This window comes from Thermococcus waiotapuensis, from assembly GCF_055384795.1.
In genome coordinates this window covers 1,370,290-1,425,278 of sequence record NZ_AP042429.1, presented here as the reverse complement: position 1 = coordinate 1,425,278, position 54,989 = coordinate 1,370,290, and the positions used below count along the sequence as shown (strand labels likewise).

Here is a 54,989-nt window from a genome sequence, read left to right as displayed (position 1 = left end):
AAAGAACAGCCAGTCTGACTGTCCGGTGAGCGAAGCTTTCGGAAGGGGAATCCTTTTTCCATTGCGTAGGTAAATACCCTCAGGCAACGCCTTGAAGACTCCTTTGAAAGAAAACACCGTGCACTGCCCCTTTTTTAGTTGGTCGGCGTAGGTAAACGTCCCTTTGGAGTAAGTGACTTTTTTGAGGTCTGGCTCCCTGAACTCAAAGTCCCCGACTTTCCAGCCCTCAGAAGTCTTGTTTACCAGTTCTTTCCTTATCTCCTCCCAGAGGAGCCCAAGGTAGTCCAGGTGGGAATAGGTAATGTAGAACGCAGCGTTCGAGTCGATCCACTCCGGCACATCGGCTTCAACCTTTACCGTCTGGTCCTTCAGGGAACACACGAGGACTTCAGCCGAATAGCCCGTGTAATCGAGCCTCTCTACGGAACGCACATATAGGTCACCATTGAAGGTCACAGAATACGCTTGATCCGGGGGTGTTTCTTTTGTTTCGTTATTTAAAAACATGCCAAGCACTATGGCGACCCCCAAAATTAAAAGTATGGAAATGAGTTTCCCCGGGTTGTGTGGCATATCACAGCCTCCAGTTTTTATCCCCATCAATTTCGAATCTAGCCCAGTATTTGTGAGTCAGCATCTCCCAAAGGCTGGGCTGAATGCTCTCCATTGCTTGATACGCCGTTTTTCCATCATCAAGGTTCTTCCAGAATGTTGTTCCCTTGCTCTTTATCAGCTCAACACCAATAGGTCTGTCTGTACCAATGTATGTTCTATAGACTGCACCACTTCTAAGTTTGAATGAATCACACCCTAAAATAAATATGAGTGCGTCGTGAAAATTAGCTTCCTGGGTTATTATGTTCCAAAAGTCAGAGGCCGTGTCTCCGTAGTTGGGTTTTTGGAGTATTATGAAACCGTTCACTTCAGGAGAGGAAGAAATCTTGGCAGTGTGACCGTAATAACTGACTGTTTTCCCTTTGAACATGTTATAGCATGTCCATACAGAATCTCCCAGAGAGCCATGATAATAGGCGTCCCAGTAATACACAGAATACCCATTAGTATATCCATTGCAGTGTCTGTGTGATAGTAGTTCTCGTCCTCATCCCTAACATAATGTATCACTGCAACATTAGAACCGCCGCCGTATCCGGGCCACATCGCCGCCGGCGTTACCATCTTAGTTGGATTCTGGAAATTATTGGGGGCCATCCACGAAGGCAGCGCAGTATCCACTGCCGGTTTAGTTCCTGCCGAAAGTTGGCTCCCGAAGATCAAAAACACAAAGAGGCCAAACAATATGTACTCCACCCTCCTCATGTGTTCTACCCCTGTATAGTGGGCATCGTAAGAAAATTGGAAAAAGTTATATAAAAACGTTTCGGGTATTATGTCCACCTACTGCTCGCAATAATCTCATTATCGTCCTCTTCGCTATGAACCTTACTGTGCAATCAACGTGGCCGGTCACTATGTGTCCGTTAAAGCGGCCGCTGGCCGGCATGGCCCTCTCGAGGTTCACCACCCTCGCCTCCCTCAGGTTCGTCCTCGCAAGGGTCTCCTCGCCAACGTCAAAGAAGGCTATTCTCCCATCTCACCGCTCTAACCATCAGGTTCACCCAGCCCTCTCCCCCTTTTTGCCAGCTCAAGGACAAGGCGCATGTAGTCCTCGTCTTTCATTCCACCACAGGAGAAAGTTTGTTCCGTTTATTTTAAGTAATGGAATACCATGCCCCAAGCAGTTGACCTTTCGATTAGGGGTGCTCTTGGGAGATTGGAAAGTAACTCACTTGGATATTCCCCATATTCACCGTTAGACGAACCAAAATGACTGAGCAAGCAGATAAGGGGAAACTAAGGGGTAGGTGTTGAATTTCACCCTGAGACCAACGTTCTGGGAACCACTAAAGACTGTCTGAGCACGGGCAAGGGATACATATCCGGCAGGCTCAAGGTCTGCGCCTTTGGAATAGATCCCAAAAGGAACTCACCGTCAGAAACGGCATTCACGCCAGCAGGAGGATCTCTTGCTTTTTTCTCTTGAAAGCCTCGCCCTTTAGGGCGGGGAGAAGGTCAGGGACGACCGCTTCAGAACCTCCACGAAAAACGAACCCAGGGCTCAAAAAGGAACTGCCCATTGGGTATACAGATTTAGGGATCGTTATTTTTCTTTTGAAGGCCCCTTTAGGGGGAAGAGAATGTCGGAGAAGCTCCGGGGGTTGTAGGCGCTCCCTCAGCCCTTAAATGGCCTTCCGAATCCGTTTCTGCTCGCTTTTTCCCATTCGAAAACCTCCTCGCCGTGAGGCGGCTTCTCCTCCGCGGGATAGCCAACTCCAATGATGCAGAGCACGCGGTAGTTTTCCGGGATGTTCAAAAGCTCCCTGACGTAGTCCTCAGCCGTTTTATCTCCACTGTGCACCCTGTTCCTTATCTGCACCCAGAAGGAGCCCAAACCGAGGGCAAAACTGGCCAGATGAATGTGCTCCGCCGCTATGCTGGCATCTTCAATCCACACGTCGCTCCTGCTCCCGTCCGCGGTTACAACAATAGCAAGCGGTGCTGTGGCCAGACCCGAAGCCCCGGGCTTGGCCTTAGACAGGGCCTTTAATTTCTCCCTGTCGTCAACCACTATGAAGTGCCAGGGCCTTTTGTTGAAGGAGCTCGGTGAGAGGAAGGCCGCTTCTAAGAGTTTCTCCACAAGCTCCTCCGGAACCGGCCTGTCCTGGAAGCGCCTTATGCTCCTCCTCTTGCTGAGAACTTCGAAGAACTCCATGCCACCACCGGGAGAGATTCTCCGAAGAGCTTAATACCCTTACGCCGCCTCCAATAAATATCCAGAACCTTTGTTTTTCAAAAGCCTTTTTTGAGCTCGAGAATTCTGCCCCTCTTCCGCGGTCTGAACATGGGGAAGCCTTGAGCCTCTTTATCCACGGCATAGGGGAGGCTCTATGAGAACGAAAGCTCTAAATCCTAATCGTGATTAGTACTAATCATGATTAGTGAATTTGTGGGCCGTGAAAATGAGCTCAAGCTGCTCGAAGAGCAGTGGGCAAACCTCCCCTCATTTGTGGTCCTATATAGATCCAGAACCTTCGTGAGGAACTGGCTGTGTTTTTCAATGATGAACTGTTTCTGACCCTCGGCGACTGGTACTCACTGTTCAAGTACCCCGCATTGAAAATCAAAGAGAAAACGCTGATAGTCCTCGACGAGTTCAGTTACGCCGTTAAGAGCGACAGGACAATATTAAGCACCCTGCAGAGAGCCTGGGATCACGACTTCCCAAAAACCAGTCATGCTGGTTTTGCCCGGTTCGCTCGTGGGCATGATGATGGATGAGGTTCTCAGCTACTCCTCTCTACGGCAGGAGAACCGCGAGTTTTAGGCTCAGGCCCATTAACCTCCCAATTCCCTTAAGTTCTTCAGCGATTCCCGGATTGGCTTAGAGAGGTACATGCTCGTCGGGGGCATTCCCTCCTACTTAATAGTGGCCTCCAGATAAAGGGATACGGGAACTTTTATCGAGGAAACCTTTCTGAAGCCGGAGGGCTTCTTCTATGACGAGCCATACATCATCCTCTCAGGGGAGCTCAGGGAGCTTAAGACATGCTTCCCCCTACTCTCAGCAATGGCCCACGGGAAGACCAGGCCCTCGGAGATAGCAGAGTACGCCGGACTGGATGGGAGAAAAGTGTACCCATACCTGGAAAACCTCATCCATCTGGGTTTCGTGAAAAGAGAGTTACCGATTGTAAAAAAAGAGAAGCGCGGTATCTACAGGCTCAGAGACCCGATGCTTCTCACATGGTTTTCAATAGTGCCCAAAAACAGGACGGAAATAGAGCTGGGCCTCGTGACCCACGATGGGGTTAAAGAGGACCTCCAGAGAGTTTTTGGGGTTCGCTTTGAAGACTTTGCGAGGGAGTTTTTGGTCGAGCTGAACAAAGTCGGGAAGGCTGCCTTTTAAGTTCACCAGGATAGGCCGCTGGTGGCACAGGGATGAAGAAATTTGATCTGGTGGCGGTGGGTAGCAACGTGAAGAAGCTTGCCGGAGAATGCAATCGAGGCAAGGTTAAGGCCTTCGAGCTGGGTTAAGAGCAACGAAAAAGCTTTTGTGAGGTTTCCCTTTCTTTTTATGGTGGTTGGTATGAAGCTCGCGGTCGTTACAGGTGCCTCCCGCGGTCTTGGGAGGGCTATAGCTAAAGTACTTGCCGAGGAAAACTACGCCCTTGCCCTCGGCGCGAGGAGCGTTGGGGAGCTCGAAAAGCTCGCGGAAGAGCTCGACACCGAGGTCTTTTACGGTTACCTCGACGTCTCAAGCTGGGAAAGCGTGGAGGACTTCTCCTGGAAGGTGCTGGAGCGCTTCGGCGGAGTTGACCTGGTTGTGGCGAATGCCGGGGTGGGCTATTTCGGGAGGCTCGAAGAGATAAGCGACGAGGACTTTAAGAGCATGGTGGAAGTAAACCTGCTCGGCCTGTGGCGGACGATAAAAGCTTTCCTGCCCTCACTGAAGGACAGGAAAGGAACAGTGGTTGCCGTCACCTCGGATGTCTCGGCGAGGGTCTTTCCGGGCGGGGGAGCATACGTCTCCACCAAGTGGGGCGCGAGGGCGCTGGTAAGGACATTCCAGCTCGAAAACCCTGAAGTTAGGTTCCTTGAGCTCAGGCCCGGGGCGATAGACACTTATTTCGCAGGGAGCAGACCCGGCAAGCCGAAGGAGCACGGCTTCCTGAAACCTGAAGAGGTTGCAGAGGCCCTCCGCTGCCTGCTGAGGCTTCCTCCCGATGTAAGGGTTGAAGAGCTGATGCTCCGCTCCACCTATCAGAGGCCCGAGTTCTGAGGCCGGGGGCATGGCGCCTCTTTTTCCCGCCTCGGCTTATCACTTCTTCGTCCGGTTTAGGACGCTCACCACTGGAACGAGCCCAAAGAACAGGCCCTCATGCTTCGGGCATTCTTTCACTTCCTGATTATCCAGCAGTACTTCGTTGAAAAGCTTTATAATGCACCTCCGCCTCCGAGAGGCGGGGGAGATGATGGTTAATCGCCTGAGGGAGTTCATAAAGAGGGAATGGTTCCTCTCATCGCTTTTCGTCCTTTACATAGCCCTTCTCCTCAGGGACGGCTCGCTCCTCGAAAGGACGCCCGATCTTATAGACTGGGGTGGGCTCGCATTAATAACCTCACTTATACTCGTCTCCAAGGGGCTTGAACTGTCGGGAGCTTTCGCGGAGCTCTCGATCCTGGTCATAAACCTCTCCCGCGGTTCGGAAAAGAGGCTCGCCCTGATTCTCCTCCCGACCATAGCGCTGTCTTCGGCAATCATAATGAACGACACCGCCATGCTTATTTTCATCCCCTTTATTGTGGCCCTCTCGCGCCTCATTGAGAGGGACACGGCAGCTTTGGTCATCTTTTCGGCCATAGCGGCGAACGTCGGCTCCTCCCTGACCCCGATAGGGAACCCCCAGAACATAATAATATGGAGGCGCTACGGCGTTCCCTTCCAGGACTTCATAGCCTACATGCTCCCCTTCGTCCTGCTCTGGCTTATCCTTCTCCTCCTCTTTGCCTTTGTGACATTCAGGGGTTCCCTCCCCGAAAGAAAGCTCCAGGCAGTGAAAGTTCGTGAAAGCCTGCTCTGGAGTTCGCTCTTCCTGCTAATAATTAACATCGTGCTCGCCCGGGAAGAGAGGGCCCTTTGGACGTTGCCCCTCACCGTGGTGATTCTCTCCCTGGTCGGGAAGGACGTTTTACTCAGCTTCGACTGGGCCCTGGTGTTGACCTTCGCGTTCATCTTCGTGGACTTCGGCGAACTCTCGGGGATTATGGCCTCGCTGGGTCTCCACCCACCTTCATCGGAGATCGGGCTGTTCCTCTTTTCGGCACTCCTCAGCCAGGTGGTGAGCAACGTTCCCGCCACTGTCCTGCTCTTTTCAGCGGAGAACTGGGGCCCGCTCGCCGTGGGAGTTAACGCCGGCGGGACGGGCTTCATGGTAGGCTCTCTGGCGAACCTGATAGCGATAAGGATAGCGCGGGTAAGCATAGGGAAGTTCCACCGCTATTCGGTGCCATACTTCCTTCTGATCCTTCTCCTCTCCGCTTTACTCCTCGGAATTCTCCCTTAGGCGGATCACCCCGTAAGGCAGAGCAGGTGAAAATGAAAGAAGAGCGGTTGCCGGGTTTTAGCTGTGGAGCTTTCGAGTGCTATCAGTCCCGGCCTTCGAGGAGCTCCCTCAACGCCTCGCGCGCCCCATCTCTGTCCTCCTTTGCCCTCCCTATGAGCGTCCTTATCATTGAGGCCAGCTCTTTATCCTGGAGGAGCATCGCGATTGAGTCCTCTATGACGTTTTCGTCGATGTATATCATCTTCTTCGTCATTCCGCCGTCTATGACCACGTTGACACCCGTCACCCAGCCCGCTTCCTCAGAAGCCAGGAAAGCAACGAGCGCAGCAACGTCCTCCGGCCTTCCAACCCTTCCCGCAGGGTGCTGTCCGTGGTCGAGGGGGCTTAACTCAGGTTTTCTTGGGGGTATCTGCCACTCACTCGTGTCTATCCAGCCGGGGGAAACGGCGAGAACCCTTATCCTGTAGGGCGCGAGGCTCATCGCGAGGGCATGTGTCAGCGCGAGCAGTCCACCCTTGGAGGCCGAGTATGGCTCGGTGTTCGGCTCGGACTGGAGCGCCCTCGTGGAGGCTATGTTTATTATCACACCTCCCCTCCCCTTCATGTACCTGGCGGCATGCTTGGCACACAGGTAGGGCCCGGTGAGGTTGACGTCTATTACTCTCTTCCACTCCTCTGACGTCTGGAGCTCCAGGGGCTTCCCGTACCCTATGCCGGCGTTGTTCACGAGGACGTCGAGAGAGCCAAAAGTTTCGTAAACCCTCCCAATTGCTTCAGAAACTTCCCCCTCAACGGAGACATCCGCCCTGAAGAACTTAGCCGATAAACCCATAGAGGTGAGCTGCTTCTCCCTTAACCTTCCAGCCTCCTCGTCAACGTCCAGGATGGCCGTTTTACAGCCCTCAGACGCGAGGCGGTGGGCTATCGCCGCACCTATACCCCTTGCACCCCCTGTTACTATGCAGGTTTTGCCCCCAAATCTGCCGGACATTTCAACACCTCCCAAGCTTTTCCTGTTTAAGGCATTCCCTTTAAGAAGGTTTACGCCGCGGAAAAGCAGAGGAGGAAAGCTCCTGAATGTGGTGGAGGCATCGAACACGAGAAAAGGGACGCCGTTAATCGCCCTAAGCAGTTTAGGACAATGATCAGGCCTGATGTGGCATGAACGTAGAAGAGACGAGGCACCCTCTCGGGAGGTGGATTCTATTTGCAATCCCGCAACCCTGCGGGGTTCCCAGACCGTTTCCATTCTCTCAGGGTCTTATTGTCTGGGGGGACGTTCCGTCCCCCACACCCCCTCGAAGTTTACCAGGACTCCCATCAAAGCCCGGTTAGAACTGTGTTCTTATCTTTCAATTCTCTCAGGGCCTTATTGCAACTATGCAGTAAGGTATGGCGAGTACCTTCTGCTCCCGTGCTTTCCATTCTCTCAGAGTCTTATTGCAACGGAAATAAGAGAAAAAGCGCGGAAGTACCGCGTCCTGTGTTTCCATTCTCTCAGAGTCTTATTGCAACAGGTTTAGCCTAGCGAAATACGCAAGGCGTATAGAACGTTTCCATTCTCTCAGAGTCTTATTGCAACAAACTGGCCGGGTGGCCCGGGTAGCCTGGGGGAGCCCCGCGTTTCCATTCTCTCAGAGTCTTATTGCAACAGCGGACAGGGATAAACTACTAATCACGGGCGAGAACGGTTTCCATTCTCTCAGAGTCTTATTGCAACTTCCCAAAAGCCCTTGCCCGACATAGATATCACCAGTTTCCATTCTCTCAGAGTCTTATTGCAACCCAGCGCCGCTTATCAACAGGATGCTGGTAGTTAGAGTGTTTCCATTCTCTCAGAGTCTTATTGCAACCTTGGGATGAGGTTGAGGTTGAGCGTGGTGGTGATGCTGGTTTCCATTCTCTCAGAGTCTTATTGCAACTGTATTATATGTTCCTGGTTAATGGTTTTGTTTATTTCCGTTTCCATTCTCTCAGAGTCTTATTGCAACTAATTTTGTGGTTGTGTGTAAATGAAAGTGTTAACCGAAGTTTCCATTCTCTCAGAGTCTTATTGCAACCGTCTTTACCGTAACGGCTTATCACTGCACTTAAGAGAGTTTCCATTCTCTCAGAGTCTTATTGCAACTTTGAAGAATAGAATGGTTGAGGTTGATTTGGATAATTGTTTCCATTCTCTCAGAGTCTTATTGCAACACACCCCTATCAACCAAACCATAAAAATTAGCATACTTGTTTCCATTCTCTCAGAGTCTTATTGCAACAACCAACCCTATCCCTCAACAATAAAGCAGTCTTCGTCGAAAGTTTCCATTCTCTCAGAGTCTTATTGCAACTCTTGAGAGCCTCCAGCGCCAGCTCAGCCCTCTCCGTTTCCATTCTCTCAGAGTCTTATTGCAACTTAATGCTAGCAACATACCTAGCGAGCAAAGATACGCGTTTCCATTCTCTCAGAGTCTTATTGCAACAGGGCGGGTTTCTCCTCAGTTTGTCCTGCAAGACCATATTAATCCCCGGATTTTATAAGTTTTTCTATGGAGGGGCCTTAAAAGAGCCCCCAAAAGACCGGATTTCCGGCTATTGAAAGGCCAAACTCAACGGACAAAGCTAACAAGCAGGACTTTTCCCATGGTGCACTCTTATGAGCATGGGACTTCCAAAGGAAGGAAAAGAGCCCAAACAGGCAAAAATGGCGTTTAAACCCTTTAAACTCAAAAAACTCCAATTTCCATAGGAAGGGCTGGATTCCAGGCCCTCCCCTTCCTCCGCTCAAAACTCCGAAAAAAATTCGTTACAAAACGCACAAAAACCTGTAACAAAATGTTAGATAATAACAAAAGGTTACTAAAGACTTCCAGGGCCGCCACCGGGGAGGTCTCCAGAAAAACAGCCCCCGCAAAGAACAATTCCAGAAACAAAACCACCCAAGCATGATACAAAAAATTTAAAACCCCCAGCGGCTTGCTTTATCAGGTGGTGGCATGTACATCGTCATAGTCTATGACGTCTCCGTCGAACGGGTGAACCGGGTGAAGAAGTTCCTCCGCCAGCACCTTCACTGGGTTCAGAACAGTGTTTTTGAGGGCGAAGTCACAATGGCGGAGTTCGAGCGCATAAAGGCGGGATTAAGGGAGCTTATAAATGAGGACGAGGACTCCGTGGTGATATACAAGCTTCGTTCCCAGCCCTTTAGGGAGGTAATCGGAATGGAGAAAAACCCAATGGAGGACATCATGTAGGCCTCTCCCATGGTCTGTCTATCGCCCCGCATATCGCTCTGAAGATGCACGAATCGCATTCATTGGTGTAGCGCGGCTTTATCCACGCCGGAAACTTCCCCTGCTCAAGCTCCCCCACGCCGGTCATCACAACCCTTGCGCGTCCCAGCATCTTACTGAACGCCTCCTCGTCTTTCTCCACCCGGAAGTATCTGAAGTCGAGGCCGTCTCTGTCAAAGACGTAGATGTATCCTTCTTGCAGGCCGGCCATGTTGAGGTAGGCGTTGAGCTGTTCCTTCCATGTCTTTGAGGGTTCCTCCATTCCGTTGAGGCTTCCGGGCCCGTTCTCCGGGTTGAATCCCTTGAGCTTGAACTCCAAAATTTTGTCCCCAAGTATCGCGTCCGCTTTTCCGACGAGAACCCAGCCGTCGGCGATCTCGTACTCCAGCGGCACCTCGAACTTTATCCCCTCAAACTCGACGTTCTCCTGAACCCACCTGTGGAGCAGCGTCCCGAGGAGCATCTCCCCGGTGCGCTCGTACTTGGAGGTCTCAAGGTACGTGGAGAGCGCCGCCTTCCTGAGGCAGAAGCTCAGGGATGTTACCCATATCTTTCTCGGCGACCTCCTTCCTGCTATCCTGTTCCTGATCTCTTGGTTGAACGTTTCGAGCCCGTCGGGGTTTTCCATTTACATCACCTCAATCACTCCGAGGTAGGTCGTACGCAATGCGGATGAACCTGTCTTCACCCCGCATTCTGAACTTTCCCATTAGGAGACGAACTTGGTGTCCCTCTTCTTGTTGTGGACGCGCTTTGCAACCTCGCGGGGCTTATCGCATGGGCCAGGAAAGAGTAAAGGTAACGGTGGTAGTTGTAGGGGACAAGGAAGGACCCTTCGAAGTGAGAGGCGAGTTTAGGTCTCATTGCACTCTCCTCCCATGAGCTTTAGATACATTCTTCCTGCGCTGGTTACGTAATACTTTGGTGCTCTCCCGTCTGGTCTCTCCGCCTTTACCAGGTGATAATTTGCCATTCTCTCCAGCTCGTTGCTTATTGTCGCCGGTGAAACTCCAAGCTCCTCTGCTATCGCTCTCACGCTTTTTCCCTTGGCGAGGCCGCAGAGTACTAACTTCCACCTTTTGCTCGGAGGGGCGAGGAATGGACTCAACTCAAGGGATATGTAGCCGGAAAGGTTTTCAAAATCGCTTTCGACGATGATTCTGGCATCCCTCAGGTTGAGAAGCGCCAGCATTGTCCCAACGAGAAGTGGTCTCATTCCTCCGGAGAGAACCGCAAGAACAATCCTGTCGCGGGTCATGTTCTCCTCAATACCCCGCTTTATGGCCAGCACGAGGTTCTCTCCATGGAGAGGAACCTCCAGACGGATGACGTTACCTTCCCCCACTATGGGTGAGGCTATGCCCTCTATTGCTTCCAGGGCGTTGACTATCCTGCGTTCCTCTTCATAGCCTTCTGGGAGGATGGCCATCAATTTATCACCGTGTTCAAGGCCGTCTATTCCTTCCCTCTTCCTCATCAGTGCGCGGACTATGAACTTCTCATCAAAGCCCACGGGGAAGATGACCAACATGGCCCCACCTCCTCACTTTTAGGACCTCCGTAATCTCCTCCCCGAGCATGCTCCCATTTCCACCCCTGTTGCAGGCCGCGGCGTAATTGTCCGCCATCACTATCGGCAGAAGGAGGGCGTAGACACCCCTGAGGCTCTTTCGAAGGATTTCCTCGGCAATCTTGTACTCTTCGATTGGCTCTCCCCAGGGTATCTCCCGTGGAATAGAAGTGCCTGAGAGCTCTTCAAGGAGCTGAATGCATTCATCGGTGAGTCTTAAGCTCTGGGGTTTCTTCGCGGTTCTGTCTCTTATCCAGTCGTGGTGGTGAAGAAGAATCGCGACCGCGGCTATCTTGCCTGCAGTGCTAAACTCTGCCAGCGCGTTTTTTGCCAGCAGGTAGGAGTAGAACTCGTGGTATCCAAAGCCTTCACGTCTCGTCTGGAACGTCTCAAGGCACTTTCCGACGTCGTGAAGGATATAGGCTTTCCTTAGAAGCTCCTCAGCCGCCTTCGGTTCAACGCCGAGAAGCCGTCCCAGAAATTTGCCGTAGTTTCTTCCGATATAAAGCCCCTCCAGCAGCTCGAGGCCCCGCTTTAGGTGAGCTTCCATCGTCTCGACGCACTCCCCGTTCTTGAAGTAGGCGCAGGGGCTCATACTATACCACGCTCCTGGTCGTAGCTTCCGGTAAAGAGTATCTCGATGTTCTTTCCGAGCGCGACACCCTTTGCAACCTCATAGGCATCCTTAAGGGTCTTAATCTCGGATTTAAAGCCCCTGACCTCAACGGCTCCCCTTGAGTAAAGCTCAAAGAGCTTTTTCGGGCTTATGAGAACGGTTTCGCTCTCAACAGAAAGGGGGACAAGGAAGTTCCTCATTACCGGGACACCCTTCGCTACAAGCTGTTCAACCTCTCCAAGTACATCGGGGGCTCTTTTGGATGGGTCGCTCATGAGCCTGAAAAGCTTACCTTTCACATTCTTGTCAATGAGTCTGTTAATGGAGCTGGGGCTCGAGCCATAAACCTCGGTGACTGCCATTTCGTAGGTCGAAGGAACGCGCGGATGGATGCTCTCCCCAGCGATTAGCTTTAATGTCCTGTTTACCATCTCTTCAGAATACGGGCCCGTGGGGGAGTCCTTCATTATGAGGGCCCTGCCGCTCTTATCGCCTGCGTGGCGGGCGAGCCTTCCAAAGCGCTGGAGCAGGGAGTTAACCGGCGCCCTGTCCGTTATCATAACGTCCGCGGAGAAGTCCACGCCTGCTTCAACTGCCTGTGTCCCTATCAGGAGGAAATCTTCCCTTCCCAGCTCCCTGAGACGGTTGATTATGGACCTCTTGTGGCTCGGCGTCATTCTTCCATGGATCAGGAGTATCCTGTCGCGTTTAAACCCGAGGCCCGGATTTGAGATTGCCCTGTCGTACAGCTTCACTGCCCTGTCCACCGTGTTCACTATGAGTGCGTTTCTCTCCCCGGGTTCGATGAACTTCAGCGGATCACCTTCCCCGAATTCAATAGAAATGTCCTTTTTGAGTTCCCTCTCCACAAAGGGATCCTCTCCACCGGGGGATAAAACTTTGAAGTCGTACCTGTACTTCTCCGTATACTTTCTGAAAAACTCTCTGTGCCCTTGGGAGAGGGTGGCGGTCATCACAACGATCGGAACGCCCTGGGAAGTTAGAAAATCTACGGCGGCATCGAAGGCAGTCGCCATGGATTCGTCCTCGAGGAGAAAGTGGGCCTCGTCGAATATGACCAATGAAGTTAGGATTGAGGCCTGGGTCAGGTAATCGTAGCCGAACTCCTTTCCAGCTTTGACGCTGTGCCTCTTTTTCGTGTTGAGCTTCATCAGGTCCCACGTGAACGTGTCTGCCGTGGTCAGGTTCAGGGGAAAGAGGTGCATAAACTCCTCGCTTGACCCCATCATTTTGGTTCTCGAGAACCCGAACGCCTCTTCAGCCGTCCTTTGAACGTCCTCGATTATTGACCTCATCGGGAGGACGTGGATGACTCTATCGAATAGCGAAGCGTCGGTTAGGGAGTGGAGGGCCAGGGCAAAGCTCAGGAGCGTCTTTCCGTAACCCGTTGGGGCGTTGAGAACGAGGAAGGGTTTAGGAGACGAGGTTAAAAAGTCAAAGGCCTCCTCGAGTAAAGGCCTTTTCTCGGGCACAAAACCCTTTGCCTCCGCGAGCCTCTTGACCGCTTCCTCGTATGCCCTCATAGGAGCACCTCTAGGTGTCCCTGCCACATAATGACCCTCAAAACCTTTCTCAGCTCACCGCTGGCCCTTCCGCTTCCCTCGATCAGTGCCCTCCCCTGGCGGAACAGCCTGAAGACCGAGTCCTCTATGAGTTCCTTTCTCCCGCTGTTGATTGCCCTGTAGAGGTCTTTGACGAAGATGTAGGCCAGCATCTCTCCGTCACCGTTCACTCCCCTTTCGAGTTCTTTTTCGGCGATTTCCGCGAGCGCCCACAGCGGGTATTTTTGAACAGTCTCTTTACCTTCTTTGAGCTCTACCCTAACGGGAACCCCGCCGGTGCTCAGAGCGTTTATGCGCTCCACGTAAGCGTTCAAGTACCTGCTGAGGCCAGAGAGGTCGAGCTGAACCGTTTTGAGTTCAGTGTAGACCTGCCCTTCAAGGCTTATCAAATGCAGTGTAACAGGATATACCTCCTCCGGAATGCTTCTGTTCTCCTCGGCGAGCTTCATCGCCAGCTTCATCTCGTACAGCTCCTCTGTGCTGAGCGAAACCCTTCCCTTGATCCCAGCTTCCGTGATGGCAAGTAAGCCGTTCACAATGACGTCTTCAACTTCATAGGGCCAGAGGCCCTCAATTCCCGGCTTTGTAATCAGGTAATATTTGCCACCTATGTAGCCCGCGAGCCCCGTGAAGAACCCCAGCGCAACGAGGGAGAACCACAGGGGGTCGAGGCGTATCTGCGCTTTCCCTCCCGTGGTTGGGGCCAGGAATCCACTCTGGCGCTCGTAGTATTCGGGTTGCTTAATTATAGCCGGTAGTATCGCGTAATGGTCTGCCGTGACCTTCTTTCCGGGCGGTTTTGATGTTTCACCATTGTAATCAACGCCGAGGTATGTACCGTCCTTTTCAACCCTGACTGCCTTTAGGGATTCCCTTGGGTCGAGGCGTCCTTCCCTGATGAGCTTCGTGGTCTCCTTTATGACCAGCTCAAACAGTTCACCGTAAGTCTCTGGGGCACTCCTGTTGAACCACACCTTCAGGACATTATTAAAAGACTCCCTGTCGTTCCTGCCCATCTTGGAGGTGTGGACTTCAGCCCTGTTCTCCAGGGAGCGAAGGGCACCTTCAAAGGCGTCGGCCAGCTCTCTGGGTTCTGGCTCAATGCCCGCGTTCATGACTATCCACGACATTCCGAGGGAGAGCAGTTCTCTCGTGAGGCCCTCGTAAGGGTACTTCGCCAGGGCTTCAATGAGCAAGGACAACCACCTCCTCGCCCACTTTTATAGTCCTGAGTCTTCCCCTGACCTCGACGCTTTCTTCGGGGTAGAACATTACCATCCTGCCTGCCTTTGAGTAGTCCCCGATTCCGGAGCGCCAGTCTACAACAGATTGGAGTGTGCCTTTCCCCCTGACTTCAACGCCATTGAACGGAAATGCGTAGGCTGTTTTTGCCATTTCTGCCTCAGCTACTTCAGCGCGGCCGGTCTCAACGTCTTCCACACTGACGACTGACTCCCTTGAGCCGAGGCGGGTTATCCCCCATGCGGCCCTCTCGATGTCCTTCTTGGTGTAGGAGCTCCTCTCCAGTGCCTCTTCGTTTATGAGATAGACCGCTGTTATTAGGATATCATTGGTGCCATAGGTTACCGCGAAGGGAAAAGAGGTAACGGCACTCTGGACATTTCCGCGGTAGATGGTGTTGATCTTCAACAGTGCCCCCTGTATCTTTGGCCTCCCAAGCGTTCTCACCGTTACCCAGTCAAAGAGTTCGAGAACTCCCCCGGCCGAGCTCCTGAAGGTTTTTTCTTCATAAACAGTCTCGGATCTATTCCCTGCGATGTGCAGGAGTGGGTAAGCTATGGCGCCGATTAGGGTGGTCGGTGGAACGTAACGCAGTGCGATTCTCATCTTGCTCTGTGGGAGGGCGCGGATTGCCACTATTCCCGCTGGCCTCATCGTGGCCTTCAAAAAGAAAGGCAAAGGGATCACCTCAGAGGGCTCCCTTTTGTTTTAGGTAATCAACTGCTTCCTTCAGGGCTTCCTCGGGGACTTTATCTTCCGTGGCGACAGTAAACAGGTAGTCCTCACCAAAGTCCTTAAGCACTTTCAGCCTCCTCTCGGTTTTGAGGATGTAGTCGTCGTAGATTGGGGACGTCACGACGAAGGGGTGCTCCGTGACCGCTACGGCCACCTCTTTTATACCCCCGACGGGGAAGAAGCGGGACAGCTTGGCACCGAACTGGGCAGAGGAAAGCATCCTGAAAAGGGCTTTCATAGCTGCCTCACGCCTTGCTTTTATCTCGTTCTCGTCAAGTATGGGTTTTGAGGTAATTGCACTCACTCCGATAGCATCGAGGTCGAGGTTGAAGGTAAAGCCGTAGAGCGCAGTACCTATCTCGACGTAGTAAATCATCTGCTCCGAGGCATTGCCCTTCTTGCCCGAGGAGTCCATCTGGGCGTGCCTTGCGTGGAGCTGGGGTTCAGAGGTCGCGAACAGCGCCATGGACTTAACGGGTAGTGCATAGCTGACCTGGAATGCGGAGCTTCTCCTAACCGGGGGGTTCTCCGCGTAAAGGAATCCTCCAACGTCCTCAACAACACAAGCCTTTACTATTGCCTCTTCTATCTTAGCAGGCTCCCCTGGTATGGGGCTCACCTTTTTCTCGAGGTGAACCCTGTTCATGGACTTGTAGAACTCTCCTCTGCGGCAGTCGTCGCACACCGGAAGGTTGAGGCTCAGGGCTTCTCTGACGAGGTGCTCCTGATAGGCGTGGGCAAGGCTTTCACCGCTCAGGGCAGGCACGTAGACTGTCTTGAGCTTTCCGTCCTCTTCCACAAGATACGGGACGCGCCTGTGCTTGCTGTAGTTGCCGGCGGTCTCGACCATGTTCAATGCCTCGACGTTTGCCTCAAACCTAACACCAACGCTCAGAAACATCACTCATCACCTCCTTCTTTTCTTGAAGGATACGCGAGAGCAAGGGTAGCAACACGCTTTGCAACACTAATGTCGGAGCGAACGGCATCGAGAAACGCCTTGACTTCGTCTTCGCTCGGAATTCCCGGAACGGGAATCTTTTCCCCGTCCTTTTCTACATACCTTCTCCCATCTTCCCCTATGGTGGCGTTTTCTCTTATTGACCTAAAGGCCCTCAGTGCCTCGTGGAGTGTTACCTCAACTGGGCCCGGGTTCAGGGCGTTTCCAATCCTGTCTACGTAGCCGAAGTTCTTCGTTTGTACGAAGAACCTCAGCATTTTTACTATCCCTTCATATTCTGGCATGATGTCACCTCACCATAATTAGTGAAGTTACTCATATAAAGTTTACGTTCAGTAGATGTTTATCGGGGCGTGCAATTTGTTTAGAAAAAACTGAACACATGATAGAGCCGGGTAATGAGGGGAATTCTAATTCCATCTGTTTGGTGTCCTCATCGAAAGCTCCTTCGGATGTCACCCCCAACTGAACACCTCAAAACCACGCCACCAGCGGCTCGTACTCCTTAACCCCAAGGAGGTGCTTTATCAGCTTATAAGCCTCCAGCCTTATCAGCCTCTGCTTGGTGACGTTCTGCTTTAGTTTGGGGTGCTTGACGCTCTTGGCAAGCTCATTGTTGTAGTGCTCCAAGACGAGTCTCATGCCCTCCTTTGTGAGCAGAACGCCATTGAGCTCACTTCGGAAGTGTTCCTTTTTTATTACCCCCTGTTTCACCAAACGCGTTGCTATGCGGTCTGCTATTATCGGCTTGAAGACCTCGCTTAGATCTAGAGCAAGAGAAAATCTCCTCTCGCCCGGCTCGTGGAGGTAGCTCACCGTCGGAGTAAGCTGGGTGTTGTAGAGCTCGCTCACGATGGTCGCATATAGACGGGAGTTGAGGAAGCTTATCAACGCGTTCATCTCGTTCTCTGGTGGTCTCCTCATGCGTTTAACTATCCTGAAGCCTTCCGGAAGATGCTCATCCCAGCGGGAGTAATACTCCTCCCTAATCCTGGCCTCGACGTTCATGACCTCAGTTATTTTGCCGGCTTCCTCCAGCTCTCCAAGGAGTTTTTCGAGCTCCCCGGCAAAGCCATCGGCAACTTCCCAGCGCATTAGATTGCGCCCCATGTTGAGGGCGCTTCCTTTGACGAAGAGTTTGGCGAGCTTCAGCCTCTTTTCAGGGTCTAAATAGTGTTCGGCCTGCTTTATCACAAGGTTTCCGGAGTGGAGCGTTTCCCGCGGATAAAAGCTACCGTCGTAGTAGCCGTAGTGGTTGAAGAAGTGGACAGCTATGCCCTTCTGGGCAAGGAAATGCAATGCCTGAGAGCTTATGTTCACGTGGCCGTAGATGTAGATGTCGTATATCCCCTCAACCGCCAGAGGTTTCTTATCGTTGGCGTTCTCGAAGTACAGGGTGTTCTCCCTTCGGAGGAGGTTCCCGTCCGAGAAAAGTGTGAGAGAGCGTTTTCTCATACTCCCACCTCAAACCCAGCACAGCTCATAATAGGCGCATTTCTTGCACTTCTTGGATTTTACCGGCTCCGGCGGAGCGGACAGTGATTTTACCACCTGAGCAAACTGCACCGCCTTTTCTACCTCTTCTTCGTGGCCGTCCAGCGTTATCTCCTTCGTTTCGTTGAGCTTTGGGTAGTGGAGGGCCGCTTTCGCTTTAATCCCGAGCCGTTTGAGGTAGTATAAGTAGTAGAGCGCCTGCATCTCGTGGGCTCTCTCCATCGACTTTCCGAGCTTAACTTCGTGGACCTCTATGGTGTCCCCCTTCCGGATGAAGTCTATTTTTATTCTCTCTATCTGGACTTCCTTCTCCTCGTCGGCGTAGCGCCTCTCGTGCAGGAATCTCCCGAGGTCGACCCACTCGTTCTCTCCTTCCATTGTGATGCCGTGTGAGAAGTACCAGAGCTTGGTGGGGCAGATGATGAGGTAGTTTATTTCCGTCCCGGTTATGAGGAGCTGGTTTAGAGGATACTCTTCGGCCGGGCTCAAGTTGGAGTCGTGGTTTTGACTGTAAGAGTCGTGGTTTTGACTGTAATTTTCATTACATTGGACGTAATTCACAGTATATCTCCCCCCGTTAAAGGCTCCCTTAAGAGGCCTGTTTCGGGACTGTACTCAAGCTCCGCAACAATGATATGTTTTCCCACTCCCCTATCGCTGAGCCTGTGAAAGCTTTCCTTCTCGGCCCAGTAGAGCCACATCGGCACGGGCACGAGGTAACGGTGGGCCTCGATTCCCATCCCCCTGTTGAGAAGCCTGAGCATTTCACCGGCGTAGATGCCTGGAACGGCCTCCACTCCGTTGAACATCTCATAGAACTTTTCCTCGTCTTCTCCCCTCTTAAGGGGCTTCACGTTATTAAAGACGTCCTTTGCGAGCTTTTTGTAGTCCTGAACCTCCTCAGTTAGCTTCTTCGAGATTACCGAGTATGCCCTGCTAACGAGTTCTGGGATGAGCGATTCTTTCAGTTCCTCCCCATCGAGTTCTTCTAAAATCTTGACGCTCTCCTCAACCACCCGGTAGTCTTTGTAAATCTTCTCATCGGCCTCAGAACCCTGGGTTAGGACGTAAACGTCTTCTATCTTTCCATTCCGCCATCCCTGCCTGTTCACCCTCCCGAAGCGCTGTATCAATGCATCAAGGGGTGCCGGTTCGGTCAGTATTGTTGAGAAGCTCACGTCGAGCGAAACTTCCACCACTTGGGTCGCAACAACAAAGTCATAATCGTTCATTCTCTCCAGGAGTGTTCTCTCCTTCTCCTCCCTGTCACCGTGGGTGAATCTGCTGTGGAGGAGCAGGACTTTGAATCCTTTCTCTTTGAGGACTCTGTAAGTGGCCACGGCTCTGTCAACGCTGTTGCAGGCTATCAGGGCAGGTCTTGAGCTTTTCTTTACCTTTTGATATAGCTTCAGCTCGGGAATGAGCTCTTCGATTGAATCTATGCTCCCATCAATGACATGAACCCTGTGACGGGTGAATTTATTAGCATCATTGGCTGGAACCTTTAACTCCCTAAAGGGCAGGGTCTCTTTAATCAAATCCTCCAGGAAGTCCGGCAACGTGGCCGTCATTACCATGGTTTTTGCCTTCAGAGGGGCGACTTCCTCGAGCATTGCGAGGATTATGCCGAGGACGTTTGGTTCGTAGGCGTGTATCTCGTCGAAGATTAGGATCGAGCCGGCCAGCTCGGTTTTTAACATCTCGTGAAATCCGACGCCGAAGAATGCCTTCATAAGCTGGAATGGCGTTGTGACCTTTAGGGGGGTGTATATCTTCCGGTAGAGAGAGCCGAGTCTCTCGTATTCGAGGGAAGAGGTGTAAAGGTAGAAGCCAGCCGAACTATGGAGGATCCCCACCAGTGATGGGTCCGGGAACAACCCCATGAGCCTTTTATGCATTGCGTTTATGCTCGCCTTGTAGGGAAGGACGTAGAAGATCCTGCTCGCTATCTCTTTTCCATTTCTGAGGGCGTTTTTATTGGCCCACAGTAGGCCAGCCTCGGTTTTTCCATAGCCGGTGGGGGCCCTTAAAATGAGGTTTCCCGCATGCTGTGAAGCCTCTATCTGGAGGGGGCGGAGTTTTTCGGGCGGGATCCTGAGTTCAAGCTTCTCGTTGATGTCCGGAAGGAGTGCGATGGAAGTTTCACCAGCTGAGGCGAGGTGATCGGAGGCGTTTAAGAGGCCCCTGATAAACGTCAGGGTGAGCCTTTCATTATCGACATTCTCTTCGTACCACTCCTTTAGCGCCTGGAAGTCAAAGTCCCGGAGCTTTTCCTTCCAGTCTGCAGGGAGTTTAAACCTCTTCGGGGGTCTCTTGGTGCCGAAGTAATACGCCTCCATGTTTGAGATTCTCGGTATAAAAACCTGCTCCAGGTACTCCGATCTATCAAAAAGCTCCTCAAGCTTTTCGTGGAACTCCGGCGAGAGGTTCCCGTCTCCTATGGGAAGCTTTTCCTCCAGTTCGTCGAGCGTTTTGTGGTGCGTGAGTATGGCCAGCGCTATAAGGTTCCTCTCCCGCTCTCCATAGTCCAGGAACTGGACAAAGGGAACGGAGAGGAGTTCGTGGCGATAGCCCCACCGCTCCCTCTGGAGCCCCGATTTCTGAAAACCTGAGGCACATTTGCCTGTGTCGTGGAGAAGAACCGCATAAAAAGAAAGTTCAAAGATTCCTGGAGAAAGCTCTTCGAGCCAGTAGAACGAGTTTTTCAAGCTTTTCAGGACGTTGATGGCATCGAGGGTGTGGCACTCAAGGAACTGGTGGGGATTGAACTTGGCGTAGCAGGCCTTCATTCACCCCACCTGTGCAGGTAAACTCCGATGTCAAGCTCGGGGTCATAGAGTGCCTTGGTAGTTTGTCTCCTTTTTTCCGCACCTGTCCTGGGGAACGGGAGAATTATGAAGGGCTTAACCAGCTTTGCCCGCCTTGGAACGCTTGAGTAATCGTATTCAACGATGAGCGAGTGAACCATTCCCGGAAGGCCAAGGTTTATTGGAGCGACCGTACCCCCCAGCGGGGCTTCTTTCTCCTCGAGTTGTATCCTTTTTATTTCTTCAACCGTCGCAACGTCGCTCGACCTCCCGAGGAGAAGCTGATAGCGGGGTCTCCTGAAGTGTTCTTCCCAGCAATCGGGAAGATAGAGGTATAGCTCCACGTTGTAGTGGAATTCACGTTTTATTATGTCAGTTTCGACTTTCCCCAGGGCATATATCTTCTCAAGATCAACTCCCCTGCCGTCGCTTTTGAAGACGTAGCCAACGTAGGGGAGCTCGCTCAGATATACTGGCTCCCCCTTTGCGGCCGAGAGTATCCCCTGTATGGTGGAGGGTGGTGGAACCGGGAGCGTGGGCTGGTACCCAGACTGAAAGGTGGGAAAGCGGAAGGAAGCCGTCCAGGCCTTAAGCTCCACCCTTATCATCTGCTCACCTGTAGTAGGCTTCGATTTCCTTCACGAACCCTTCGATGGCGTCTTTGACACTGCCCTTAGCGATATCCAGTCCGCTGGCCTTGAGCCTCTCTTCGATGTGGTTTACATCCCAGCCGAGGGACTTGATGAAGCCATCGTCATACCCGATGTACAGTTTCGCATCCCCAGGGATGACCTCTTTGAGGTCTTTGAGTCTCTTTGCAAGTGCCTCCGCGTCAAACATAACTTCACCGTTCTCCTCGAAAACGATGTCACTTATGAAGGGGTTTATCCCTGCGTCGACGTTGAGCAGGAAAATGAACTTAGGGGTTACGTCTGTATGATACTGCGTCTGCTTCGCTCCGCCGGTGAGGAAACGGAGGACTTTTATTGTCTCGGTTGCGCGCTTCTTCCTGATGGATGATGGCATTGTCCATTCCTTTTCGCTCTTCTCAACTCCAAGTTCTTCCGCAAGTTTTTCAATCTCTTTGATTTCTTTCACGATTTCTTCGGCCCCTCCCTTGGTCTTGTCCTTCGGAACATCCTCCCATGTCAGCAGGTTCTTAAAGCCCGCCTTGCTTATTGTCGTGAATCTCCCAACCGCATCGAGGTCGAGAGAGAAAGCCCCCTTAAAGACCGTGGAGTAGAACTCCTGACTGTAGGGGACAGGATCGCCCTCATGTCTGGAGGCGTAGCCCTCATCCACCGTCAGGGAGTTTCTGTCCGGCAAAACTGAGATCAGGGGAGTGTTTTTCAGGGGTGAAACTCTCGTGACGGTAACGTTGATATTCCCTTTCTTGAAGGCCCTCATGTAACCGAAGACGTCATCATCGGGGTACTTGAGGGGGTTTGCGGCCGTGAAGACCTGCTTCTGCTCGCGGTAGAGCGGGGAAAGCTCCCAGCTAAAGTGCTCTTTCAGCGTGGAGCGCCACCAGTAGCGCCAGGCCTGGGGTGAGACGTATGGGTAGTACTTCCCACCGCGCCTGAAGGTCTTAACCCTCGTAACATTCCTGTCAGCAAGGCTTTCGTCTATGCCAAGCATGTTCAGGGCAGAATGCGGAGCATCTATCAAAACCAGACCCGTTGCAAACCTCATTCTTCACCCTCCTCAAATTCTTCTTCAACCTCCTCTTCCTCAGCCTCCTCCGGGGAGGCCTTCATCAGCCTGTCATGGAGCTTTTCGTAGATGCGGAAGAGGAGCAGGTTCTTGACAGTTTTCCAGGAGACGTTTAGATCCTCGCCGTAGTTCGTGAGAATCCGTGCGAAGTCGTCGAAGCTCATCAGGGCCCCAGGTATCCCCAGCTCCTGCCTGTCTTTTTCAATCCTGATAAAGAAACCCTCGAACTGGTAAAGCTTTTCCGCCCTCTCAAGCTCCCTGATGCGCCTTGAGAGCTTGTTGTCAGGCAGTTTTTCTACCGTCTCTACAATCCTGTCAGCAACCCTTTTAACAAACTCCAGAGCGTTCTCATCCAAACCCAACACCTCCGAGCAGTAAAATGAGAGAAGCCTCCAGCTTGAGTTGGTCCGCCTGCTGTGGGGGTCTATGAAGTAGTGCAATACACTCTCCCCGTCCAGAAGTCTATGGTAGACGTCATTTTGACAGCTCTTTTCAATTTCCTCCGGTTTTTTGGCAAGCCTCTTTGCACAGCCCCTGTTCCATCCCATTGAGACTATCCTTGCCCATCCGGCTGAATCATACTGACTTGCTAGAGCAACGAACCTTAAGATGGGGTTTGGAATGTAAATAACGTCTATCTCCTGCCCTTGATTGTTGTTGACGAAGTAGTAGAGCGTTATCGAAGCCCCGCTTAGTTTGCCTGCCTCGAGTTTCCTGCCGATTTCACCGAGTTTCTTGAAGAGGAAGTTTTCAGGTCTTTTAAAGTCTCTAGCGACTGAAGCGAGCTCGCTCTTTTTCACGTCATCTATTGCCTCCTTGTGGAACTCAAGCATGAGTTCGTAGGGATAGGCGTGAATTATCAGAACCCTTGAGAGGCGGTATGCCGCGAGGGGCATCATCTGGGCGAGGAAGAGACAGTGAGAACAGATGTTAGCACCGTCTCTGCCAGATGGAAAGTAGTTTGGAACACCTCCCGTTCCGACTAAGGGGAAGTCCGACCTATAAACCGGTTTCAGGCGGGAATGTTTCCTCCCACAGATTTCACACACTGGGGCGTTTGGGTCTTCTTCCTCCGAGAGCAGGGTAAGCAGATTTTTCTTTATCTCTTCTGGAGTGCGCTTCTTGGACATACTGGGATTGGCCATTAAGATTCCGCTGTTTGGGAGCATCATGGCATGTATGTACCCATAACTCCACTCCTTTCGAGCATATAGCTTAGAGGCGAACTCGACTGCATTCTCAACGTCCTTCTCCGTGAGTTCATCTGGCTTTCCCTTACCGCTGAGAAGAAGCAACGCAACCAATCCTGCATCGGTGAACGGATGTCCGGTCCAAACAAACGGCGGTGAGTATTCTTCAATCGTCCTTACTTTCCCGATTTCTTTCACCTCCCTGCCTCTTTCTCTTCCTCCTCTTCACCTCATCCACTTTCACCATTCCAAAACCTATCGAGTTCTTCTCCCCGAAGCCGGCTAAGTAACCCACCCTGAGAAGGCCCTCGTCGCCCCTCGCGCGGAAGACCAGGTGCCAGGCCCTCTGGAAGATCCCGGGCTTTACCTCAAAGCGCTTTGGCTTGGCGAGGAGGACGTCTATTCCCACTTCACCTCCCTCGGGCGGCCTCCCCGTTAAGGCGGTGTACTTCTCGATAAGGTTCTCCCTGATGTGCTCATAGAACTCGGGGTCCGTTGGGGTCAGGTCGTAGCTCCTTGGCTTCCCAAGGATTTGTCTCGTCGTCGAGACCACCACAGGTGAAAGCGTGACGAACTTCCTGCCGCTTAGCCTTTCTGGCTCGTAAAGGGCCCTGACTTCCTTGACCGTGAAGCGCTCCCCCCAGAGCTCCACTTCCGGGTTTTCAAGGAGCCCCCGGATGAAAGCTTCAGCTATCTCGGGGACAGCGGTGGAAAAATAGAAAAAGCCATGGCCCTTACCGATGAAGTAGGGCTTTTCCTTCTCGAATTTTCGCTCCTCGGCCATGAAAAGGGAATAGGTAAAGAGCTTTGGGGCCTTGGGCTGGTGGAGCCTTAAGCTGAGGTCTGGATCCATCCGCTGAATCCTCCGATAAACAAGGCCCTGTATGTGGTGCTGGTGATTGTAAGGGACGCGAAATTCCTCCCGCTCGGGGATAAGTTTGATGAGGAAGCGCATGGCCCATTCCCCTAAACGTTATACTTTGGTATATTCTCTCGGACTATTTAAGCGTTGCGTCAGGCCAGCCTGAACAGCAATCGGGAAAACAAAAAATCCTACAAAGTAATGATCTTTCCAACATGAAGTGATTCGGCCCAACCAAAGTTTGCTTTTAAGTATGCGTACTCCTCAATCCCGGTGCAGTGGCCGGCGTAGAGTTTCTCCACTCCGAGGGCCTTCAGCCTGGCCACGGCTTCTTTTAGCATCTCCTGTTTGGCTCCCCTTAGGTGGAAGCCCCCGATTAGGGCCTTTATCGGCTTTCTAGCAAGTCTTACGGCATGCTCAGCTATGTTGATGATCCCGCTGTGGCCGCAGCCCGTTATCACGGCAACCCCATCTCCCAGGTCCACGATGAGGGCCATGTCATCCCTCACCGGATCTTGGATGTATTCACCGTCCTCCATGAGGTAGCCGACGGCCCTGTCCCAGTGCCTCCTCTCTATCTCGCCAGAGCTCAGAAAGCCGGGTAAAAACTCCAGAGGTTCCGGGCTCAGGTGAAAGTTGGCTCCAAGGCTTTCAAGCTCCCCCCTCGTGAAGGGAATCCCTATCTCCCTGAGCTCCGGCTTAAGCGCTACTCTCCTCTGGAAGATGCCCGGATGTGCGTAAACGTCAATCCCGCTACCCCGGGCTTCGAGAAAGGCTCTTATGCCTCCAGTGTGGTCGTAGTGGCCGTGGGTTACGAAGAGCGCGTCTATCTCTTCGGGGGAAACCCCAAGGGCCTCCATGTTCCTGAGGAGAACTTCCCCCTCTGTTCCAGTATCCACCAGGACTTTTCTCCCGTTGTGCTCGACAAGGACTGAAAACCCGTGGTAGCCGAGGAGGCCCCTTCTGTAACCGGCGTGATTCTCGAAGAGGACGGTGAGCTTCATGCGCACCACCAGGAGGAAAATGAGAGCTCACCAGCCGCCCCTTCCGTGACCCATGTCGCCACCTTCGGGGCCCGTAACCACTGAAAGCTCTCCGCGGAGGAAGGCTTCAACGGCCTCGCGGACTGTCATGCTTGCCGGCGCGGAGAACATTCTTATCCCTGCCGCCTGCAGGGCACCGTAGGAGTTTGGCCCGAACTGGCCCGCTATAACAACATCAGCCCCCTGGTCGATGACGAACTGCGCAGCTGCAACTCCCGCGCCCCCTGGCTGTGAGTATCCCGGGTTCGAGACAGCCTGGACGTTCACTACCTCTCCGTTCTCGACATCGACTATCGTAAAGGTTGGAGTCCTCCCAAAAGATGGGTTTACCCTGTCATCGAGGCCCCCCTTAACCGTCGGTACGATTATCCTCATCTTATCACCCCCACCTAATTAGGGGAGCCTAAGTTAAAAGGTTTGTGCGTATGCACATTACCCATGTTTGTTCCAAAATGCTTAAAAAACGTCCCATCGACGCTACCCATGGGGGTGAGCCAATGCTCAAAGTTGAGAACCTTCACGTCTCAGTCGAGGGCAGGGAGATACTGAAGGGCGTTGACCTAACTATAAACCCGGGGGAGTTCCACGTCGTTATGGGGCCCAACGGCTCGGGAAAATCTACCCTGGCCTTGACGATAGCGGGACATCCGAAGTACAGGGTCACCGATGGAAGGATAACCTTCGAGGGTGAGGAGATTCACGAGTTTAGCCCGGACGAGAGGGCCAGAAAGGGGATTCTGCTCGCCTTCCAGGTTCCCCCCGAGGTCGAGGGGGTTAAGATAATCGAGTTCCTCCAGCAGGTCCTGGTGGAGCTTAAGGGAATGGATCCGGTCGAGGCCTACGACCTTGTGGTGGAGAAAGCGAGTGAGCTCTGGTTCAGGGAGGAGGATTTACACCGCTACGTCAACGTTGGCTTCTCCGGTGGCGAGAGAAAGAGGCTTGAGCTTCTTCAGGCTTTACTCATTGAGCCCAAACTCCTTATCCTCGACGAGCCGGACAGCGGTGTCGATGTTGACTCGCTCAGCATAATCAGCACGAAGATAGAGGAGCTCCACAAAAGGGGGACGGCGATACTGCTGATCACCCACTACGGCAGGATCCTCGGCCACCTCAACAGGGAACAGCTAACCGTCCACGTCATGAAGGACGGCAGGATAGTGAAGACGGGAAGCGGTGAGCTCGTCGACAGGATTGACAAAGAAGGGTTCGCCAGGCTCTTTGAGGAGGTGGGAGCATGAGCGAGACGATAACTCTAAGGGATGCCAAGTCTATAATTGAGAACCAGATTGAAGAACTCGCTAAAAGGAACAAAGAGCCAGAGTGGATGACGAGGATTCGCTACAATGCCTTGGAGGCCTTTGAGAGGGCGCCCCACAGGGATCCCGTCATAAGCGAGGAGGAGTTACTCCACTTCATAGCCAAACCCGAGATAGAGGGACTCCCTGAAAAGGTCGAGAGCCTCGATGACCTCCCGCCCGAGATGAAAGCTCTACTTGATAGGCTCGGCATCAATGAGGTCGAGCAGAAGTACATCGCCGGTTTGGCCGTTCAGACTGATACCGGCGTTATTTACAACCAGTTCCTCCAGGAGTGGGCGAAGAAGGGCCTTATCGTCCTCCCGACGGAGGAGGCGGTAAGGAAGTACCCCGATATAGTGAAGGAACACTTCCTCAGGCTCTTCCGTGCCGATGAGAGCAAGCTGACGGCTTACCATACAGCGGTTTGGAACGGCGGAATCTTCCTCTACGTCAGAGAAGGCCTAAAGGTCCCCTTCCCGCTCCACCTGTTCTTCCTCATCCAGGAGAGCGCCCTGGCGCAGGCGCCGCACATAATCATTATCGCCGAGAAAAACAGTGAGTTCCACCTTATAGAGGGTTGCACGGCTCCGATACTCGTGAGGCACTCCCTCCACCTCGACATGACGGAGGCCTACCTCCAGGATGGGGCAAGGGCCCAGCTGACGGTTTTGCAGAACTGGCCCGAATACGTGCACACGAGGCCCATGACGAGGGCGAAGATAGGGAAGGGCGCGCGCTTCATAAACACCACCGTCGGCCTGGGGAGCGGCAAGAGCAACGTGGCTAATCCGAAGTACTGGGTGGATGAAAACGGCTACGTTGAGCTGAACGGCATCCTCCTCGGCCAGAAGGACTGGTACGTTGACCTCGGTGGAGAGATGTACCTCCAGGGAAAAGGTGCGGCGGGAATAAACGCGAGCAAGGCAGTTATAATGAACGAGAGCAGGGTAATAACAAGGGGAGTCATAAAGGCTGAAGCCCCGAAGACTAAGGGCCACATAAGCTGTGACGCCCTGCTCATGAGCGACAGGGCGGTTATGGAGACCTATCCAGGGCTGGTCAGCAGGGTTGACGATGCAGAGCTCAGCCACGAAGCTGCGATAGGAAAGATACGCGAGGAGGAGCTGTTCTATCTGATGAGCCGCGGCCTGAGCGAGGAGAAGGCGACCCAGCTCATCGTCAGGGGCTTCCTCGAGCCGATGCTCAAGGACATCCCGATGGAGTTCCTCGTGGAGATAAGGAGGATAATAGAGCTGGCGGTGAGCGGGGGCATGTGAGCCCCCGGTGATTTTTGTGTAACTGGGGGACGTTCCGTCCCCCACACTCCCTCGAAGTTTACCAGGACTCCCATCAAAGCCAGGTTAGAACTGTGTTCTTATTTTCCCAGAGTGTTATTGCAACGGTCAGGGAGGTCATCGAGAAGTTTATCAGGAGTCCTAGGTTTCCATTCTCCCAGAGTCTTATTGCAACGAGCCAACGTGATGTATAGTGCCCTATGCGAGTTCGTTTCCATTCTCTCAGAGTCTTATTGCAACCCGGAAGCGACATCCTTGACAGCATGGTCTGGAAGAATGTTTCCATTCTCCCAGAGTCTTATTGCAACGAACCCAAACAGTTTCCGCAACGTCATCAGCGTCTTGAAGTTTCCATTCTCCCAGAGTCTTATTGCAACGAACCCAAACAGTTTCCGCAACGTCATCAGCGTCTTGAAGTTTCCATTCTCCCAGAGTCTTATTGCAACTTCTTAAGTTTTTAGGGGGTTGATTGTGATGAGGGTGTATGTTTCCATTCTCTCAGAGTCTTATTGCAACTTTGTGCTGCTTCAGAAAGTAGCAGTAGCAGATTCAGTTTCCATTCTCTCAGAGTCTTATTGCAACATTTAGAGGATTTTGGTTTGGATGTTGTTGCGAGCACGTTTCCATTCTCTCAGAGTCTTATTGCAACTCACGGGAACGGGGACGTTGGCTGGAGCATGGATGTGCGTTTCCATTCTCTCAGAGTCTTATTGCAACATGAATAAGTATGTCAAGCGTGGTGCTTACGTGATGGTGTTTCCATTCTCCCAGAGTCTTATTGCAACTCCCAAACATTAACCTCCAACACATCATACCACAAATGGTTTCCATTCTCCCAGAGTCTTATTGCAACCGATAGCGATTATTACAGTCGTGATAGCTGCGACGATAGTTTCCATTCTCCCAGAGTCTTATTGCAACATATACCCCTTAAGCATCATACTGTATGATGATACATGTTTCCATTCTCCCAGAGTCTTATTGCAACCCTTAACTCCCAGGGGGCTATGAACCCTATATCCGATGTTTCCATTCTCCCAGAGTCTTATTGCAACCAGAGGATTGGTATTGTTTGGGGCGTTATGCCAATATTCCAGTTTCCATTCTCCCAGAGTCTTATTGCAACAGTCATATGGATTAAACATAAATCAGATAGACGTGAGAGTGTTTCCATTCTCCCAGAGTCTTATTGCAACAGGTTTTTATGTTGGATTTATTAATTAATTGTGGGGGGTTTCCATTCTCCCAGAGTCTTATTGCAACGAAGTCTCTAAGCCGCTCGCTCCAGTATCCTCTTGTAGTGTTTCCATTCTCCCAGAGTCTTATTGCAACCATAACCGTAGAGAAACCCCTGAACCCTGAAGAAGCAGTTTCCATTCTCCCAGAGTCTTATTGCAACAGCCAGTTGGCAAGCGTCTGGGCTTAAGCGTTACTGCAGTTTCCATTCTCCCAGAGTCTTATTGCAACACCAGAACATCGAGATTGACAAGCTGATAACCATCAGCGTTTCCATTCTCCCAGAGTCTTATTGCAACCTGGTGCCATCCAACAGCCTGCTCAATACCTCCATACGTTTCCATTCTCCCAGAGTCTTATTGCAACTAACTACTCGAACCTAAGTCATAAGCATTATCTGAACCGTTTCCATTCTCCCAGAGTCTTATTGCAACTTAATGTTAAACTGGGTTGTTTTAGGGACTGAGTTTGTGTTTCCATTCTCCCAGAGTCTTATTGCAACAAAACGATACTTCACAGTATACGTTAGCCATGATTTCAGTTTCCATTCTCCCAGAGTCTTATTGCAACATGAGAAGTACAGGGAGCTTTCCTCAGTGACGAGCCAACTTCGTTTCCATTCTCCCAGAGTCTTATTGCAACCTAGTGGGGAGCGTGATGGGGTCCCGGCCCTGCAGGGGTTTCCATTCTCCCAGAGTCTTATTGCAACACTAATTGGGTTCCGGATTTGAATAAGCTATTTGATGTTTCCATTCTCCCAGAGTCTTATTGCAACGGTTAGGTTTTATGTGAAGGATTGGTCGCCGAGTGGTAGTTTCCATTCTCTCAGAGTCTTATTGCAACAGTTCTACGAGGAGGCCAAGCCGTTTGAGTGTGACAGTTTCCATTCTCTCAGAGTCTTATTGCAACTCACTCAGCACACTCGCAAAAGACTCAACACACAACACTCGGTTTCCATTCTCTCAGAGTCTTATTGCAACAATACAGAAGGTGTTGAACAAGTGGATTTTTTCTGTTCGTTTCCATTCTCTCAGAGTCTTATTGCAACTATATTGCCCTGCTTTGACTTCACTATCTTTACCCAGTTTCCATTCTCTCAGAGTCTTATTGCAACATAAACCATTTCTGTTCCATTCATATCACCTTTTCTGTTTCCATTCTCTCAGAGTCTTATTGCAACAAGGGTTTGGGTTTGTGGTGTTTTGTGTTGGTGTTTGTAGTTTCCATTCTCTCAGAGTCTTATTGCAACAAAATCAACCCCTTCCTTGTCAAGAACTCACTCCCGCGTTTCCATTCTCTCAGAGTCTTATTGCAACTCAACCTTTTCAACCTATCCTACCGATTCAACCTTTCTGTTTCCATTCTCTCAGAGTCTTATTGCAACGACGATGAGACGAGGGAGGCAGTCCTCTGGAGTATGTTTCCATTCTCTCAGAGTCTTATTGCAACGCTTATTTACGCACCCACGCTAGAGTTGAGGGCCCTTAGTTTCCATTCTCTCAGAGTCTTATTGCAACAAACTACCAAGGAGTTATGTGCAGTATCCCTGAAACTGGGTTTCCATTCTCTCAGAGTCTTATTGCAACGACAACGCCACATACTATTACTACCGAGCTACAGACGCAGTTTCCATTCTCTCAGAGTCTTATTGCAACTGGAGCAGATATTCCCGGAATCGTTAGTGATATTATCGTTTCCATTCTCTCAGAGTCTTATTGCAACCAGAACCATAAATTAATACATCTCTCATCCTAATAAGTTTCCATTCTCTCAGAGTCTTATTGCAACGAGACGTGAGAGAAACCCTCGAACCATTTGAGACACCAGTTTCCATTCTCTCAGAGTCTTATTGCAACGCAGTGAACAACGAAATACTACTTGAGTTCATGAACCCGTTTCCATTCTCTCAGAGTCTTATTGCAACTATCTCTTCATATCGTTTCGCCCCCGTTTTGCTTGTAGGTTTCCATTCTCTCAGAGTCTTATTGCAACTAAGATCTTTGGGATAAGGACGAGCACGTACGCATCAGGTTTCCATTCTCTCAGAGTCTTATTGCAACATGGTATATCATTCAATGAATCCAGAGGATGTCACCAGTTTCCATTCTCTCAGAGTCTTATTGCAACGAGGAGGTGGTTTGATTTCTCATTTTTTGATTGTGAAAGGTTTCCATTCTCTCAGAGTCTTATTGCAACATATTGTATTTTGAAGTTGCAAATTTGATTGTTATAAGTTTCCATTCTCTCAGAGTCTTATTGCAACCCGGGGGATGTTGTTTTGATTACTCCTCGTTCATTCAAGTTTCCATTCTCTCAGAGTCTTATTGCAACTGTGCCCTCTGAGGGCTCCTACGTGCTGGAAATACAGGTTTCCATTCTCTCAGAGTCTTATTGCAACTGAATGGGGTGACGTCATTTTACAACGTTGACTATGACGTTTCCATTCTCTCAGAGTCTTATTGCAACAGGGCGGGTTTCTCCTCAGTTTGTCCTGCAAGACCATATTAATCCCCGGATTTTATAAGTTTTTCTGTGGAGGGGTCTTAAAAGAGCCCCCAAAAGACCGGATTTCCAGCCATTAAAAAGCCAAACCCAACGGACAAAGCTAACAAGCAGGACTTTTCCCATGGTGCACTCTTATGAGCATGGGACTTCCAAAGGAAGGAAAAGAGCCCAAACAGGCAAAAATGGCGTTTAAACCCTTTAAACTCAAAAAACTCCAATTTCTGTGGGAAGGGCTGGATTCCAGGCTCTTCCCTTCCTCCGCTCAAAACTCCGAAAAAAATTCGTTACAAAACGCACAAAAACCTGTAACAAAATGTTAAATAATAACACAAGGTTACTAAAGACTTCCAAAATCCTTTGAAGGCCTCTTTCGGGTTAAATCGCCGTTTAACCAGAAGATTTTAGAATTAAAGACATATAAGCCTGATAACGCCCAAAAAGGCCGGAGAGGAGCCTTATAATCCATGCCTCAGTGCGACCCAGAGGAGGTAGAGAACGGCAAGTGCGATCACGTAACCAGCGGCGACCAGGAGGAGCTTGAAGAGCACGTAGAGGATGAGGAAAAGGAAAACCAGGTTTATCAGCCCGTAAAGTCCCCCGGGGAGTAAGAACCCGTACTCCGGGTAGTTTCTCATGAAGGCCCTGCCGTAGCCCCTTCCTCTTCCCGGCATTTTTTGGCCCCCTAAAATTCAAAAGAGGGAAAAGTCACCACCAGCCGAAGAACCTGGAAAGCCAGACTCTCCTGCTTGGCTGGCCTGTCCATGGGCAGTAGCCGAGCCTTCTACCTATCCCTCTTCCACTGCCCCAACCGCGTCCCCTTCCCCAGCCCCTGCCCCACCCGGGGCCGTAGCCATAGGTCGGGTACGGGCCGTAGGCTGGAGCTGGAGTGGGGGGAGTTGTAGCGACAGCTGGGGGAGCAAACCGTCCCGCCGTGCCACTGGCGACAGCCTTTATCGCCTCTTCTACTGGAGTTCCGGGAGAGACCTGGTGGAGCCTTATGCCCGCCGCCTGTATGGCACCGAGGGCGTTTGGTCCAACCTGGGGAGCTATTACCGCTTCAACGCCCTCGTTGATGAGGGTTTGAACCACCATCGGGCCTGCTCCCCCGCCGGCTGTTGAAGCTGGATTCCGAATGACCTTCTCGCTCAGGATGTTTCCGTTTTCGTCCACTTCCGCTATGTATAGGGCGGGAGCACGGGCGAACACAGCTGCAACCGTGTCGTTCCTTCCTCCACCGTTGGTCGGGATCGCGATCTTCATACTCATCACCCCAATATTTTGTGCATATGCACAAAATTTAAACTTTTCGGTTCACCTAACTGCGGGTCCCCTGCTCTTCAGCCTGCGCATGTAAAAGCGCTTCCCGTTGTATTCCAGCTCTATTAGCTTTCCTTCCACCAAAAGCCTCTCAACAACGCCCCAATCGGCGTTTGCCTTTCTGAGAAACTCCTCAACGGCCTCTTCCCTCATCGGGTGCACCGAGGTGATGCCCAGCAAATCCTCCTCAACGTTTCCGGTGAAGGCGAAGGCGTTGCCCTCGTAGCCTATCAAATACTCGACGCGATCTTCACCGAGCTTCCCGGCGAAGGTCTGGAAGGCATGGTTTATCACCTCTTCCTTAGCTGGCCTCACCCACTCCTCGGCTGGGGGCCTCGTGGGGGTCGCTATATAGGCTATATCCGGCTCAAGCTCCGCTAAGAAGTCCGCTATCCTCTCAAACTCGTCGCCATAATCTATGCCATCCACAAGCATCGTTTCGGTGACCACTTTTCCCCCGAAGACCTTCCTGAACTCGAGCATCCCCTCGAGGATTCTCTCAAGGTTCAGGCCTTTGTGGGGTCTGTCCACTTTCCTCCAGAGGTCTTCGCTGACGGCATCCACCTTGAGGGAAACAAAGTCGAACTTGAGAAGGTCTTCCCTAACCTCTTCGCGCCAGATGAGTGATGAATTGGTAAGTATCGCGAGCGGGATTCCGAGCGTTTTCAACAGCTCGGCTTCTCTCCCGAGGTTTGCGTCGAGGGTAGGTTCCCCGTCTGGAACAAAGGTTACGTAGTCTATCCTCTCGCCCCGTTTTCTGGCTTCCTCGACCTTTTTCCTGACCTCGTCAAAGATCAGCTCCGGCTCATAAAAGGGCCTCCTCTCAAGCTCCATCCTCAGGGTTCTGCCTATCTGGCAGTAAACGCAGGCGAAGGAGCAGACCTTATCGGGGATGTTGTTTACCCCGAGGCTCCTCCCGAGCCTTCTCGAAGGGACCGGCCCAAAGGCTATCATGCCACCACCGCGATTAGGTTAACCTAAAAGCGTATAAACGTTTGGCTGAAGGAAGAGAGGGTGAGCCGTAATGCCAAAGGTAGAGCCCTTTGAAAAGCACCGCGACCGCTATGAGGGCTGGTTCGAGAGGCACAAATACGCTTATCTCTCGGAACTTGAGGCTGTGAAGACGCTTTTGCCGGGGGAAGGTAAAGGGGCGGAGATAGGCGTAGGGACCGGTCGTTTTGCGGCACCTCTCGGAATAAAGCTGGGCATCGAGCCCTCCAAAGCGATGGCAGAGGTAGCTAAAAAGCAGGGCATAGAGGTCATCGAAGGCGTTGCCGAAAACCTCCCCTTTTCCGATGAGAGCTTCGATTATCTTCTGATGGTCACGACAATCTGCTTCGTTGACGAGCCTGAAAAGGCCCTGCGCGAGGCCTACCGCGTGCTGAAGCCGGGCGGGGCTTTGGTAATAGGCTTTGTTGATAGAAACAGCCCGATCGGAAGGCACTATGAGGAGCACAGGGAGGAAAGCGTTTTTTACAGGGACGCGAGGTTCTTCTCGACTGAGGAACTTCTGGAGCTCCTAAGAGAGGTCGGCTTCAAAGAGTTTGAAATTGTTCAGACGCTCTTCCACAGGCTGAACGAGATAAAAAAAGTCGAACCCGTTAAGCCCGGCTACGGTGAGGGGAGCTTTGTGGTTATAAAGGCCGTGAAGTGATGGTTATGCTGCTCTCGAAGATAAAGAAAAAGGCCCTGAAACTGGTTGGGGGGCTTGAACTGGTCGATTTCGGCTTTGCTTTGCCCTACACGTGGGTTTTGGTTGAAGGCCCAGAGGGAAAAGCCCTGGGCGTTGCGATGACCCTTCCGGAGGAAGTCCAGCGCTACAATAGCTCGATAAGCGAGCCTTCACTTGAGGTTTTCATTGGGAAAGCGGACAGCCTGAACGTGATCGAGCGCACTTTAGGATTGGCGGCAATCAACGCGGTCTCCCAGTACAACATAGACCTTAGTAACGCGGATTGGACTGACGTGCTTGGGCTTTTGCCTGAGAACGCCGGCAGAGTGGCTTTGATAGGCAACATGCCTCCGCTGGCTGATGAGCTCCGCAGGAGGGGCTTCAAAGTCTTCGTCTTTGAGAGGAACGCCAAGCTCTGGGACAAAGATACTTACAGCGACGCTTTAGAGTACCACCTTTTGCCTGAGATGGACGCCGTTATAGCGAGCGCGAGCTGTCTGGTTAACGGAACCATTGACATGCTCCTCGACAGGGCGAGAAAAGCCAGGCTCTTCGTCCTCACGGGCCCTACGGGCCAGCTTTTGCCGGAGTTCTTGAAGGGAACCGGGGTAACGCACCTTGCCTCCATGAGGGTGGTTGACATCGAAAGGGCACTCCTGGGCTTGAAGCTCGGCTCCTTTAAGGGGTTTGAGGAGGGGAACAGGAAGTACGTGGTGGAGGTCTAACTCCTTCGGAGCGGAAGAAACCTGCCAGTTCTTTCCGAGTACCTTCTCCACCCCTCGCCGAACCTCTCTTCAAGGCTCTTCTCCTCTTCGCCAATGAAGGCCATGACGGATAACCAGTAAACGAGCGGAAGGAGAAGCATGAGGCCGCCAATTACGAGGGAGAAGCCGGGGAGGATTAGGATGCCCCAGATCGAGTATATCGGATGCCTAACCTTGGAGTAGCATCCTGTGGTCAGGAGCTCGCCCCTCGCGTGGGCCCTCGAAACCTGGAGGTAGCAGAGGAGCCAAAGAGCCAGCCCGGGAACGAGGAGAAGAAGGCCAAGAGGCGGGGAGGATAAACCTATCTCAAACCTCGCGTTTAGATAAAAGGCGAGGAAGGCATAGAGGCCAGCTATAAGCCCGGTCTTCGGCTCAATTCCCCAGAACCTCATGCTCACCCCTCATCGATCGGCTTTCTAACAGTTCTCTTCTCCTGCACCTGCTCCCAAAGCTCTTCGAAGTCCTCAAAGACCCTCTGGAGGGCGAGCCTTAGGTCCCTGGTCCTGGTAAAGAAGGCCACCTTTTTGGTCTTGTCCCTTATTCTGAGGAAGTTCGGGCCCATCCTGAAGGCGGCCAAAACGTCAACGTCGAGGAGCTGGCCCAAAACGGCTTTGAACTTCTCCGGATCACCGTGGCCCTCGTCGTGTTTCTCCTCAAAGTCCCTGGCCTTGTTCGGCCTCTTTTCCAGGAGTTTAACGCTACCGTCCTCACAGATCTCGTAGATCGCGAAGAACTCCGAGTCGCCGTAGTGGGCATCGGTAAGCGTCTCTTCGCCCTCCATTCCGAAGGCAACTTTAAGGCACCTCATGCTATCACCTTTTGAGCGTATGCACAAACTTTAAAAGTTTTTAGGTTCGCCTAATTCGGGGGTGGGAGGTTGCAGATAGCCGTGAGCGGTGGAAAAGGGGGCACCGGAAAGTCCACCGTCGCCGTTAATCTCGCGGTAGCGCTCAGGAAGCTGGGGGCCAATCTCACAATGGCTGACCTGGACGTTGAAGCACCAAACGACCACCTTCTCCTCGGCCTTGGGCTGGTCAACGAGGAGCCGGTGAACCAGTTCATGCCGCTCTTCGACTACTCTAAGTGCACCCGCTGCAGGAAGTGCGCAGAAGCCTGCGAGGAGCACGCCATAATCACCCTGAAGGATGGAACGCCTTTCCTCATACCAACCCTCTGCTCCGGCTGCCGTGCATGTGAGATAGTCTGCCCTGTTTCCGGGGCAATCATCGGGGGGGCGAGGCTGATCGGGCACACCTACGTCACGCCAACGCCCTATGGCTTCACGCTGGTGACCGGAAAGCTTAGGGAAGGCGAGGAGAGGTCGATGCCCCTTGTCGTGGCCGCCAGGAGGAAGGCCGCCGAAATCCACAAAAAGAGCGGAGGTATCTTACTCATCGATACTGCCGCAGGAACCGGCAACACAGTTTCGAAGGCAATTGAGTTCTCTGATCTCCTTATAGCCGTCACGGAACCAACCCCGCTCGGAATCCACGACACGGAGCTAATCCTCGAACTGGGGAAACTTATGGGAATCCCCACGTGGGTTGTGATAAACAGGGCCGACCTCGGGGAGAAGGGGAAGGTCTACGGGCTGGCCAAAAAGTACGGCGCCGAAGTGGTTGCTGAAATACCCTACAGCGAGAACATAGTGAAGAGCTACGTTAGCGGAAGGCCGATAGCCCTGGGCGATTACCCCGAGGCGGAAATATTCAGGGCGCTTGCCGAAAGGGTTCTCGCTTTTGGGGGTGGTGAGTGATGCAGTTAACTATAGCGAGTGGCAAGGGCGGCGTTGGGAAGAGCACGATAACGGCTTCGCTCCTTTACCTCCTTAAAGACCGTTACAGGCTCATAGCCGTCGATGCGGACGCGGGAGCACCGAACCTCGGCCTTCTCCTCGGCGTTGAAGAGTGGGAAGAAGAGAGGGAACACTTCGGGGCCAGGGTAGCGAGGATAAACACGGGGAGCTGCATAAGGTGCGGCATCTGCATGGAGCACTGCCCCTACGGGAGCATCTACGTAGACGGTGAGGGCAACTACGTGGTTAACGGGCTCACCTGCGAGGGTTGCAACGTCTGCGGCCTGGTCTGTCCAGTTAAGGGGGCGATAAGCCTCGAAGAGGTTCGCTCAGGAGTAATAAGGAAGGCAACCACCAGGTACGGCTTTCCGATCATCTCCGCTCAGCTTGATGTTGGAAGGCCCGAGAGCGGAAAGCTCGTCACTGAAGAAAAGGAGTGGGCGAAGAAAATAATGGAGGAGCTAAACCTCGAGCACATGATCGTTGACTCCGCCGCCGGAATCGGCTGCCAGGTTATAGCGAGCCTCGGAGGAGCAGACGTGGCCATACTTATAGCCGAGCCAACGCCCGCTTCCCTCTCCGATGTCCAGCGCGCCTACAGGGTCGTCCAGCACTTCAGGGAGCCGGTTTACCTCATAATCAACAAGGCTGACATGAACCCCGGGTTTACAGAGCTGAGGAGGTGGGCCGAAAGCGAGGGTATCCCGGTACTTGGGGAAGTCCCCTACGACAGGGCAATTCCCCAGAGCATGGGTCTCCTCAGGCCGGTCGTTGAGGCCTTTCCCGATTCAAAAGCGTCGGGAGCTCTCAAGGAGATAGCCAGGAGAATAGCGGAGGAGATACTCGGCTGATCACTCCTTTTCCATTCCTGGCTCTTCGTTTCCCTGCGGGAGGATTATCAGTTCCCTCCCCTCAACGAGCATCTGGGCAACTTTCTTTCTGGCAGAACTAAGGGCCCTCCAGACGGTGCCCCTGGAAACACCCATCCTCTGGCCCGCTTCCTCCTGGGTCAAACCTTCGTAATCGACGAGTCTAAGGGCCTCGAACTCCTCATAGGTCATGAATATGGGAGTTTTGGGTGGAACCATCGGGGGAAGAGCGGGATGGAAGTGTTTGACCTGGGGGATGAAGCCGATCATTCTCATCTTTCTCCTCCTTCCCCTGCCCCAGCCCATTCCACGCGGCATAATCCTCACTCCCTGCTCCCTTTCGGGGGAGGCTTTATGAAGCTTATGCGCGATTCAGAATTTTGACCTGCTGGGCCTTAGGCGAGATAAGGCTGACAGAATCGTTTTGTCTGGCTAATGCGGCGGTTTTAAAAGTTTAAACAAACGGCAGAACGACCGGGAACGTTTTTTCCTTTGCGGTTTCAGCGCATCCCTCATATAGGGGAAGCTCTCTAATCCAAAATGAGGTGAGGACCATGAGGGGTGTAAAAGCCATACTTGTAATGGCAATGCTGGTGCTGTCGGTGGTACCAGCCTACACAATGGTCGGGGCAGCTGAGGCCGGGCAGGCTTCAGCGCAGGCCCAGGTTAATGCCTCTGCCAATTTTAATGCAACCGGGCAGAAGGCTGCAGAGAACCTCCTGAGGATGGTTGACAGACTGGCAAACTACACCAGTGGGCTCATTGCAAACGGGAGCAACATCACCAGTGACATCATTGAGCAGTTCAACAAGGCGGAGGGGCTCAGGAGCGAAGCCTGGAGCCTCTACAACAGCGGTGACTACAGGGGAGCCATCGGGAAGGCCATTGAAGCCATGAGGTCTTACAAGATCGTTATAAAGGCCATAGTTAAGGGCGAAGCAGTGGAGACAGAGAGAACGGGCCCCAGCAACGAGACCATCGCCAGGGTCGAGGCCCTCAGGATGAACGGCTACTTCAGGCACGCTGAGATAATCATCAACGCTGCCAAGATGAGGGGAATAAACACCACGGAAGCTGAGAAGCTCTACAACGAGACCAGAGAAGCCTACAGGGAGGTTGTAGAAGACGCTATGAGCGGTAACAGCACAGCACTCACGGAGGACCTTAAGAAGGCCAGGGAGCTGAAGGGGCAGCTGGATGAAGCCCTCGGGGAGCTCCAAAAGGAGTTCCTTAAGGCCAGTAACGGACCAATAACCAACGCCTTTACCTTAAGGCTGGAGATGGAGATCAGGAACCTTCAGATGCTCAGAAACGCCCCGGGAATAAACGCGACCCTTGTTGACGAGCTCATGCAGCAGCTGATCCAGCTCCGGGAGAACGTGACACAGCTCGTCAGAGAGGGCAAGTACATGGAGACCCTCGGGATAATAAAAGAATCTACCCCGAGACTCAAGCTCGTGGCTGCTCACCTCAGGTGGGTCCAGAAGAATGACGAAACGCACTGGCCCGTCTGGAAGCCAGAAAACCCCGGAAAGCGCCCGTGATCTCTTCTTTCTTCTTCCCCCCGTAAACTTTTTTAAAGAGGTCTGTTTTATAAATGCCCGAGGTGAGAAAATGAGCCGCCACATGAGGCCGTTTTTGTCGCTCTTCATCATGATCATCGCGGGCTTGCTAATGGTTCCGGTTGGGGGTCAGACCGTTTCGTCCCTCTCTCTGACCGTCTACGAGGATGGTTATGTGCTGGTCAACGAGACTATCTCAACCGCAAACTACACTGTAGTTCTCGAAGTTCCCCTCCTTGGTCAACAGGTGGAGGGATTGGTGGCCCTCGACGAGAATGGAAACCTTCTCCCTGTGGAGATAAACAACGGTAACGTTACGATTTACTTCGGGGATGCTACCCTAGTGAAGCTCTCCTACTACACCCCTGACCTGACCTCGAAGGAGGGGGCCGTCTGGACAGTATCCCTTGAGAGCCCGGTTCCTGTTACGATAAGCCTTCCGTCCAATGCTGTGATAGTTGATCTGAGCGACGTCCCACTTGAGATACGCGGGAACACCCTGCTGATGCCGCCCGGAGACGTGAGCGTCTCTTACCTTATACCGATAGGAACCAAGACGACGACAGGATCCCCTGGAGGGACTGAAACCACAACCACTACTTCCCAGAGCCAGACTACTACAACATCCACCGGTGGAGGCGGGGGTTCAGGCTCGGCCAGGTGGATAGGGCTCGTTCTGGCGCTTTTAATCGTGGGAGGCGCGGCCTACTTGCTCCTCGGGAAAAAGAAAACCTCTGAAACTCGAAGTTGGAGCCCAGAGGCTCTTGAGAGGTTCCGCCAGAAGATCGATGCAATGACAGATCTAAACGACGACGAGAGAGACGCCCTGCTGTTCCTCGTTGAAAACGGGGGTAAAGCGCCTCAGTCCAGGGTCAGGGACGCCCTTGGCCTTCCCAAGAGCACCGCCTGGAGGATGTTCAAGAGGCTTGAAGAAAAGGGCTTGGTGAGGGTTTACAAACTTGGCAGGGAAAACTGGGTGGAACTGGTCCTTGAGTGAGGGATAGCCGTTGTCCCTCTTTAAATTTCTCCCTGAAAGGGCCCTGATGGTTGGAAAGAACCTGCTGGTGGCTGATCTTCACATTGGTTTTGAGGAGGCCCTTGCGAGCGAGGGCCACTACGTGCCAAAGCTTTTGGGGGATCTTGTTTCCTCTCTCAGGGATGTTCTCGAGAGGGAAAGGCCCAAAAGGCTCATAATAGACGGCGACCTCAAACACTCCTTCGTTCCCATTAAGAGGGAAAAGGCGGAACTTAGGGCATTTTTCGAGGGCATCGGGGGGTTAGTCGGTGAGGTCATCCTTGTAAGGGGCAACCATGATGTTGGTGTTCTTTGGCTCAGGGAGCTCGGCGTTGAAATCGTCGACGAGCTGAGCCTTAAAGGGTGGAAAGTTGTGCACGGGCACAGACTTGAAGAGGGGGAGCGCTTCATAATAGGCCACGAACATCCTTCAATACGGCTGAGGGACGAGGTTGGGGCGAGCGTTAAGGTGCCCGTCTTCCTGAGGGGCGAGAGCCTTATAGTCCTCCCGGCCTTCAGCCCCTGGGCCTATGGAAACGACGTAACGAGGGAGATCGTTTCCCCGTTTTTGAAAAAGGCCAATGTTCTCGAGCTAAGGGTTCTGGTTCCCGTTGGTGGAGAAGTCCTGGATTTTGGAGAACTCGGGAAGCTTCTGGAGGCCATGAGAAAGATCAGCCAGGTTTGATTTTGGATACCAAAAAAGTTTTTAATTGAACCTAATAAGTGAGAGCTATGATACGCCGGGCTGAAAGGGAGTACAGCGACGAGGAGATATTCTCCATTCTCACCGAGCCTGTTAGGGAGTGGTTTAAGCGGAAGTTCGGGAGCTTTACTCCCCCACAGCGCTACGCCGTCGTTGAGATACATAAAGGGGAAAACGTTTTGATTTCTTCCCCCACCGGCTCTGGAAAAACCCTATCTGCTTTTCTCTCGGCTATAAACGAGCTGATTCTGCTTGGAAAGGAGGGAAAGCTTGAGGATAAAATCTACGTCCTCTACGTCTCACCGCTCAGGGCTCTCAACAACGACATAAAGCGCAACCTCGAGGGGCCCCTGGCGGAGATAAAGGAGGTCGCGAAGGAGCTCGGCTACGAGCTACCTGAAATCCGTATCGCCATAAGGACGAGCGACACCTCGAGTTATGAAAAAAGCAAAATGGTGAGAAAACCGCCGCACATACTCATAACCACTCCCGAAAGCCTGGCGATAGCTTTAAACGCCCCAAAATTCAGCGAGAGGCTTAAGACGGTGAAATACGTCATCATTGACGAAGTCCATGCCCTGGCTGAGAACAAGCGCGGCTCACACCTTGCCCTCACGATGGAGAGACTCCAGGAGATGGCCGGAAGGGAGTTCGTGAGGATAGGCCTGAGCGCGACGATACACCCTCTTGAGGAGGTAGCGAAGTTCGTCTTTGGCTTCGACGACGAGGGGAGGCCTCGGCCTGGCATTATAGTTGACGTGAGCTTTGCAAAGGAGACTGAGATAAAGGTGGAAAGCGTCGTTGAAGACCTTGTGTACACCCCGGCGAATGTTCTTGGCGATGCCCTCTACAACCGTCTGGCCGAGCTTATAAGGGGACACAGAACGACGCTCATCTTCACCAATACCAGAAGCGGTGCCGAGAGGGTCGTGTTTAACCTAAAAAAGCGTTTTCCCGAGTTTGGGGGCCTTATAGAGACCCACCACTCAAGCCTTTCCAGGGAGGTCAGGTTAGATGTGGAGGAGAAGCTGAAGAGGGGGGAACTTAAGGCCGTCGTCTGTGTCTCTGGGGACTCGAAGATTCTGACCGAGGAAGGCCCCGTTGAGATTAAAGATTTGGGCTCTTCGAGGATCACTGGAGTGGATTCTTTCAAAGCGAGGTTCGTGAAGTTCAAGGAGCCCCACAGGATACCCTACAACCGTAAAGGCATCAGGATCAAGACCAGGCTTGGCTTTGGTATCGTTGCGACGGGGGAGCACAGGTTCCTCACAGTTAGGGACGGGGAACTCAAGTGGGTTGAGGCTGGAGAGCTTAGAGAAGGCGACTACATCGCGGTCGTCAGAAGACTTCCGAGCCCGGAGAGGGAAGTTTCAATTTTTGAAGTCCTTCCCGACTCCGCTTACCTTCACCTCAAGAAGGGCTTCCTCGGGGAGCTTGAACTTTCAATACGGGCAAAATTCGGTTCAGTTGGTGCCTATGCGCGCCATAGGGGATGGGATGCCTCTTACCTCAGCGAGCAACTCAACGGCGTTTACCCCTTCAGATGGGGCAGGCTGAAAGTCCTTCTCAGAGATGCGGGGCTTGAAATAAGTGGAGAAGACGTTGAGGGAATAACCTCCGACAGGGATCGCTACACCCTGCCTTCCACCTTTACTCCCAGACTTGCCAGACTGCTGGGCTTCTGGATGGCCGGTGGCTCGTGGAAAAGCGGGACCCTGACCCTGTTCTCGACTGATAGGGAAATGCTCGAAAAGTACCGGGAGCTGGGCAAAGTAGAATTCGGCGTTGAGGGGATTATAAGAAAACAGAACGAAAGCACGTGGGCGCTTGAAATTCCCTTCGCCCTGCTTCCGAGGATTTTCAAAGCTCTAACGGGAAAAACTGGGGGAAAGTCCAGGAAGGGGGTTTTCCCCTCGATAGTTTACGTCCTTCCCGAAGAGCACAAGAGGGAGTTCTTGGCAGGCTACTTCGACGGAAACGGCTATCTGAGGGTTAAGAATGGACGGGTCTGTTCAGCGGGCTTTTTGACGTTCAAGAGGGAGTTTGCTGAGGGGATTAGAGACGTCCTCCTTCAGCTTGGGGTGGTATCTTCCATCAGAGCCAGAGGTTACGACGAGGTTGAGCATTTCAGGGGCGAGGAGATACCTGAGAAGGGCGCCGCTTATAAGGTGGCCGTCATCGGCTGGGAGTACTTAAGGCGGTTCTTCGAGAAGATACTGCCCTGGAGGAGTGACCTTTCCAACTGGGAAAGACTTTACTCTGGGAGGTACTCAAACCTCGACGTGATTCCTGGAATTGGGAAGCGCTTGAGGTACATCCGTGAAAAGCTCGGGATAAGCTCCTATCGCCTTCAGAAGATGAGTCTCTACAACCCGGTGAGAGCCGAACTCGGGGCACGTGAAATTAGCAGGAGGAATCTCCTAAAGCTTCTTGAGGTCTATGAGGAAGAGGCGAAGGACAGGGGAATACGTGAAGTTCTGGATGAAATTCAAAAACTGAAAAGCCTCGCCGAGGGAGATGTCTTCTTTGACAAAATAACGTCACTTGAGCCTGCCTACATTGGTTATGCCTACGGGGTAATAAACTCTGAGACAGGGAACTACGTCGTGAACGGCTTCGTCTCAAAAAACAGCTCAACAAGCCTGGAGTTGGGGATTGACATTGGAACTATTGACCTCGTCGTCCTTATAGGCTCGCCGAAGAGCGTCAACAGGGCCCTGCAACGCATCGGGAGGGCCGGCCACAGGCTCCACGAGGTAAGCGAGGGGGTTATAATCGCCCTCGACCGCGACGACCTTGTTGAGGTGACAGTTCTGGCCCACAACGCCCGCAACAGAAGGCTCGATAGGGTTAGAATCCCGAAGAACCCCCTCGATGTTCTGGCTCAGCACATCGTTGGAATGGCGCTCCACAGGGTGTGGGACGTTGGTGAGGCCTACCGCGTTGTCAGAAGGGCCTATCCCTACCGCGACCTTCCCTTCGAGGACTTCATGGGCGTCCTCCGGTATTTAGCAGGGGAATACGCTGGTTTGGAGGACAGGAAGGTCTACGCCAAAATCTGGCTCGAAGATGGCAAGTTTGGAAGACGGGGTAAGATGACTAAGGCGATATACTATATGAACGCCGGAACGATTCCCGACGAGGCAAAAATCAGCGTTTACACGATGGACAAAAGAATGATTGGGACGGTTGAGGAGGAGTTTGCCGAGAGGCTGATGCCGGGGGATATCTTCGTCTTAGCCGGGAGAACCTACGAGTTCGTCAGGAGCAGGGGCAACAAGATATACGTGGTTCCCAGAGAGGGGGCGAAGCCGACAATTCCAGCCTGGTTCTCCGAGATGTTGCCTCTGAGCTTCGACCTTGCCCTTGACATACAGAGGTTTAGGCGGGAAGTTAAAAGCCTCATAAATAGAAAGGACGCGGTCAAGAGGCTGGCAAGAAAGTATGACATAGACGAGAAAGCGGCGAGGGCTATCATCGCTTACTTCCGCGAGCAGGCGAAGTATTCGGTTGTTCCCGACGATGAAACCGTTCTTGTTGAAGAGGTGGAGAAGGAGAACACCTACGAGTACTTCTTCCACACGCTCGTTGGCAGGAAGGCAAACGACGCCCTGAGCAGGGCCTTCGCCTACGCGATAAGCAGGCGGAAGGGGGCAAACGTTGGAATAGCCATAAGCGACAACGGCTTCCTCCTGAGGGTTCCAAAGGAGGCGAGGCTTTCGGAGGTCGAGATAGGGGAGCTTTTCCAGCTTGAAGACATCCGTGAGGTTCTCAAGGGGGCCCTTGAAAACACCGAGCTTTTGAAGAGGCGCTTCAGGCACGTTGCCAACCGCGGGCTGCTCATCCTCCGGCGCTACTTGGGGAGGAGCAAAGGACTGGGGAGACAACAGGTAATGGCTGTGTCTCTTCTTAAAGTTCTGAAGGAGCGCTATCCGGACTTTCCTCTGCTGAAGGAAGTCTATCGCGAGACAATGGAGGACAAGATGGACGTGGAGAATGCCGAGCTCTTTCTGAGCTGGGTTAGGAATGGGAGGATCAGGGTTGTCGTCGAGAGGCACAACGTCCCAAGCCCCTTCGCCTTCAACCTTGAGGTGATTGGGGCGAGCGACGTTGTTTTGATGGAGGACAGGAGGGAGATGATAAAACAGCTCCACAGAAAAATAATGGCGATAATAGAGAAAGGCTGAGGGCTCAGAAGACGTTGAGCCTGTCCTCCAGGATCATCTTCTGGATCTTGTTTATGTCTGCCAGCCATGCGTCGGCTATCTCGTAGGCCGGCCTCTCGATGACGTCAAGCGAATAGCCCTTCTTCGGTATTATCTGAACGCTTGCAACCAGGGGCTCATCGATCGGCTTGCCGATCTGGCTCAGGATTCTGACGTAGACCTCCTCGACTCCCTCGACCTGCTCGGCTATGTCGTTGGCTATCAGCATTGAGAGGAGGTTGTAAATCTTTCCAACGTGGCTGACGGGGTTCTTGCCCGCGGCTGCCTCCATGCTCATGTGCCTGTTCGGGGTGATTAAGCCATTGACGCGGTTGCCCCTTCCAACGGAACCGTCGTCTCCAGCTTCAGCACTCGTTCCCGTGACGGTGATGTAGTAGATGTCGTTCTCCGGATCATCGGCTGTGTTGACGTAAATCTTAGTCGGCCTCTGGGTGTGGGACTCGACAACTTCCCTGGCCGCTTCTTCGATGGCCTCTTTAACGGCCATGTAGTCATCTGGATTGTCCACTTCGCTGTCCACTATAGCCGCAGCTATGGTCAGGTCTATCTCGTCGCCCTTCCTGAGGCCCATGACCTTGATGTCCTCTCCAACGGCCGGCCACTTCTTCTTGAACTCGTCGCTGTTGAGGAGCTTTTCAGTCTCGAGGACGATTTTCTCGGTCTCGCTGAGCGGGGCGTAGCCAACTCCAAAGGAGGTGTCGTTGGCTAAAGGAATTGGGTTTTCCCTGGCTTTGTTGAATACACCGACGAGGTCAACGCTTCCCTGGCCTATGCGCGAGTCAATAACGACGTGGTGCTCAATGTCAAGGTGCCTGACCGCTTTCCTGAGGTAGTCCTTGGCGGCCTTTATGGCTACCTCATGAACCGGGAAGAACTCCCTGTCAACCATCTCCACGGCCCTTCCGGAGAGGAGGATGTATATCGGCTTTATGACCTCACCGCCGCCGAACCTTGGGTAGGCCCTTCCGCCAACGACCTCAACCTGGTCGGTGTTGTGGTGGAGGATGATGCCGTAGCGCTTTATATACTCCCTGCTGAGGGCCCTGCTGACAGCCTCAGCTATGCCATCCGCTATACTGTCCGGATGGCCTATGCCCTTTCTCTCAACGAGCTCCACCTTCTGCATCTCAACCGGGGTCCTTACGATCTCCTCAACCACTATGTTCCTGACCTTCTCGACCATGAGCGTCACCTCCATGGGTATGAGCGGGTCTGTCCATCAGCTTATATGCTTTTCGGCATGAAGTCACCGTGGGAATATTCCTGGCGGTTATTGGGACTGAAAGCCTTAAATACCAAGCCGATAAATTTCAACGACGGTCGCGCTCGGTGGCCCGGGCCCGGGAGCGGGCTTGTGCCGGCGATGAGCGGGTGTGACGATGCCGGGCGCACAGGGCCCGAGCTCCGGACCGCCGGAGAAAGTAGAAAAGCTTACCGTGAAGGCAGGGGATCGCTCGGGCCCACATCAGCTTTCTTTGACTCCCAGGGCTTCGAGGAACTTTTCCGTTATTGCCTCCTCAACGAGCCGTAGGAGGGAGTTTTTGTCCTTGGCCAGCTTGAAAATCCCGAGGGGGATCCTTGCGCCACCCATGGCCGGGTGTCCTCCTCCGCTCCCTATGTCACTGAAGGCTTCTTTCATAACTGCCCCAACGTTCACCCTCACGTCCCGGGTTCTGGCGGATATCTCTATGGAATCGTCGACGATTCCGAATACCAAAACCGTGCTTATCCCCTCGAGCCTCAAAAGGAAGTCTGCTGATTCCGCTATGGCGTCCCTGTTGTTTATGAACCCAACGTTTGAAATGAGGAGGTTTTTGTATGTTCTTCTGTTCAGTATTGCCCTGGCCAGTATCTCCGCTGTCTCAAGGGAAATATCCGGGTGTTCGATTCTGTCCAGAATCTCGTAGTTGACTTTGCCCGCGAGAAACTCGATAGCCTTAAGATCCACATGGCTAAGTTTTGAGAACTTCTTCGTGTCTATGTATATCCCGTAGAAAAGGGCAGTTGCAACGTTCTCTGGCGGGACTATGTTCAGGGATTTCATGTACTCCGTTAATATCGCCGCGGATGACTTAACTTCCGGCCTTATGTCGATGAAAACATCACCCGGCAGGTAGTCGTACAGGTGCTGGAATACCTGGTGGTGGTCTATTATCACCTTTACTCTCTCAAGATCCTCCTTGTCGAGGACTGTTATGTTTCCGTTTGGCTGGGCATCAACGATGGCTATAAATTGATGTCTTCTGAGCTCGTAGGAACCCTTTGAAAGGCGTCTTATATTGATCCCAAGAAGGTTAACGAAGGCCTGATTCTCGTGGTGTGTTATTTCCCCGCCGTAGCCTATTGTGGTCTTCAATCCCGCATTCTGGGCGATCATGGAGAGGGCCAGCGCGGATGAGAGTGCGTCTGGATCCGGGTTGTCGTGGGTTATTATCAGGAGAGAGTCCCCGCTTTTTTTCAGCTCTTGAAGTTTTCTGAACAAAAGGGTGGCGTTTTTCTTTTCGCCGAGTTCCAGCAGGGTTCTCAAAAACGCGTCTATTATTGCCTTCTGCGGGTAAATGCCGTAGTCTATTCTGGCCTCCTTTTCGAACTCCTCGCGGATTGCATTTTCTAGCGTCTCTTTGGGCGTATCATCCGGAAGAAGCGCTATTATTGGGACACTGGGGTTATTGCCCCTGATTATGTAGGCCGTTTTTTTAACAGTGTCGACGTTCCTTGTCGTTATAACAATGACGTCAGCTTTCTCAATGCCCGCTTTGAGGAGCGTGGCCGTGTACGAGAAGTCGCCCTGTACAACGTTGAATCCCCCCTCAGAAAGGGACTTGGCGCGTATTTCGTCCTTCTCTATTATCGTTATATCAAACTCCCCTTTGAGGGCCTCGGCTATCTGACGGCCAATGCTACCACCGCCGAGTACCAAGATCCTCATAATCACCACCTATGATCAACAACGTTTAAATAGGTACGTTGCGTAACTCAAACCCGGAGCTCTTTGCATCGTTTAACTTAGGAATATATATAGGTGTCGCTGCTGGTCAGAACAACAAACAACAAGATGGTGGGAATATGAAGCTGCCCGGCTTAACCCCCCTCAAGGAAAACATTGTAATAGTCTCACCAGGGGATTTGCTCAGGGAGATTCAAAGTATCCTCTCAACTGCAGAGGGGGCCTTCATCAAGATTTTCGGCAAAAAAAGCGGTCAAGGGTATTACATGGAGATTCTGATGGATCGCTCAAAGATTCTGGCAATTGAGGGTCAGGAAGTTGGCTCTGGAAAGAACATCTCTGGAGAGGAAGCACTTTCGCTCTTCAGAGAGCTCATTAAGGGACCGGTGATAGTTGACCTCTACGCCCTCGATGAAATAGGCGTGAAGCTGTCAATAGCTGACAACCTTGAGGCATACGCCGAAACTCCCAAAGTTCCGATAGCGGATCTGTTTTTCCCCGAGGAATCCAAAACTTCCCCGCAAGAAGTTGCACAGACAGCCCCTCAGGCAGTCCCTGAGCCAGCTAAGCCTCCAGAGGAGAAAAAACCAGAGCCCACCCAGAGGGCTGCGAGTGCGAGGACTGTGGAAGAGGTTGAGATAGTAAACGAGATTCCGAACGGAGACTTCTTGAACGATGCTCTCAGGGAGTATGCCAGGTATCTAATATCTGAGGCCAACAGAGTTAGAACACTGCAGCTGACTAAGATCGTATTCTCGGGAGAGGTGAGTAAAGGGGTTCTTTATCTCAATGTCCACATGTACGGACACAGTGAAGGGCAGATGAGAGAAATTGCAGAGAAGAGAATGCTTCACGCCATAAGCACGCACGCCCCGGTGATACTTAGGGTGGCTGACATAAAGCCGATACTCAAGGACATTAAAGTGATTCTGGATGGGAAGGAAGTTGCTCCCCAGCAGATAATAGATACGGACAAGAAGAAGACGGGAAAAGTGGACAAGGAGGGCAGAATAACCCTTTCCGTTCTTGAGGACGTGTGGCCATATTTCAGCGCGATGGCCAGGACCGTAATCGAGGAAATCCGGGGTGCGGGAATCAACGTTACGGCCGCCAGCTTTGACATCAAGGGCCGCAGGGAGTTTGAAGTCAACGCGAAGCTCGTCGTTGAAACGGACCTCCCAAGGGAGAGTGTCGAAAATCTCGTAAGGAGTGTCATCACGAGGCACTCCAAAGATCTCGGGAAGACCCTCAACAGGTATATAACCGTGCACAACATTGAGGTGGAGACCGTTGAAAAGGCAGTCCCTGCAGTCCAGGCCAAACCAAAATCCGCCAAGGCGGTTCAGATAATAGAAAAGAAAACGGAGCTGGAGAAAGAGGTTGAAAAACTCCTGGAACAGGCTGGTATTGATGAGCTTACCTTCCTCACCGAAGAGAAAAAGAAGGAGAGTGAGCAGGCCCTTCTTAAGAGTAGGATAGAACCTGCCATGGAAACCCTTAAGGCGAGGCTTCATACGGAGCTTAAACTAATCCCCCGCGTGACGTTCAAGTGGCTCAAACTAAGCTGGGACGTTCAAGACAGCACGGTTTACGTAAGCATCGAGGCGTCCTTCCTCAAGGAGGAAGTCGGTGGCCTCTTCGGATCTTTCTCGGGCGTTGATGAAGAAAAACTCAAGAACGATGCAAAGGAAACTATCCTGCGTGCCATCCGGGATGTGTCCAGGGAGTACAGCATCTCCATAAAGCTTAGTAAACTCAACGTTATAGTAAGGTAGATCTCCTTTCCAACTTTTTGTGGTTTCTCCTTTCTATATGAGTAAACCTTTGTTCTGTGGGGTCCTGCCCATCTGCCCCGGAATGTTTCCGAAACGTTTATTAACCGATTGACCTTGGAAAGAATAGTTCAAAAGTGAGATGGGTGGCGAAGATGAGCTGGATGACTCCTAAGAGGGCTTTCATAGGTGCTGCGGCTGCGGAAGGAGGAACAAAACTCAACGCTTTCGATAACGCGCTCCTCAAGCTCGGTATAGGTAACGTCAACCTCGTCAAGCTCAGCAGTGTAATTCCAGCGCACATCGAGTGGATGGAGAAGGTCCACGATGTTCCGATAGGAATGCTCCTTCCGACGGTCTATGCCCACATCGAGAGCGACGAACCGGGAATGACCATCAGCGCGGCCCTTGGAGTCGGCATAAGCGAGGGGAACGAGGGAGGGCTTATCTACGAGTACTCCGGTTACTGCACCAAGGAAGAAGCCGAGAAGATGGTTAGAAAGATGGTCGAGGAAGGGTTCAGGGTAAGAGGCTGGAAGCTCAAGGAATTCAGGGCCGCTTCGGCCGAGATAACGGTCAAGGATAAGCCGGCTGCCGTAGTGGCGGCGGTCGTTATGTTCCCCTACTGACTCATATTTTTTCAATTTCAAGAAGGGTGAGCTCATCCCCTGCCTTCTCAAAGGTTATCCTGTACCTGGCGTTTTCCTTTACGGCAAGCACTTCCACGTAGCCTGTGCCTCCCTTTTCGTGGACATTCATCCATATCGTCTCGAATCCCCTCCTTGAGAGTTCACTGCTGAGAATACCCCTGATTTTTGTTCCGGGTGTTAGGACACTTCCCTCGGTTTTTCCGTTAAGAAACGTCCATACCTCCATAAAGACACGTCCCGGATTTGAGGAATCAACGGGAAGCATGAAGTAGAGCTTTCTCTCATCTTTTAAGATGAATCTGTGGTAGCTCCCGTCGAAAACGGCAACGCTGAGCTCAACTTTAGGGGGATCTCCGGCTTCTATCTCCCCGACGAGATGGGGAACTCCGTAGTTCATTCCATCCTCTATCTCCCTCGCCAGATGGTTTACCTTCCTGAATAGTTCTTTTCTGACGAGGTTTATGCTCATGGGAGATACTCGATAGTGGAGGTTTATAACTTTTGTCCCGGCTGTTGCCATTAGGTTTAAAACATCAACCTCCCCGATTTTAGTGGTGGTGACCATGGGGTTCAACGCTGAGGATAACGCCTTCATTGAATGGTATCCCAGGGGCTACGGCGTTGGCTTTAAGGTTAAGAGGCGCCTTTTTGAGACTCAAACGCAGTATCAGCGGCTTGAAATCTACGAAACCGAGGGCTTTGGGAAGCTTCTGGTTTTGGACGGCACCGTCCAGCTCGTGGAGGCGGGTGAGGAGAGCTACCACGAGACACTCGTCCACCCGGTTCTGCTGGCCCACCCGAACCCGAGGAAGGTCCTCGTCATAGGCGGCGGCGATGGGGGAACTTTGAGGGAAGTCCTTAAGCATGGGGAAGTTGAAAGGGCCGTTATGGTTGAGATAGACGAAGGTGTCGTTGAGGCCTCGTATCTGTACCTGGATGTCGCAAAGGATCTCCTTGAGAGGCTCATAAAGAAAGAGGAGCCGAGGGCTGAGCTCATCATAGGGGACGGCGTGAAGTACCTCCACGAGAGTGAGGAAAAGTTTGATGCCATAATAGTGGACTCAACTGACCCGGTTGGTCCCGCAAAGCTTCTCTTCTCTGAAGGCTTCTACCGCGATGCCTACGAGAGGCTTAACGATCCTGGGATATACATAACACAGGCTGGCAGCGTCTATCTTTTCACGAACGAGCTCCTCGACGCTTACAGGGCTATGAAAAAAACATTTGACAGGGTCTACTACTTCAGCTTCCCGGTGATAGGCTATGCCTCACCGTGGAGTTTCCTCGTTGGCGTAAAGGGTGACATAGATTTCAGAAAGGTAGACCTCGAAAGGGCAAAGGGGCTCAAGCTATACTACTATGACCCGGAGAGGCATGAGACGCTCTTCCAGATGCCCAGGTACGTTAGGGAACTTTTGGAATCGGGGGAGTAAATATTGAGAAAACGAAAGGTCTTTTCCCTTTTGATTACTCTTCTCATTGTGCTCTTTTTTCTCTACCGGATCAGGAATGAGGTCAACGGTTCCAACTTTCACCTCGGGGAGCCCTGGTATCTGCTGGTTGCATTTGCCGCAGGAATTTTGGCCTTTCTCCTGTACACTGCCTCCTGGTACTTCATTCTTGGCCACTCGGCGGTGTCCTTTAAAAAACTGCTCCTCCTGAACCTGATGGGTAGTTACGTTTCAATATCGGTAAACTCCGCCCTCGGGGCGCTCATCAAGTGCAGATACCTTGGAATTAGTTGGGTTCGTTCAATTGGGGCTTACTCTGTGGTTGTCGTCTTCGAGCTCTTGCCCGGACTTTTTGTTCTTCTGCTGGAGGGCTCATGGTATGCCGTTTTCCCTTTAATTCTGTTTCTGTGGGCGATTTTTCATGAGGACTCCCTTTACAGGGTTATCGCAAGGCTCTTCAAACTTCTGAGACAGGAAAAGTTCATAAATGAATTTTACTCAGGCTGGAAGCTGGCCAAAAAGGGTAACCTTCCGGCGGCTTTTTTCTCAACTCTTGCGCAAGTTTTCTTTTCTTCGCTGGCTTTAATCTCAACTGGAAGAGCTTTCGGATGGGAATTCAGACTGACTGGTGCATTTGTTGCCGTCCTGTATTCCACTGTTCTGGGAATGATTGGAACGCCCGGAGGAATCGGTGGAAACGAGCTTGGCATCGTGCTCGCGCTCGATATTGGGGGGAAAGCAGTTGGAGTTGCTTTTCTTTATAAATTCCTCACCCAGTACGTGTACATAATCCCGGGGGCGTTCGTGTTCTACCGGGTTCTGTCCTCTCAGAAAAGTTTATTGGACGCATAGCTCTGTTATTTACGGAAGGGGGATGGGTCTTGGAAGCAAGCGGAACTGGCCTTAAGGACGTGCTTGACCAAATTCAGCTCAGGAAAAAGCGGCTTCAGGCTCTTGTTGATATAGCCGAAAAGAGCATCCTCAGCGATGAGAACGGAAAAAAGCCCCCTGCGGAAGTTGGAAGTTCTTTTCCCATGACTTACGTTTGGATCGCGCTTGCCTGGATTATCGGGGGGATGATAATCCTTTATTACATCAGGGTTCAATACGGAGGAACCATCGGGGGAGTCTCGGGGCTTTCAATGGGTCTATACTCGATTCTGGCGCTGGGATTTGCCCTCATGGGAGTCTTTTACTATCTGAGTCGAAACAAAAAAGTGGAGACTTTCGACCTCGGTGAAAGGGAGAAAGCTGCTAAAAAGCTTATCAAGGAGTTCTACACTCCTCTGGAAAACGCACTTGAAAATGACGACTTAGAAGGGCTCCTCTCTCTTGCCGATAGGCTCCTGGAGGATCCCCTTTTAGCCAGTGCCGTGGAGGTCACCAGGGAGGGGGACCCAAAGGTTGCGGCTTATGCCCTCTACCTCTACGTTTCATATAGGAGGGGTAAGGTGCCGATAGAGGAGGTAACGACGTCCCTTGAGACTGTGGACAACAAACCCCTAAGACTCCTCCTTGAAACCCTTCTGGGCGAGGATAAGACATAAATGGCAAGACCGAGGGGTTCTCAAAGAGGAGAAGCGCTAAAAGTACCCCGGAAGGGAGGTCAAGATCCAGGCTCAGGACTGGACAGCACACTCAGGTCATCGAGAATGGAGGCAGGAGAAGGGTGAGCCGAGGAGGAAAACGCTTAAAATCCTCGGACATAACTTTCTCCGCCCTCCCTTCTCACACCCCCGTGAGCGGTGATCGGGGGGCGGTCGGGGAGGGCACATCCTTCAACTGGATGTCAAAATAGCCCGTGAGCGAGTTTGGGGCCGGATAAACGCCCGCTTCTATTCCAACCCCAATGTCCGCTTTCCCCTTTTCCAGGGCTTGCTTGGCGCGGTTTATTGCCCTCTGATGATCTCCTCCATTCCAACGGGCTGATCTGGCACTCCGCTGTCGACTTCAACGCCAAAGACTTCAACATCCCCGTAAATAACCTCCATGACCTCTTTAACGGCCAGAACCTTGGTGGGGTTTGTTGAGCCAACGGCAATCCTCACGATGATCTCCCTGAGAGATTCCAAAAACCTTATAAATAAAACCCCCAACTCTGGCCCGATGCCCATGAGGGGGGAGTGTTTTATCCTTCGCTTTGCCCGTTTCGTGGCCTGAAGCCCCCTGTTCTGGGTTAGCCCTGATTATCACTTCTGGAGGGGTTTTCAATGATTAAAGAGCCCGAGTTTAGGGACTACAACCCGGGAAAGCTTGAGGAGAAGATAGAGCGCTTTTGGGAGGAAAACAACACCTACGAGAAGGTCAAAGCCAGCAGGGCCAACGGGCCTAAGTACTACTTCCTCGACGGGCCGCCCTACGTCAGCGGTGCCATACACCTTGGAACTGCCTGGAACAAGATCATCAAGGACATGGTGATACGCTTCAGGACGATGCAGGGCTACAACGTGAGGAGACAGCCTGGCTTCGACATGCACGGCCTTCCGATAGAGGTCAAGGTCGAGCAGGCCCTGGGATTGAAGACCAAGAAGGACATAGAGACCGAGGTGGGCGTGGAGAACTTCATAAGGAAGTGCAAAGAGTTCGCCCTCAACAACCTCAAAATCATGACCGAGCAGTTCAGGGAGCTGGGGATATGGATGGACTGGGACGACCCCTACATGACCATAAAGAACGAGTACATCGAATCCGGC

Annotated in this window: 54 protein-coding genes, 2 pseudogenes and 2 CRISPR repeat arrays (2 of these 58 only partly in view); of the genes and pseudogenes, 23 read left to right on the top strand and 33 right to left on the bottom strand. The window is 52.2% G+C overall.

Annotation, left to right across the window (positions count from 1 at the left end):
* The 5 genes and pseudogenes from ACZ47M_RS07835 to ACZ47M_RS07815 form a co-directional block, all read right to left on the bottom strand.
* Nucleotides 1-432: the 5' end (the start) of a hypothetical protein gene (locus ACZ47M_RS07835; RefSeq protein ID WP_315342965.1), read on the bottom strand. It extends 537 nt beyond the left edge of the window; the window shows 432 of its 969 coding nt (coding positions 1-432); its start codon is at nucleotides 430-432; its stop codon lies off the left edge, out of view.
* Nucleotides 433-574: 142 nt separating this feature from the next.
* Nucleotides 575-922, bottom strand: a complete 348-nt coding sequence (locus ACZ47M_RS07830) for a hypothetical protein (protein WP_315342967.1) — start codon at nucleotides 920-922, stop codon at nucleotides 575-577.
* Nucleotides 919-1,320 carry a hypothetical protein gene (locus ACZ47M_RS07825; protein WP_315342969.1) on the bottom strand — a complete coding sequence of 134 codons (402 nt, stop codon included), beginning with the start codon at nucleotides 1,318-1,320 and terminating at the stop codon, nucleotides 919-921. Before ACZ47M_RS07825 ends, ACZ47M_RS07830 begins: the two co-directional genes overlap by 4 nt.
* A gap of 106 nt (nucleotides 1,321-1,426) precedes the next feature.
* Nucleotides 1,427-1,594: pseudogene (locus ACZ47M_RS07820) on the bottom strand (riboflavin synthase); the annotation flags it as partial.
* Between the two features lie 639 nt (nucleotides 1,595-2,233).
* Nucleotides 2,234-2,773, bottom strand: a complete 540-nt coding sequence (locus ACZ47M_RS07815; RefSeq protein ID WP_315342971.1) for a nitroreductase family protein — start codon at nucleotides 2,771-2,773, stop codon at nucleotides 2,234-2,236.
* Between the two features lie 335 nt (nucleotides 2,774-3,108).
* Here ACZ47M_RS07815 and ACZ47M_RS07810 point away from each other — a divergent pair, with 335 nt between their 5' ends.
* From ACZ47M_RS07810 to ACZ47M_RS07790, 5 genes are all read left to right on the top strand, one after another.
* Nucleotides 3,109-3,339: a hypothetical protein gene (locus ACZ47M_RS07810; protein WP_315342972.1), complete on the top strand. Its 231-nt coding sequence runs from the start codon at nucleotides 3,109-3,111 to the stop codon at nucleotides 3,337-3,339.
* A gap of 289 nt (nucleotides 3,340-3,628) precedes the next feature.
* Nucleotides 3,629-3,967 (top strand): DUF234 domain-containing protein, encoded by a 339-nt coding sequence (locus ACZ47M_RS07805; RefSeq protein WP_315342974.1) that lies wholly within the window; start codon nucleotides 3,629-3,631, stop codon nucleotides 3,965-3,967.
* Nucleotides 3,957-4,013, top strand: coding sequence for a DUF234 domain-containing protein (locus ACZ47M_RS07800; RefSeq protein WP_315343102.1), 57 nt, complete (start codon nucleotides 3,957-3,959; stop codon nucleotides 4,011-4,013). The genes ACZ47M_RS07805 and ACZ47M_RS07800 overlap by 11 nt, the downstream gene beginning before the upstream one ends.
* A gap of 134 nt (nucleotides 4,014-4,147) precedes the next feature.
* A complete protein-coding gene (locus ACZ47M_RS07795) occupies nucleotides 4,148-4,840 on the top strand; it encodes an SDR family oxidoreductase (protein ID WP_315343105.1) in 693 nt (230 codons plus the stop codon).
* A 190-nt stretch (nucleotides 4,841-5,030) separates the two neighbouring features.
* Nucleotides 5,031-6,125: an SLC13 family permease gene (locus ACZ47M_RS07790; RefSeq protein ID WP_315342975.1), complete on the top strand. Its 1,095-nt coding sequence runs from the start codon at nucleotides 5,031-5,033 to the stop codon at nucleotides 6,123-6,125.
* 82 nt (nucleotides 6,126-6,207) lie between these two features.
* Here ACZ47M_RS07790 and ACZ47M_RS07785 read toward each other — a convergent pair whose 3' ends face one another.
* Entirely contained in the window at nucleotides 6,208-7,116 is a 909-nt protein-coding gene (locus ACZ47M_RS07785; protein WP_315342976.1) for an SDR family oxidoreductase, read from the bottom strand.
* Nucleotides 7,117-7,474: 358 nt separating this feature from the next.
* Nucleotides 7,475-8,593: a CRISPR direct-repeat array (repeat unit 30 nt; unit sequence GTTTCCATTCTCTCAGAGTCTTATTGCAAC).
* A gap of 513 nt (nucleotides 8,594-9,106) precedes the next feature.
* On the opposite strand from ACZ47M_RS07785, the gene cas2 reads away from it, so the two are divergent.
* On the top strand, nucleotides 9,107-9,364 hold the full coding sequence (gene cas2 / locus ACZ47M_RS07780; RefSeq protein WP_315342977.1) for a CRISPR-associated endonuclease Cas2: 258 nt from the start codon (nucleotides 9,107-9,109) through the stop codon (nucleotides 9,362-9,364).
* Here cas2 and ACZ47M_RS07775 read toward each other — a convergent pair.
* The 17 genes from ACZ47M_RS07775 to ACZ47M_RS07695 form a co-directional block, all read right to left on the bottom strand.
* Nucleotides 9,357-10,031: a PD-(D/E)XK nuclease family protein gene (locus ACZ47M_RS07775; protein ID WP_315342979.1), complete on the bottom strand. Its 675-nt coding sequence runs from the start codon at nucleotides 10,029-10,031 to the stop codon at nucleotides 9,357-9,359. The two genes, cas2 and ACZ47M_RS07775, sit on opposite strands and share 8 nt — an antisense overlap.
* Before the next feature lie 225 nt (nucleotides 10,032-10,256).
* Entirely contained in the window at nucleotides 10,257-10,934 is a 678-nt protein-coding gene (gene csa3 / locus ACZ47M_RS07770) for a CRISPR-associated CARF protein Csa3 (RefSeq protein WP_315342981.1), read from the bottom strand.
* Nucleotides 10,906-11,568, bottom strand: coding sequence for a CRISPR-associated endonuclease Cas3'' (locus ACZ47M_RS07765; RefSeq protein WP_315342983.1), 663 nt, complete (start codon nucleotides 11,566-11,568; stop codon nucleotides 10,906-10,908). The genes csa3 and ACZ47M_RS07765 overlap by 29 nt, the downstream gene beginning before the upstream one ends.
* Nucleotides 11,565-13,133 carry a CRISPR-associated helicase Cas3' gene (gene cas3, locus ACZ47M_RS07760; protein WP_315342985.1) on the bottom strand — a complete coding sequence of 523 codons (1,569 nt, stop codon included), beginning with the start codon at nucleotides 13,131-13,133 and terminating at the stop codon, nucleotides 11,565-11,567. The genes ACZ47M_RS07765 and cas3 (ACZ47M_RS07760) overlap by 4 nt, the downstream gene beginning before the upstream one ends.
* Nucleotides 13,130-14,368 (bottom strand): type I-A CRISPR-associated protein Cas8a2/Csx9, encoded by a 1,239-nt coding sequence (gene cas8a2 / locus ACZ47M_RS07755; RefSeq protein ID WP_315342988.1) that lies wholly within the window; start codon nucleotides 14,366-14,368, stop codon nucleotides 13,130-13,132. Before cas8a2 ends, cas3 (ACZ47M_RS07760) begins: the two co-directional genes overlap by 4 nt.
* The gene (cas5a, locus tag ACZ47M_RS07750) at nucleotides 14,358-15,101 is read right to left on the bottom strand and encodes a type I-A CRISPR-associated protein Cas5a (RefSeq protein ID WP_315342990.1); all 744 of its coding nucleotides are present in this window, start codon (nucleotides 15,099-15,101) and stop codon (nucleotides 14,358-14,360) included. The genes cas8a2 and cas5a overlap by 11 nt, the downstream gene beginning before the upstream one ends.
* A 1-nt stretch (nucleotide 15,102) precedes the next feature.
* The gene (cas7a, locus tag ACZ47M_RS07745) at nucleotides 15,103-16,050 is read right to left on the bottom strand and encodes a type I-A CRISPR-associated protein Cas7/Csa2 (protein WP_315342992.1); all 948 of its coding nucleotides are present in this window, start codon (nucleotides 16,048-16,050) and stop codon (nucleotides 15,103-15,105) included.
* Entirely contained in the window at nucleotides 16,050-16,394 is a 345-nt protein-coding gene (csa5, locus tag ACZ47M_RS07740) for a type I-A CRISPR-associated protein Csa5 (RefSeq protein WP_315342994.1), read from the bottom strand. The genes cas7a and csa5 overlap by 1 nt, the downstream gene beginning before the upstream one ends.
* Before the next feature lie 190 nt (nucleotides 16,395-16,584).
* Nucleotides 16,585-17,565: a type I-B CRISPR-associated endonuclease Cas1b gene (gene cas1b / locus ACZ47M_RS07735; protein WP_315342996.1), complete on the bottom strand. Its 981-nt coding sequence runs from the start codon at nucleotides 17,563-17,565 to the stop codon at nucleotides 16,585-16,587.
* 9 nt (nucleotides 17,566-17,574) lie between these two features.
* Nucleotides 17,575-18,093, bottom strand: coding sequence for a CRISPR-associated protein Cas4 (cas4, locus tag ACZ47M_RS07730; protein ID WP_315342998.1), 519 nt, complete (start codon nucleotides 18,091-18,093; stop codon nucleotides 17,575-17,577).
* A gap of 68 nt (nucleotides 18,094-18,161) precedes the next feature.
* On the bottom strand, nucleotides 18,162-20,393 hold the full coding sequence (gene cas3 / locus ACZ47M_RS07725) for a CRISPR-associated helicase Cas3' (RefSeq protein WP_315343000.1): 2,232 nt from the start codon (nucleotides 20,391-20,393) through the stop codon (nucleotides 18,162-18,164).
* Complete coding sequence (gene cas5b / locus ACZ47M_RS07720) at nucleotides 20,390-21,019, bottom strand: type I-B CRISPR-associated protein Cas5b (protein ID WP_315343002.1); 630 nt, start codon at nucleotides 21,017-21,019, stop codon at nucleotides 20,390-20,392. The genes cas3 (ACZ47M_RS07725) and cas5b overlap by 4 nt, the downstream gene beginning before the upstream one ends.
* Nucleotides 21,020-21,023: 4 nt before the next feature.
* Nucleotides 21,024-22,103 carry a type I-B CRISPR-associated protein Cas7/Cst2/DevR gene (gene cas7i, locus ACZ47M_RS07715; protein ID WP_315343003.1) on the bottom strand — a complete coding sequence of 360 codons (1,080 nt, stop codon included), beginning with the start codon at nucleotides 22,101-22,103 and terminating at the stop codon, nucleotides 21,024-21,026.
* On the bottom strand, nucleotides 22,100-23,512 hold the full coding sequence (cas8a1, locus tag ACZ47M_RS07710; protein ID WP_315343005.1) for a type I-B CRISPR-associated protein Cas8b1/Cst1: 1,413 nt from the start codon (nucleotides 23,510-23,512) through the stop codon (nucleotides 22,100-22,102). The genes cas7i and cas8a1 overlap by 4 nt, the downstream gene beginning before the upstream one ends.
* Entirely contained in the window at nucleotides 23,481-24,269 is a 789-nt protein-coding gene (gene cas6 / locus ACZ47M_RS07705) for a CRISPR-associated endoribonuclease Cas6 (RefSeq protein ID WP_315343007.1), read from the bottom strand. The genes cas8a1 and cas6 overlap by 32 nt, the downstream gene beginning before the upstream one ends.
* A gap of 98 nt (nucleotides 24,270-24,367) precedes the next feature.
* Nucleotides 24,368-25,180, bottom strand: coding sequence for an MBL fold metallo-hydrolase (locus ACZ47M_RS07700; protein WP_315343010.1), 813 nt, complete (start codon nucleotides 25,178-25,180; stop codon nucleotides 24,368-24,370).
* Between the two features lie 27 nt (nucleotides 25,181-25,207).
* Nucleotides 25,208-25,594: a NifB/NifX family molybdenum-iron cluster-binding protein gene (locus tag ACZ47M_RS07695; RefSeq protein ID WP_315343013.1), complete on the bottom strand. Its 387-nt coding sequence runs from the start codon at nucleotides 25,592-25,594 to the stop codon at nucleotides 25,208-25,210.
* 122 nt (nucleotides 25,595-25,716) lie between these two features.
* On the opposite strand from ACZ47M_RS07695, the gene sufC reads away from it, so the two are divergent.
* The 3 genes from sufC to ACZ47M_RS07680 all read left to right on the top strand — a co-directional run bounded on the left by sufC (nucleotide 25,717) and on the right by ACZ47M_RS07680 (nucleotide 31,873).
* On the top strand, nucleotides 25,717-26,457 hold the full coding sequence (gene sufC / locus ACZ47M_RS07690; RefSeq protein ID WP_315343016.1) for a Fe-S cluster assembly ATPase SufC: 741 nt from the start codon (nucleotides 25,717-25,719) through the stop codon (nucleotides 26,455-26,457).
* Nucleotides 26,454-27,794, top strand: coding sequence for an SUF-like minimal system protein SmsB (gene smsB, locus ACZ47M_RS07685; RefSeq protein ID WP_315343018.1), 1,341 nt, complete (start codon nucleotides 26,454-26,456; stop codon nucleotides 27,792-27,794). Before sufC ends, smsB begins: the two co-directional genes overlap by 4 nt.
* A 163-nt stretch (nucleotides 27,795-27,957) precedes the next feature.
* Nucleotides 27,958-31,514: a CRISPR direct-repeat array (repeat unit 30 nt; unit sequence GTTTCCATTCTCTCAGAGTCTTATTGCAAC).
* Between the two features lie 173 nt (nucleotides 31,515-31,687).
* A complete protein-coding gene (locus ACZ47M_RS07680) occupies nucleotides 31,688-31,873 on the top strand; it encodes a hypothetical protein (RefSeq protein ID WP_315343021.1) in 186 nt (61 codons plus the stop codon).
* 135 nt (nucleotides 31,874-32,008) lie between these two features.
* Here ACZ47M_RS07680 and ACZ47M_RS07675 read toward each other — a convergent pair whose 3' ends face one another.
* From ACZ47M_RS07675 to ACZ47M_RS07665, 3 genes are read right to left on the bottom strand one after another with little or no spacing between them, the layout of a single operon-like run.
* Nucleotides 32,009-32,224, bottom strand: a complete 216-nt coding sequence (locus ACZ47M_RS07675; RefSeq protein WP_315343022.1) for a hypothetical protein — start codon at nucleotides 32,222-32,224, stop codon at nucleotides 32,009-32,011.
* Between the two features lie 34 nt (nucleotides 32,225-32,258).
* On the bottom strand, nucleotides 32,259-32,813 hold the full coding sequence (locus ACZ47M_RS07670; protein WP_315343108.1) for a NifB/NifX family molybdenum-iron cluster-binding protein: 555 nt from the start codon (nucleotides 32,811-32,813) through the stop codon (nucleotides 32,259-32,261).
* 51 nt (nucleotides 32,814-32,864) lie between these two features.
* Nucleotides 32,865-33,824, bottom strand: coding sequence for a radical SAM protein (locus ACZ47M_RS07665; protein WP_315343026.1), 960 nt, complete (start codon nucleotides 33,822-33,824; stop codon nucleotides 32,865-32,867).
* 70 nt (nucleotides 33,825-33,894) lie between these two features.
* Between ACZ47M_RS07665 and ACZ47M_RS07660 the strand changes: the two genes are divergently transcribed.
* Both ACZ47M_RS07660 and ACZ47M_RS07655 read left to right on the top strand, forming a co-directional pair.
* Nucleotides 33,895-34,524, top strand: coding sequence for a class I SAM-dependent methyltransferase (locus ACZ47M_RS07660; protein WP_315343029.1), 630 nt, complete (start codon nucleotides 33,895-33,897; stop codon nucleotides 34,522-34,524).
* A 5-nt stretch (nucleotides 34,525-34,529) separates the two neighbouring features.
* Entirely contained in the window at nucleotides 34,530-35,267 is a 738-nt protein-coding gene (locus ACZ47M_RS07655; protein WP_315343111.1) for a Rossmann-like domain-containing protein, read from the top strand.
* Here the strand turns inward: ACZ47M_RS07655 and ACZ47M_RS07650 are convergent.
* Together ACZ47M_RS07650 and ACZ47M_RS07645 are read right to left on the bottom strand one after the other, a co-directional pair.
* Nucleotides 35,264-35,698, bottom strand: coding sequence for a methyltransferase family protein (locus tag ACZ47M_RS07650; protein WP_315343033.1), 435 nt, complete (start codon nucleotides 35,696-35,698; stop codon nucleotides 35,264-35,266). The genes ACZ47M_RS07655 and ACZ47M_RS07650 overlap by 4 nt on opposite strands.
* 2 nt (nucleotides 35,699-35,700) lie before the next feature.
* Nucleotides 35,701-36,114 carry a NifB/NifX family molybdenum-iron cluster-binding protein gene (locus ACZ47M_RS07645; RefSeq protein ID WP_315343037.1) on the bottom strand — a complete coding sequence of 138 codons (414 nt, stop codon included), beginning with the start codon at nucleotides 36,112-36,114 and terminating at the stop codon, nucleotides 35,701-35,703.
* Nucleotides 36,115-36,183: 69 nt separating this feature from the next.
* On the opposite strand from ACZ47M_RS07645, the gene ACZ47M_RS07640 reads away from it, so the two are divergent.
* Nucleotides 36,184-37,062, top strand: a complete 879-nt coding sequence (locus ACZ47M_RS07640) for an ATP-binding protein (RefSeq protein WP_315343040.1) — start codon at nucleotides 36,184-36,186, stop codon at nucleotides 37,060-37,062.
* A complete protein-coding gene (locus tag ACZ47M_RS07635) occupies nucleotides 37,062-37,952 on the top strand; it encodes an ATP-binding protein (protein WP_315343042.1) in 891 nt (296 codons plus the stop codon). Before ACZ47M_RS07640 ends, ACZ47M_RS07635 begins: the two co-directional genes overlap by 1 nt.
* Here the strand turns inward: ACZ47M_RS07635 and ACZ47M_RS07630 are convergent, their stop codons facing one another.
* Entirely contained in the window at nucleotides 37,953-38,288 is a 336-nt protein-coding gene (locus ACZ47M_RS07630; RefSeq protein ID WP_315343114.1) for a DUF134 domain-containing protein, read from the bottom strand.
* A 236-nt stretch (nucleotides 38,289-38,524) separates the two neighbouring features.
* On the opposite strand from ACZ47M_RS07630, the gene ACZ47M_RS07625 reads away from it, so the two are divergent.
* From ACZ47M_RS07625 to ACZ47M_RS07610, 4 genes are all read left to right on the top strand, one after another.
* A complete protein-coding gene (locus tag ACZ47M_RS07625) occupies nucleotides 38,525-39,514 on the top strand; it encodes a hypothetical protein (RefSeq protein ID WP_315343044.1) in 990 nt (329 codons plus the stop codon).
* Nucleotides 39,515-39,584: 70 nt separating this feature from the next.
* Entirely contained in the window at nucleotides 39,585-40,529 is a 945-nt protein-coding gene (locus ACZ47M_RS07620) for a helix-turn-helix transcriptional regulator (RefSeq protein ID WP_315343047.1), read from the top strand.
* 46 nt (nucleotides 40,530-40,575) lie between these two features.
* The gene (locus tag ACZ47M_RS07615; RefSeq protein WP_464883393.1) at nucleotides 40,576-41,232 is read left to right on the top strand and encodes a metallophosphoesterase; all 657 of its coding nucleotides are present in this window, start codon (nucleotides 40,576-40,578) and stop codon (nucleotides 41,230-41,232) included.
* Between the two features lie 47 nt (nucleotides 41,233-41,279).
* Complete coding sequence (locus ACZ47M_RS07610) at nucleotides 41,280-45,437, top strand: DEAD/DEAH box helicase (protein WP_315343050.1); 4,158 nt, start codon at nucleotides 41,280-41,282, stop codon at nucleotides 45,435-45,437.
* A gap of 4 nt (nucleotides 45,438-45,441) precedes the next feature.
* Here ACZ47M_RS07610 and ACZ47M_RS07605 read toward each other — a convergent pair whose 3' ends face one another.
* Together ACZ47M_RS07605 and ACZ47M_RS07600 are read right to left on the bottom strand one after the other, a co-directional pair.
* Nucleotides 45,442-46,659 (bottom strand): methionine adenosyltransferase, encoded by a 1,218-nt coding sequence (locus ACZ47M_RS07605; RefSeq protein WP_315343117.1) that lies wholly within the window; start codon nucleotides 46,657-46,659, stop codon nucleotides 45,442-45,444.
* Between the two features lie 282 nt (nucleotides 46,660-46,941).
* A complete protein-coding gene (locus ACZ47M_RS07600; RefSeq protein WP_315343051.1) occupies nucleotides 46,942-48,405 on the bottom strand; it encodes a DHH family phosphoesterase in 1,464 nt (487 codons plus the stop codon).
* A gap of 137 nt (nucleotides 48,406-48,542) precedes the next feature.
* On the opposite strand from ACZ47M_RS07600, the gene ACZ47M_RS07595 reads away from it, so the two are divergent.
* On the top strand, nucleotides 48,543-50,198 hold the full coding sequence (locus tag ACZ47M_RS07595) for a DUF2226 domain-containing protein (RefSeq protein WP_315343053.1): 1,656 nt from the start codon (nucleotides 48,543-48,545) through the stop codon (nucleotides 50,196-50,198).
* 152 nt (nucleotides 50,199-50,350) lie between these two features.
* Entirely contained in the window at nucleotides 50,351-50,824 is a 474-nt protein-coding gene (locus ACZ47M_RS07590; protein WP_315343055.1) for a pyruvoyl-dependent arginine decarboxylase, read from the top strand.
* Between the two features lies 1 nt (nucleotide 50,825).
* Here ACZ47M_RS07590 and ACZ47M_RS07585 read toward each other — a convergent pair whose 3' ends face one another.
* Complete coding sequence (locus ACZ47M_RS07585) at nucleotides 50,826-51,314, bottom strand: hypothetical protein (RefSeq protein WP_315343056.1); 489 nt, start codon at nucleotides 51,312-51,314, stop codon at nucleotides 50,826-50,828.
* A gap of 94 nt (nucleotides 51,315-51,408) precedes the next feature.
* Between ACZ47M_RS07585 and speE the strand changes: the two genes are divergently transcribed.
* Genes speE through ACZ47M_RS07570 form a run of 3 tightly spaced genes read left to right on the top strand, consistent with a single transcriptional unit; the run spans nucleotide 51,409 to nucleotide 53,843 of the window.
* Nucleotides 51,409-52,278, top strand: a complete 870-nt coding sequence (gene speE, locus ACZ47M_RS07580; RefSeq protein ID WP_315343119.1) for a polyamine aminopropyltransferase — start codon at nucleotides 51,409-51,411, stop codon at nucleotides 52,276-52,278.
* Nucleotides 52,279-52,326: 48 nt separating this feature from the next.
* Nucleotides 52,327-53,148, top strand: coding sequence for a lysylphosphatidylglycerol synthase domain-containing protein (locus ACZ47M_RS07575; protein ID WP_315343058.1), 822 nt, complete (start codon nucleotides 52,327-52,329; stop codon nucleotides 53,146-53,148).
* A 29-nt stretch (nucleotides 53,149-53,177) separates the two neighbouring features.
* Nucleotides 53,178-53,843 carry a hypothetical protein gene (locus ACZ47M_RS07570; RefSeq protein ID WP_315343061.1) on the top strand — a complete coding sequence of 222 codons (666 nt, stop codon included), beginning with the start codon at nucleotides 53,178-53,180 and terminating at the stop codon, nucleotides 53,841-53,843.
* Nucleotides 53,844-54,024: 181 nt separating this feature from the next.
* Here the strand turns inward: ACZ47M_RS07570 and ACZ47M_RS07565 are convergent.
* Nucleotides 54,025-54,287: pseudogene (locus ACZ47M_RS07565) on the bottom strand (DUF84 family protein).
* 219 nt (nucleotides 54,288-54,506) lie between these two features.
* Here ACZ47M_RS07565 and ileS point away from each other — a divergent pair.
* On the top strand, nucleotides 54,507-54,989 hold the beginning of the coding sequence (gene ileS / locus ACZ47M_RS07560; RefSeq protein WP_315343066.1) for an isoleucine--tRNA ligase. The gene runs 2,718 nt beyond the window's last position; 483 of the gene's 3,201 nt are visible here — the first part of the coding sequence; the start codon lies at nucleotides 54,507-54,509; its stop codon lies beyond the right edge, outside the window.

What these genes read in the sequence shown, in the direction of transcription:
- ACZ47M_RS07825 (WP_315342969.1), bottom strand. Translation starts at nt 1,320, where the DNA reads ATGAGGAGGGTGGAGTACATATTGTTTGGCCTCTTTGTGTTTTTGATC.
- ACZ47M_RS07815 (WP_315342971.1), bottom strand. Translation starts at nt 2,773, where the DNA reads ATGGAGTTCTTCGAAGTTCTCAGCAAGAGGAGGAGCATAAGGCGCTTC.
- ACZ47M_RS07805 (WP_315342974.1), top strand. Translation starts at nt 3,629, where the DNA reads ATGGCCCACGGGAAGACCAGGCCCTCGGAGATAGCAGAGTACGCCGGA.
- ACZ47M_RS07795 (WP_315343105.1), top strand. Translation starts at nt 4,148, where the DNA reads ATGAAGCTCGCGGTCGTTACAGGTGCCTCCCGCGGTCTTGGGAGGGCT.
- ACZ47M_RS07790 (WP_315342975.1), top strand. Translation starts at nt 5,031, where the DNA reads ATGATGGTTAATCGCCTGAGGGAGTTCATAAAGAGGGAATGGTTCCTC.
- ACZ47M_RS07785 (WP_315342976.1), bottom strand. Translation starts at nt 7,116, where the DNA reads ATGTCCGGCAGATTTGGGGGCAAAACCTGCATAGTAACAGGGGGTGCA.
- cas2 (WP_315342977.1), top strand. Translation starts at nt 9,107, where the DNA reads ATGTACATCGTCATAGTCTATGACGTCTCCGTCGAACGGGTGAACCGG.
- ACZ47M_RS07775 (WP_315342979.1), bottom strand. Translation starts at nt 10,031, where the DNA reads ATGGAAAACCCCGACGGGCTCGAAACGTTCAACCAAGAGATCAGGAAC.
- csa3 (WP_315342981.1), bottom strand. Translation starts at nt 10,934, where the DNA reads ATGTTGGTCATCTTCCCCGTGGGCTTTGATGAGAAGTTCATAGTCCGC.
- ACZ47M_RS07765 (WP_315342983.1), bottom strand. Translation starts at nt 11,568, where the DNA reads ATGAGCCCCTGCGCCTACTTCAAGAACGGGGAGTGCGTCGAGACGATG.
- cas3 (WP_315342985.1), bottom strand. Translation starts at nt 13,133, where the DNA reads ATGAGGGCATACGAGGAAGCGGTCAAGAGGCTCGCGGAGGCAAAGGGT.
- cas7a (WP_315342992.1), bottom strand. Translation starts at nt 16,050, where the DNA reads ATGTTTCTGAGCGTTGGTGTTAGGTTTGAGGCAAACGTCGAGGCATTG.
- csa5 (WP_315342994.1), bottom strand. Translation starts at nt 16,394, where the DNA reads ATGCCAGAATATGAAGGGATAGTAAAAATGCTGAGGTTCTTCGTACAA.
- cas1b (WP_315342996.1), bottom strand. Translation starts at nt 17,565, where the DNA reads ATGAGAAAACGCTCTCTCACACTTTTCTCGGACGGGAACCTCCTCCGA.
- cas3 (WP_315343000.1), bottom strand. Translation starts at nt 20,393, where the DNA reads ATGAAGGCCTGCTACGCCAAGTTCAATCCCCACCAGTTCCTTGAGTGC.
- cas5b (WP_315343002.1), bottom strand. Translation starts at nt 21,019, where the DNA reads ATGATAAGGGTGGAGCTTAAGGCCTGGACGGCTTCCTTCCGCTTTCCC.
- cas7i (WP_315343003.1), bottom strand. Translation starts at nt 22,103, where the DNA reads ATGAGGTTTGCAACGGGTCTGGTTTTGATAGATGCTCCGCATTCTGCC.
- cas6 (WP_315343007.1), bottom strand. Translation starts at nt 24,269, where the DNA reads ATGCGCTTCCTCATCAAACTTATCCCCGAGCGGGAGGAATTTCGCGTC.
- ACZ47M_RS07700 (WP_315343010.1), bottom strand. Translation starts at nt 25,180, where the DNA reads ATGAAGCTCACCGTCCTCTTCGAGAATCACGCCGGTTACAGAAGGGGC.
- ACZ47M_RS07695 (WP_315343013.1), bottom strand. Translation starts at nt 25,594, where the DNA reads ATGAGGATAATCGTACCGACGGTTAAGGGGGGCCTCGATGACAGGGTA.
- sufC (WP_315343016.1), top strand. Translation starts at nt 25,717, where the DNA reads ATGCTCAAAGTTGAGAACCTTCACGTCTCAGTCGAGGGCAGGGAGATA.
- smsB (WP_315343018.1), top strand. Translation starts at nt 26,454, where the DNA reads ATGAGCGAGACGATAACTCTAAGGGATGCCAAGTCTATAATTGAGAAC.
- ACZ47M_RS07680 (WP_315343021.1), top strand. Translation starts at nt 31,688, where the DNA reads ATGAGCATGGGACTTCCAAAGGAAGGAAAAGAGCCCAAACAGGCAAAA.
- ACZ47M_RS07675 (WP_315343022.1), bottom strand. Translation starts at nt 32,224, where the DNA reads ATGCCGGGAAGAGGAAGGGGCTACGGCAGGGCCTTCATGAGAAACTAC.
- ACZ47M_RS07670 (WP_315343108.1), bottom strand. Translation starts at nt 32,813, where the DNA reads ATGAAGATCGCGATCCCGACCAACGGTGGAGGAAGGAACGACACGGTT.
- ACZ47M_RS07665 (WP_315343026.1), bottom strand. Translation starts at nt 33,824, where the DNA reads ATGATAGCCTTTGGGCCGGTCCCTTCGAGAAGGCTCGGGAGGAGCCTC.
- ACZ47M_RS07660 (WP_315343029.1), top strand. Translation starts at nt 33,895, where the DNA reads ATGCCAAAGGTAGAGCCCTTTGAAAAGCACCGCGACCGCTATGAGGGC.
- ACZ47M_RS07655 (WP_315343111.1), top strand. Translation starts at nt 34,530, where the DNA reads ATGCTGCTCTCGAAGATAAAGAAAAAGGCCCTGAAACTGGTTGGGGGG.
- ACZ47M_RS07650 (WP_315343033.1), bottom strand. Translation starts at nt 35,698, where the DNA reads ATGAGGTTCTGGGGAATTGAGCCGAAGACCGGGCTTATAGCTGGCCTC.
- ACZ47M_RS07645 (WP_315343037.1), bottom strand. Translation starts at nt 36,114, where the DNA reads ATGAGGTGCCTTAAAGTTGCCTTCGGAATGGAGGGCGAAGAGACGCTT.
- ACZ47M_RS07635 (WP_315343042.1), top strand. Translation starts at nt 37,062, where the DNA reads ATGCAGTTAACTATAGCGAGTGGCAAGGGCGGCGTTGGGAAGAGCACG.
- ACZ47M_RS07630 (WP_315343114.1), bottom strand. Translation starts at nt 38,288, where the DNA reads ATGCCGCGTGGAATGGGCTGGGGCAGGGGAAGGAGGAGAAAGATGAGA.
- ACZ47M_RS07625 (WP_315343044.1), top strand. Translation starts at nt 38,525, where the DNA reads ATGAGGGGTGTAAAAGCCATACTTGTAATGGCAATGCTGGTGCTGTCG.
- ACZ47M_RS07620 (WP_315343047.1), top strand. Translation starts at nt 39,585, where the DNA reads ATGAGCCGCCACATGAGGCCGTTTTTGTCGCTCTTCATCATGATCATC.
- ACZ47M_RS07615 (WP_464883393.1), top strand. Translation starts at nt 40,576, where the DNA reads ATGGTTGGAAAGAACCTGCTGGTGGCTGATCTTCACATTGGTTTTGAG.
- ACZ47M_RS07610 (WP_315343050.1), top strand. Translation starts at nt 41,280, where the DNA reads ATGATACGCCGGGCTGAAAGGGAGTACAGCGACGAGGAGATATTCTCC.
- ACZ47M_RS07605 (WP_315343117.1), bottom strand. Translation starts at nt 46,659, where the DNA reads ATGGTCGAGAAGGTCAGGAACATAGTGGTTGAGGAGATCGTAAGGACC.
- ACZ47M_RS07600 (WP_315343051.1), bottom strand. Translation starts at nt 48,405, where the DNA reads ATGAGGATCTTGGTACTCGGCGGTGGTAGCATTGGCCGTCAGATAGCC.
- ACZ47M_RS07595 (WP_315343053.1), top strand. Translation starts at nt 48,543, where the DNA reads ATGAAGCTGCCCGGCTTAACCCCCCTCAAGGAAAACATTGTAATAGTC.
- ACZ47M_RS07590 (WP_315343055.1), top strand. Translation starts at nt 50,351, where the DNA reads ATGAGCTGGATGACTCCTAAGAGGGCTTTCATAGGTGCTGCGGCTGCG.
- ACZ47M_RS07585 (WP_315343056.1), bottom strand. Translation starts at nt 51,314, where the DNA reads ATGAGCATAAACCTCGTCAGAAAAGAACTATTCAGGAAGGTAAACCAT.
- speE (WP_315343119.1), top strand. Translation starts at nt 51,409, where the DNA reads ATGGGGTTCAACGCTGAGGATAACGCCTTCATTGAATGGTATCCCAGG.